This is a genomic window from Lactiplantibacillus paraxiangfangensis (assembly GCF_036246185.1).
GTDB classification, from domain to species: Bacteria; Bacillota; Bacilli; order Lactobacillales; family Lactobacillaceae; genus Lactiplantibacillus; species Lactiplantibacillus paraxiangfangensis.
On the sequence record NZ_BTPW01000002.1, the window covers coordinates 115,343 to 173,013 of the forward strand.

At 45.9% G+C, this 57,671-nt stretch carries 60 protein-coding genes (2 of these 60 running past the window's edge); 30 read left to right on the top strand and 30 right to left on the bottom strand.

Annotated elements, in window-relative coordinates; genetic code table 11:
* Positions 1–297, top strand: partial view of an MFS transporter gene (locus tag AAA939_RS01555; RefSeq protein WP_338208094.1) — the end only. 855 nt of this gene lie to the left of the window's left edge; the window shows 297 of its 1,152 coding nt (coding positions 856–1,152); its start codon lies off the left edge, out of view; it ends in the stop codon at positions 295–297.
* An 83-nt stretch (positions 298–380) separates the two neighbouring features.
* Here the strand turns inward: AAA939_RS01555 and AAA939_RS01560 are convergent, their stop codons facing one another.
* The 3 genes from AAA939_RS01560 to AAA939_RS01570 are packed head-to-tail and all read right to left on the bottom strand — an operon-like array spanning position 381 to position 4,230.
* Positions 381–1,715: a dihydrolipoyl dehydrogenase family protein gene (locus tag AAA939_RS01560; protein ID WP_338208093.1), complete on the bottom strand. Its 1,335-nt coding sequence runs from the start codon at positions 1,713–1,715 to the stop codon at positions 381–383.
* Positions 1,716–1,731: 16 nt separating this feature from the next.
* The gene (locus AAA939_RS01565; RefSeq protein ID WP_338208092.1) at positions 1,732–2,703 is read right to left on the bottom strand and encodes an ABC transporter ATP-binding protein; all 972 of its coding nucleotides are present in this window, start codon (positions 2,701–2,703) and stop codon (positions 1,732–1,734) included.
* Positions 2,704–4,230: an ABC transporter permease/substrate-binding protein gene (locus AAA939_RS01570; protein ID WP_338208091.1), complete on the bottom strand. Its 1,527-nt coding sequence runs from the start codon at positions 4,228–4,230 to the stop codon at positions 2,704–2,706.
* Between the two features lie 204 nt (positions 4,231–4,434).
* Here AAA939_RS01570 and AAA939_RS01575 point away from each other — a divergent pair, with 204 nt between their 5' ends.
* Positions 4,435–4,884 carry a ribonuclease H family protein gene (locus AAA939_RS01575; protein ID WP_338208090.1) on the top strand — a complete coding sequence of 150 codons (450 nt, stop codon included), beginning with the start codon at positions 4,435–4,437 and terminating at the stop codon, positions 4,882–4,884.
* Between the two features lie 652 nt (positions 4,885–5,536).
* Here AAA939_RS01575 and AAA939_RS01580 read toward each other — a convergent pair.
* On the bottom strand, positions 5,537–6,451 hold the full coding sequence (locus AAA939_RS01580) for an oxidoreductase (protein WP_338208089.1): 915 nt from the start codon (positions 6,449–6,451) through the stop codon (positions 5,537–5,539).
* A gap of 136 nt (positions 6,452–6,587) precedes the next feature.
* On the opposite strand from AAA939_RS01580, the gene rihC reads away from it, so the two are divergent.
* Positions 6,588–7,499, top strand: a complete 912-nt coding sequence (gene rihC / locus AAA939_RS01585) for a ribonucleoside hydrolase RihC (protein ID WP_338208088.1) — start codon at positions 6,588–6,590, stop codon at positions 7,497–7,499.
* A 76-nt stretch (positions 7,500–7,575) separates the two neighbouring features.
* Here rihC and AAA939_RS01590 read toward each other — a convergent pair whose 3' ends face one another.
* From AAA939_RS01590 to AAA939_RS01600, 3 genes are all read right to left on the bottom strand, one after another.
* The gene (locus AAA939_RS01590; protein ID WP_338208087.1) at positions 7,576–8,121 is read right to left on the bottom strand and encodes an acetyl-CoA carboxylase biotin carboxyl carrier protein; all 546 of its coding nucleotides are present in this window, start codon (positions 8,119–8,121) and stop codon (positions 7,576–7,578) included.
* Positions 8,122–8,223: 102 nt separating this feature from the next.
* Complete coding sequence (locus AAA939_RS01595) at positions 8,224–8,544, bottom strand: hypothetical protein (RefSeq protein ID WP_157061080.1); 321 nt, start codon at positions 8,542–8,544, stop codon at positions 8,224–8,226.
* Between the two features lie 150 nt (positions 8,545–8,694).
* A complete protein-coding gene (locus tag AAA939_RS01600) occupies positions 8,695–9,165 on the bottom strand; it encodes an Rrf2 family transcriptional regulator (protein ID WP_338208086.1) in 471 nt (156 codons plus the stop codon).
* 112 nt (positions 9,166–9,277) lie between these two features.
* Here AAA939_RS01600 and AAA939_RS01605 point away from each other — a divergent pair, with 112 nt between their 5' ends.
* Together AAA939_RS01605 and AAA939_RS01610 are read left to right on the top strand one after the other, a co-directional pair.
* The gene (locus AAA939_RS01605) at positions 9,278–10,477 is read left to right on the top strand and encodes a DUF2075 domain-containing protein (protein WP_338208085.1); all 1,200 of its coding nucleotides are present in this window, start codon (positions 9,278–9,280) and stop codon (positions 10,475–10,477) included.
* A 28-nt stretch (positions 10,478–10,505) separates the two neighbouring features.
* Complete coding sequence (locus AAA939_RS01610) at positions 10,506–11,015, top strand: YbhB/YbcL family Raf kinase inhibitor-like protein (RefSeq protein ID WP_338208084.1); 510 nt, start codon at positions 10,506–10,508, stop codon at positions 11,013–11,015.
* 201 nt (positions 11,016–11,216) lie between these two features.
* Here the strand turns inward: AAA939_RS01610 and AAA939_RS01615 are convergent, their stop codons facing one another.
* The 3 genes from AAA939_RS01615 to AAA939_RS01625 all read right to left on the bottom strand — a co-directional run bounded on the left by AAA939_RS01615 (position 11,217) and on the right by AAA939_RS01625 (position 14,066).
* Positions 11,217–11,585: a DUF1304 domain-containing protein gene (locus AAA939_RS01615; RefSeq protein WP_338208082.1), complete on the bottom strand. Its 369-nt coding sequence runs from the start codon at positions 11,583–11,585 to the stop codon at positions 11,217–11,219.
* Positions 11,586–11,705: 120 nt separating this feature from the next.
* Positions 11,706–13,211: a multicopper oxidase family protein gene (locus AAA939_RS01620; protein WP_338208081.1), complete on the bottom strand. Its 1,506-nt coding sequence runs from the start codon at positions 13,209–13,211 to the stop codon at positions 11,706–11,708.
* A 291-nt stretch (positions 13,212–13,502) separates the two neighbouring features.
* Positions 13,503–14,066, bottom strand: coding sequence for a matrixin family metalloprotease (locus tag AAA939_RS01625; protein ID WP_338208079.1), 564 nt, complete (start codon positions 14,064–14,066; stop codon positions 13,503–13,505).
* Positions 14,067–14,275: 209 nt separating this feature from the next.
* Between AAA939_RS01625 and rpiA the strand changes: the two genes are divergently transcribed.
* Positions 14,276–14,947 (top strand): ribose 5-phosphate isomerase A, encoded by a 672-nt coding sequence (gene rpiA / locus AAA939_RS01630; RefSeq protein ID WP_338208078.1) that lies wholly within the window; start codon positions 14,276–14,278, stop codon positions 14,945–14,947.
* Between the two features lie 126 nt (positions 14,948–15,073).
* Here the strand turns inward: rpiA and AAA939_RS01635 are convergent, their stop codons facing one another.
* The gene (locus AAA939_RS01635) at positions 15,074–16,390 is read right to left on the bottom strand and encodes an ammonium transporter (protein ID WP_338208077.1); all 1,317 of its coding nucleotides are present in this window, start codon (positions 16,388–16,390) and stop codon (positions 15,074–15,076) included.
* Positions 16,391–16,753: 363 nt separating this feature from the next.
* Between AAA939_RS01635 and AAA939_RS01640 the strand changes: the two genes are divergently transcribed.
* A complete protein-coding gene (locus AAA939_RS01640) occupies positions 16,754–17,716 on the top strand; it encodes an L-lactate dehydrogenase (protein ID WP_338208076.1) in 963 nt (320 codons plus the stop codon).
* A 117-nt stretch (positions 17,717–17,833) separates the two neighbouring features.
* Positions 17,834–18,100, top strand: coding sequence for a hypothetical protein (locus tag AAA939_RS01645; protein WP_338208075.1), 267 nt, complete (start codon positions 17,834–17,836; stop codon positions 18,098–18,100).
* A gap of 58 nt (positions 18,101–18,158) precedes the next feature.
* On the opposite strand, the gene AAA939_RS01650 is transcribed toward AAA939_RS01645, so the two are convergent.
* Together AAA939_RS01650 and AAA939_RS01655 are read right to left on the bottom strand one after the other, a co-directional pair.
* On the bottom strand, positions 18,159–19,592 hold the full coding sequence (locus AAA939_RS01650; protein ID WP_338208074.1) for an MFS transporter: 1,434 nt from the start codon (positions 19,590–19,592) through the stop codon (positions 18,159–18,161).
* The gene (locus tag AAA939_RS01655) at positions 19,589–20,137 is read right to left on the bottom strand and encodes a PadR family transcriptional regulator (RefSeq protein WP_338208073.1); all 549 of its coding nucleotides are present in this window, start codon (positions 20,135–20,137) and stop codon (positions 19,589–19,591) included. Before AAA939_RS01655 ends, AAA939_RS01650 begins: the two co-directional genes overlap by 4 nt.
* Positions 20,138–20,298: 161 nt before the next feature.
* On the opposite strand from AAA939_RS01655, the gene AAA939_RS01660 reads away from it, so the two are divergent.
* Complete coding sequence (locus tag AAA939_RS01660) at positions 20,299–21,465, top strand: hypothetical protein (RefSeq protein ID WP_338208072.1); 1,167 nt, start codon at positions 20,299–20,301, stop codon at positions 21,463–21,465.
* A gap of 74 nt (positions 21,466–21,539) precedes the next feature.
* Here AAA939_RS01660 and AAA939_RS01665 read toward each other — a convergent pair whose 3' ends face one another.
* The 7 genes from AAA939_RS01665 to AAA939_RS01695 form a co-directional block, all read right to left on the bottom strand.
* A complete protein-coding gene (locus AAA939_RS01665) occupies positions 21,540–22,517 on the bottom strand; it encodes a biotin--[acetyl-CoA-carboxylase] ligase (RefSeq protein ID WP_420914913.1) in 978 nt (325 codons plus the stop codon).
* 12 nt (positions 22,518–22,529) lie between these two features.
* The gene (locus AAA939_RS01670; protein ID WP_338208070.1) at positions 22,530–23,093 is read right to left on the bottom strand and encodes a biotin transporter BioY; all 564 of its coding nucleotides are present in this window, start codon (positions 23,091–23,093) and stop codon (positions 22,530–22,532) included.
* Positions 23,094–23,227: 134 nt separating this feature from the next.
* Entirely contained in the window at positions 23,228–23,473 is a 246-nt protein-coding gene (locus tag AAA939_RS01675) for a hypothetical protein (protein ID WP_338208069.1), read from the bottom strand.
* Positions 23,474–23,535: 62 nt separating this feature from the next.
* A complete protein-coding gene (locus tag AAA939_RS01680) occupies positions 23,536–24,948 on the bottom strand; it encodes a C69 family dipeptidase (RefSeq protein ID WP_338208068.1) in 1,413 nt (470 codons plus the stop codon).
* 201 nt (positions 24,949–25,149) lie between these two features.
* Positions 25,150–26,694, bottom strand: a complete 1,545-nt coding sequence (locus tag AAA939_RS01685; RefSeq protein ID WP_338208067.1) for an Ig-like domain-containing protein — start codon at positions 26,692–26,694, stop codon at positions 25,150–25,152.
* 33 nt (positions 26,695–26,727) lie between these two features.
* Positions 26,728–27,777, bottom strand: a complete 1,050-nt coding sequence (locus tag AAA939_RS01690) for a WxLIP family cell surface protein (protein ID WP_338208066.1) — start codon at positions 27,775–27,777, stop codon at positions 26,728–26,730.
* 67 nt (positions 27,778–27,844) lie between these two features.
* Positions 27,845–28,600 (bottom strand): WxL domain-containing protein, encoded by a 756-nt coding sequence (locus AAA939_RS01695; protein WP_338208065.1) that lies wholly within the window; start codon positions 28,598–28,600, stop codon positions 27,845–27,847.
* Between the two features lie 978 nt (positions 28,601–29,578).
* Between AAA939_RS01695 and AAA939_RS01700 the strand changes: the two genes are divergently transcribed.
* The 3 genes from AAA939_RS01700 (at position 29,579) to AAA939_RS01710 (ending at position 32,166) form a co-directional block, all read left to right on the top strand.
* Positions 29,579–29,788, top strand: a complete 210-nt coding sequence (locus AAA939_RS01700; protein ID WP_338208064.1) for a hypothetical protein — start codon at positions 29,579–29,581, stop codon at positions 29,786–29,788.
* 4 nt (positions 29,789–29,792) lie between these two features.
* Complete coding sequence (locus AAA939_RS01705) at positions 29,793–30,695, top strand: SPFH domain-containing protein (RefSeq protein ID WP_338208063.1); 903 nt, start codon at positions 29,793–29,795, stop codon at positions 30,693–30,695.
* Positions 30,696–30,843: 148 nt separating this feature from the next.
* On the top strand, positions 30,844–32,166 hold the full coding sequence (locus tag AAA939_RS01710; protein WP_338208062.1) for an MFS transporter: 1,323 nt from the start codon (positions 30,844–30,846) through the stop codon (positions 32,164–32,166).
* A gap of 173 nt (positions 32,167–32,339) precedes the next feature.
* Here the strand turns inward: AAA939_RS01710 and fba are convergent, their stop codons facing one another.
* Positions 32,340–33,203: a class II fructose-1,6-bisphosphate aldolase gene (gene fba, locus AAA939_RS01715; protein ID WP_338208061.1), complete on the bottom strand. Its 864-nt coding sequence runs from the start codon at positions 33,201–33,203 to the stop codon at positions 32,340–32,342.
* Positions 33,204–33,652: 449 nt separating this feature from the next.
* Here fba and AAA939_RS01720 point away from each other — a divergent pair, with 449 nt between their 5' ends.
* Positions 33,653–35,023 carry an aldehyde dehydrogenase family protein gene (locus AAA939_RS01720; protein ID WP_338208060.1) on the top strand — a complete coding sequence of 457 codons (1,371 nt, stop codon included), beginning with the start codon at positions 33,653–33,655 and terminating at the stop codon, positions 35,021–35,023.
* A 580-nt stretch (positions 35,024–35,603) separates the two neighbouring features.
* Here AAA939_RS01720 and AAA939_RS01725 read toward each other — a convergent pair.
* The 7 genes from AAA939_RS01725 to AAA939_RS01755 form a co-directional block, all read right to left on the bottom strand.
* Positions 35,604–35,819, bottom strand: coding sequence for a DUF3955 domain-containing protein (locus AAA939_RS01725; RefSeq protein ID WP_338208058.1), 216 nt, complete (start codon positions 35,817–35,819; stop codon positions 35,604–35,606).
* Positions 35,820–35,869: 50 nt separating this feature from the next.
* Positions 35,870–36,871, bottom strand: a complete 1,002-nt coding sequence (locus AAA939_RS01730) for an acetoin ABC transporter permease (protein WP_338208057.1) — start codon at positions 36,869–36,871, stop codon at positions 35,870–35,872.
* 14 nt (positions 36,872–36,885) lie between these two features.
* Positions 36,886–37,779 carry an ATP-binding cassette domain-containing protein gene (locus tag AAA939_RS01735; protein WP_338208056.1) on the bottom strand — a complete coding sequence of 298 codons (894 nt, stop codon included), beginning with the start codon at positions 37,777–37,779 and terminating at the stop codon, positions 36,886–36,888.
* Positions 37,776–38,135: a GntR family transcriptional regulator gene (locus AAA939_RS01740; protein ID WP_338208055.1), complete on the bottom strand. Its 360-nt coding sequence runs from the start codon at positions 38,133–38,135 to the stop codon at positions 37,776–37,778. Before AAA939_RS01740 ends, AAA939_RS01735 begins: the two co-directional genes overlap by 4 nt.
* A 561-nt stretch (positions 38,136–38,696) precedes the next feature.
* Positions 38,697–38,882: a hypothetical protein gene (locus AAA939_RS01745; protein WP_057706387.1), complete on the bottom strand. Its 186-nt coding sequence runs from the start codon at positions 38,880–38,882 to the stop codon at positions 38,697–38,699.
* 102 nt (positions 38,883–38,984) lie between these two features.
* Positions 38,985–39,512, bottom strand: coding sequence for a GNAT family N-acetyltransferase (locus tag AAA939_RS01750; RefSeq protein ID WP_338208054.1), 528 nt, complete (start codon positions 39,510–39,512; stop codon positions 38,985–38,987).
* Complete coding sequence (locus tag AAA939_RS01755; RefSeq protein WP_338208053.1) at positions 39,512–40,000, bottom strand: GNAT family N-acetyltransferase; 489 nt, start codon at positions 39,998–40,000, stop codon at positions 39,512–39,514. Before AAA939_RS01755 ends, AAA939_RS01750 begins: the two co-directional genes overlap by 1 nt.
* 193 nt (positions 40,001–40,193) lie before the next feature.
* On the opposite strand from AAA939_RS01755, the gene AAA939_RS01760 reads away from it, so the two are divergent.
* The 13 genes from AAA939_RS01760 to AAA939_RS01820 all read left to right on the top strand — a co-directional run bounded on the left by AAA939_RS01760 (position 40,194) and on the right by AAA939_RS01820 (position 50,929).
* Complete coding sequence (locus AAA939_RS01760; RefSeq protein ID WP_338208052.1) at positions 40,194–40,661, top strand: ASCH domain-containing protein; 468 nt, start codon at positions 40,194–40,196, stop codon at positions 40,659–40,661.
* Positions 40,662–40,867: 206 nt separating this feature from the next.
* The gene (locus tag AAA939_RS01765) at positions 40,868–41,410 is read left to right on the top strand and encodes a helix-turn-helix domain-containing protein (protein ID WP_338208051.1); all 543 of its coding nucleotides are present in this window, start codon (positions 40,868–40,870) and stop codon (positions 41,408–41,410) included.
* 19 nt (positions 41,411–41,429) lie between these two features.
* Entirely contained in the window at positions 41,430–42,527 is a 1,098-nt protein-coding gene (locus tag AAA939_RS01770; protein WP_338208050.1) for an ABC transporter ATP-binding protein, read from the top strand.
* 12 nt (positions 42,528–42,539) lie between these two features.
* Positions 42,540–43,373, top strand: coding sequence for an ABC transporter permease (locus AAA939_RS01775; RefSeq protein WP_338208049.1), 834 nt, complete (start codon positions 42,540–42,542; stop codon positions 43,371–43,373).
* Positions 43,370–44,185 carry an ABC transporter permease gene (locus tag AAA939_RS01780; protein WP_057706374.1) on the top strand — a complete coding sequence of 272 codons (816 nt, stop codon included), beginning with the start codon at positions 43,370–43,372 and terminating at the stop codon, positions 44,183–44,185. Before AAA939_RS01775 ends, AAA939_RS01780 begins: the two co-directional genes overlap by 4 nt.
* Positions 44,182–45,252, top strand: coding sequence for an ABC transporter substrate-binding protein (locus AAA939_RS01785; RefSeq protein ID WP_338208048.1), 1,071 nt, complete (start codon positions 44,182–44,184; stop codon positions 45,250–45,252). The genes AAA939_RS01780 and AAA939_RS01785 overlap by 4 nt, the downstream gene beginning before the upstream one ends.
* A gap of 130 nt (positions 45,253–45,382) precedes the next feature.
* Positions 45,383–46,162, top strand: coding sequence for a CPBP family intramembrane glutamic endopeptidase (locus AAA939_RS01790; protein ID WP_338208047.1), 780 nt, complete (start codon positions 45,383–45,385; stop codon positions 46,160–46,162).
* A gap of 229 nt (positions 46,163–46,391) precedes the next feature.
* Positions 46,392–47,183 carry a CPBP family intramembrane glutamic endopeptidase gene (locus tag AAA939_RS01795; RefSeq protein ID WP_338208046.1) on the top strand — a complete coding sequence of 264 codons (792 nt, stop codon included), beginning with the start codon at positions 46,392–46,394 and terminating at the stop codon, positions 47,181–47,183.
* 389 nt (positions 47,184–47,572) lie between these two features.
* Entirely contained in the window at positions 47,573–48,367 is a 795-nt protein-coding gene (locus tag AAA939_RS01800) for a hypothetical protein (RefSeq protein ID WP_338208045.1), read from the top strand.
* The gene (locus AAA939_RS01805; protein WP_338208044.1) at positions 48,354–49,040 is read left to right on the top strand and encodes a hypothetical protein; all 687 of its coding nucleotides are present in this window, start codon (positions 48,354–48,356) and stop codon (positions 49,038–49,040) included. Before AAA939_RS01800 ends, AAA939_RS01805 begins: the two co-directional genes overlap by 14 nt.
* 1 nt (position 49,041) lies before the next feature.
* Positions 49,042–49,770: a hypothetical protein gene (locus AAA939_RS01810; protein ID WP_338208043.1), complete on the top strand. Its 729-nt coding sequence runs from the start codon at positions 49,042–49,044 to the stop codon at positions 49,768–49,770.
* 15 nt (positions 49,771–49,785) lie between these two features.
* Positions 49,786–50,418, top strand: a complete 633-nt coding sequence (locus AAA939_RS01815) for an ATP-binding cassette domain-containing protein (RefSeq protein WP_338208042.1) — start codon at positions 49,786–49,788, stop codon at positions 50,416–50,418.
* Positions 50,408–50,929, top strand: coding sequence for a hypothetical protein (locus AAA939_RS01820; RefSeq protein ID WP_338208041.1), 522 nt, complete (start codon positions 50,408–50,410; stop codon positions 50,927–50,929). The genes AAA939_RS01815 and AAA939_RS01820 overlap by 11 nt, the downstream gene beginning before the upstream one ends.
* An 80-nt stretch (positions 50,930–51,009) precedes the next feature.
* Here AAA939_RS01820 and AAA939_RS01825 read toward each other — a convergent pair whose 3' ends face one another.
* Positions 51,010–52,212, bottom strand: a complete 1,203-nt coding sequence (locus AAA939_RS01825; RefSeq protein ID WP_338208040.1) for an NAD(P)/FAD-dependent oxidoreductase — start codon at positions 52,210–52,212, stop codon at positions 51,010–51,012.
* 400 nt (positions 52,213–52,612) lie between these two features.
* Positions 52,613–53,821 carry an acetate/propionate family kinase gene (locus AAA939_RS01830; protein ID WP_338208039.1) on the bottom strand — a complete coding sequence of 403 codons (1,209 nt, stop codon included), beginning with the start codon at positions 53,819–53,821 and terminating at the stop codon, positions 52,613–52,615.
* Between the two features lie 186 nt (positions 53,822–54,007).
* Here AAA939_RS01830 and AAA939_RS01835 point away from each other — a divergent pair, with 186 nt between their 5' ends.
* The 4 genes from AAA939_RS01835 to AAA939_RS01850 all read left to right on the top strand — a co-directional run.
* Positions 54,008–54,379 carry a hypothetical protein gene (locus AAA939_RS01835; protein ID WP_338208038.1) on the top strand — a complete coding sequence of 124 codons (372 nt, stop codon included), beginning with the start codon at positions 54,008–54,010 and terminating at the stop codon, positions 54,377–54,379.
* A gap of 155 nt (positions 54,380–54,534) precedes the next feature.
* On the top strand, positions 54,535–56,916 hold the full coding sequence (locus AAA939_RS01840) for an ATP-dependent DNA helicase (protein ID WP_338230426.1): 2,382 nt from the start codon (positions 54,535–54,537) through the stop codon (positions 56,914–56,916).
* On the top strand, positions 56,906–57,622 hold the full coding sequence (locus AAA939_RS01845; protein ID WP_338208036.1) for a hypothetical protein: 717 nt from the start codon (positions 56,906–56,908) through the stop codon (positions 57,620–57,622). Before AAA939_RS01840 ends, AAA939_RS01845 begins: the two co-directional genes overlap by 11 nt.
* Positions 57,619–57,671, top strand: partial view of a sce7725 family protein gene (locus AAA939_RS01850; RefSeq protein WP_338208035.1) — the beginning only. Its footprint extends 859 nt past the window's final position; 53 of the gene's 912 nt are visible here — the first part of the coding sequence; its start codon is at positions 57,619–57,621; the stop codon falls past the right edge of the window. The genes AAA939_RS01845 and AAA939_RS01850 overlap by 4 nt, the downstream gene beginning before the upstream one ends.

A 57,671-nucleotide genomic window follows, 5' to 3' on the forward strand; every position in this document is an offset into this window, starting at 1 on the left:
TCCAACGCGACCGTCGCCATCATCGCCGCCATTGGTTTTAACTTTATTTACTCGTATACCGGGCCCTACCTAGTCTTTACGAGTAACAACGGGTTAGACCCAGCACAGATCAACCTGCTCAGTAGCACCTTAACGATTGCCACCATCATTAGCGCTTTTTTCGCCCCGTTAGTTTGGAACCAATTAGGTAAAATTGGGCCCCAAGCCCTGACGGATAACGTGTTATTATGGATTACCTTCACGCTGGCATTACTGGCTGTTTTGACCTTATTACGGCCTAAAAAAACCGTTGCTTGATGCGCTTTGATCCTACTAAAAATACCCCTTCAAAAGTTAATCACTTCTGAAGAGGTATTTTTGATTGCTAAATCACATCATTGTTAATATAAATACTGCAAATCACTAGCCGGGGTTGGGTAAGCCAAGACCAACCGTTGTAAATCAGCCACCGTTAAGTGCTGCTCAATCAGCAACGTCAAATAGTTGATCATCTCATCCGCAAGGTCACTTAACACGGTGGCCCCGACAACTTGCCCGGTTGTCTGATCCACGACCACTTTAGCTAAGGCCTGCTTAGCGTTAAACCGATAATACGTAAACCACGTCGTCATATCGAGGTCGTTAACAACATAGCGGTCCGGTTGTGCCGTTGCTTCCGCCGCACTTAGACCGACTTGAGCCAACTTAGGCGCCGCATAAACTTGCGTTGGAATAACTGGATAATCAATTGGGCCAACTGGTTGGGTCAATTGGCCCACCACGTAACGCGCTTCAAAACCAGCAACGGGCGTCAATTTTGGTACCGGCGTGTCACTGACATCCCCAACCGCATAAATGTGGGGATTGGCTGTCTGAAGGTGGTCATTGACGGCAATCCCGTGACGGCCAAACTGAACGCCGACGTGGGCTAAGCCCAAATGATCATCATTAGGGACCCGGCCCGCCGAACAGATGACTAAGTCCGTGACTAATTCAAACCCCGGCGCGGTCTTTAGGTGTAACCCATCCGCTTCCTGCGTAATTGATTGTAAATCCTGATTGAGGTCAAATTGAACACCCGCGTCAGTTAAGTTCGCCATTAGGGCTTGTACCATGGTCTGATCAAATTCCTTGAGGGGCCGGTCATTATGATGAATCAGATGAACATCGGCACCCGCGGCGTTCGCAATCGTCGCCAATTCAAACCCAACGTAGCCCCCGCCAACAAAGGTGACCCGCTTAGGCATCGTGTCTAAGTCCAAAAAGTCGGTACTCGTTTTAAAATACTCGTGACCTGTAACTGGTAAGATAGCAGGACGCTGACCGGTTGCAATCACGACGTCGTTCGTCGCAACCACGGTCCCGTCCACCGTCAATTGACCATCAGCTTGAAAGAAGGCTTCGCCGTGCAGCGTGTCGATGGCCTGGCCCTTTAAACCGGCCAAAGTACCGTCATTGATTTTATCGGTATAGCCGCGCTTATGTGCCATCAAGGCTGGCCAATCCACATCCGGCACACCGGTCAACCCAGCATGTTGCAGATTTTCAGCGGCGACTTTTGCTTCAACGGCGCTCAACAAAATCTTCTTAGGATCACACCCGCGGTTGGGACAGGTGCCACCCCATAAATCACTTTCGACAATCAGTACGTTTTTACCCTTGGCCTTTAAACCACTGGCAACTGCCGTACCAGCGGGACCACCACCAATGACAACAACATCATACTGTGTAGACATTGCATCGTCCTCCTTATCAATTAACTTCCTCATAAGCACTTAGGTAGGCCATCACGGTCTGGCGGTCGAGGTAACCTAAGACTTGGTCATCCTCCGTCACCGCCACGTAATCATGGTCGCTGAGCGCTTCAAACGCTGCGCGTAACGTGGCCTGCCCGTCTAAACGTTGGACTCGTTCGGCGGGAACGTCCGGCTGACTTGCTAAATAACCTTGGACCAGACCAACCCGGCCAACGTAAACATCGTAGACATTTTTAGCCCGACTAGCGCCAAAGAACTCCCGTACGAAGTCATTGACTGGATGTTGTGCCAGTTCACTTGGCGTATCGACTTGTAACAGCTGACCGTGCCGCATAATGCCAATCCGGTCACCGAGCTTTAACGCTTCATTCATATCATGCGTGACAAAAACAATCGTATTATGGTACCGAGCATGGAGCCGTAAAACTAGCTCCTGTAGCTGTTGGCGCGACAACGGGTCCAGCGCACTAAACGGTTCGTCCATGAGCACCGTCTTCGGATTGGCGGCAATTGCCCGCAAGATCCCAATCCGTTGTTGTTCACCACCCGATAACTCATTTGGCAGTCGATCCCGGTATTCCTGTGGCTCAAGGCCAACTTCAGTCAGTAAGTCATCGATTGTCTGGTTAATTTCTTTTTTAGGGGTACCCTTCATTTCAGGAATCACCGCAATGTTTTGGGCCACCGTCATGTTTGGAAAAAGCGCAATTTGTTGGAGCACGTAACCCATTTGCCACCGTAAATCGCGGACCGGCACCGTGGTCGTATCCACGCCATCCACTAAAATGGTCCCCTTAGTCAGTGGTTCCAAGCGATTAATCATCTTTAACGACGTCGTCTTACCACTACCAGAAGTGCCGACTAACACGAAGAGTTCGCCTTGTGAGACCGATAAGTTCAAGTCGGGAATCACCGTCTGACCATGAAAATCCTTTTGCACGTGTTGAAATTCAATTGCCGTGGTCATCTAGTTTGCCCCCTTTAATAAGCCGTGTTTGACTAAGTAGTGATGTGCTACCGTAGACGCCGACTCGTTTTTAACGTTAACTTCGTAGTTCATTTCCTGCATATCAGTTTCAGAAATCTGACCGGATAATTTATTTAGCGCTTTGACAACTTGTGGATGCTTATTGGCAAAGCTAACCTTCATCAACGGCGCACCTTGATACGTCGGGAAGAAGTGCTGGTTATCCTTTAAAATCGCCAAGTTATACTGCCGCAACTCACTATCGGTTGAATAAGCATCGACTAAGTTAATCCGGCCCTTGTTGATGGCTTCATAACGTAATGCCGGTTCCATGGACTTCGCGGTCACATCAAGGTTATACGCCTTTTTGAGCCCCTTCAAACCATCGTTACGGTCGATAAATTCCAGTGTCATCCCTGGCTTCAAAATTGATTCAACCCGGTTCAAATCACTAATGTTAGTCAACTTATGCTTCTGTTTGAACTTCTTAGTGACCGCTAACGCGTACGTATTGTTATATTTCATAGGTTCAAGCAACGTCATCTGATCTTGCTGACTCAGGCGCTGTTTTGCTAATTTGTAAGTCTGCGCCGCCGTCATGCCCTTAGGATTCGTTCCTTTTACTAAGGTTTCAAGCACCGACCCCGTAAATTCAGGATAAATCTGAATTTGGTCGTGCTGCAACGCACTGAATAGGAACGTCGTCTTCCCGAAGTTAGGTTTTAACGTCACTTTGACGCGCGGATTCTTGGCTTCAATTAGTTCTTTATACATATTAATTAAGATTTCAGGTTCGGAACCGAGCTTACCCGCAATCGTGATCGTTTCAACCCGGTTGGCATAGGCACTGTACGCCCCACCACCGCCGAGCAATACTAAAATCACACCAAAAACCGTGAGCGCACGCCGGGGACTAGCCGTCTGGAACCAACGTACTAGGGCGCTTAATAAGATGGCCAAGAGCGCGGACGAAACGGCCCCAATTAATAATAACGACGTATCGTTACGGTCAATTCCGAGCATGATAAAGGTCCCCAGGCCACCGGCCCCAATTAACGCGGCTAACGTAGCCGTCCCAATAATCAGCACGAGCGCCGTACGGATACCAGAAATGATTTGGGGCATCGCAATGGGCAGTTCAACTTTAAACAGCTTTCGCATCCGCGACATCCCAAAAGCATCGGCCGCCTCTTCAATGGAAGCGTCGATTTCTGAAATTCCTAAATACGTATTTTGAAAAATTGGCAACAGCGCGTAGATTACTAGCGCAATCACCGCCGGTACCGTCCCAATCCCAACGAGTGGAATAAGCAAACCTAAAAGTGCCAATGACGGAATCGTTTGTAAAACACTGGTCAATTGTAGTAGTCCTTCCGCCCATTTTGGTCGCCGACAGGCCCAAATAGCTAACGGAATCGCAATCACCATTGCGATAACTAGTGCCGCAATCGATATCCCTAAATGCTGCCACAACGCAGTTAATAGGTCACCACGGCGTTCCATAAACGTTTGAATTAAAGTGTGCATGGTTACCCCCAATATTTCCCTTAATTTTCTTAATCGTAGCATACCAACTTAAAAAGCCCAGTAATTTGCATTCTCGTTTTAGATGTAACTTTAAAAGTTTCATCTTTGATGATAAACCTTTATTTTTCATCTGTCAAAAAATGATTTACCACCCACATCCCGTAATTTAAAAGTGTCCACTAAATTTCTTGGAAAGGTAATTCTATGTCAACGATTCAAATCTATCTCGTGACCGAAGTCGTCACCAAGTCACCAAAGAAAGGCGTCCCAGCCGCAGCTTGGGCCGCCTTCCTAACTTATCGTGACCAACAAAAAATACTCACCGCCGGCCAGTACACGCTCACCAGTAACGCCATCCTGCTAACTGCGCTCATTAGCAGTCTCAAAGCCTTAAAACGACACGACCTCCCCATTATTGTGAGTCTACCCGCCGGAGACGTTTTAACCGCGTTTAGTCAGCAAACTTACGTGGTATGGCGTCAAAACGGCTGGAAAATTGACAATCACGCGATTGCAAACCAACAATTGTGGGAGACTTTGATTGCTTTAACTGACCGTTTTCCAGACCTGACGCTTACAGAACATTCGGTCCACCACTCTAAGAACACGGCCTTAGTGACAACGGCGCTTCAGAAAACTTTGGCGCAATTATGATGCCATTCAAAACCAAAAAAGGCGTCGGGAAAAATTCCCGACGCGCTCGTTGTACGATTTAAGTAATATTAACTAACTAAAGGTTGAAAAGTCTAAAACTGCGATTAACACTGTAACAGTAGTGATAGTTATTCCTAAATTATCCACTCCGTCGGGTAGCCCTGGTGTGCTATGAGGGACGGTCCCAGCCAAAGTGCGGTCTGCTCCCTCAATTCCAAGCCGATAACCCACGTCTTTGAATCGCCCTACAAGATTGGCAGATAAGAAAAATCTGCCAATCTTGCCGACACAGCACACCAAGGCTACCCGACTGCGCTAAAAACAGATTTACTATTTTGATTGGGATAATCGGAGGTTGTCACTGATGATATCGGTCGTGAAGGTGGCTTTTGACCGGTGATTTTCCGGTCTTAGGCCACGGACGGTTCGGAACAATTGCGACCTTTGCAATTGTTCCGGGCGAGGGGTGAGACCGCTCTTTGGCTTACCCCGGTCCCACGACCGCATGTCATCAGTGACAGCCGGACTAGCTTACAAGTAGCTAATCTTTATTGGTTTAGATACTGATACAACAGTAATCAATCCCTAAATTTAACTTTCAACCTCCAGATATTAACTAATAATTGGCACTGCTACTTTCAATGGATCACGACTACTCTTGTTCAGGAGTCCCCTTAGTACGGTGCCGGTAATGCCGGCTACCGACCCGCCGATCCGAACGACCAATAATTTTGGCTAGTTTTGCCGCGCCGTTAACCGACTGGTTCATGGCCCGGTCGAACTGGCGGTCAGTCAACCATTTCCGTGCGGTTAGCGATAGACCAGAAGCCATCCCCGCGTGATACCGCGTCTTGGGCTTCACGTCGTTAACAGCGCGTGCCATTAATTTGGCAATGACGCCGGGGTTAGATGCGAACTGGTCAAATAACGACAACATTGCCCCAACTTTAACCGCTTGTTGGCCGTACGCCGTGTCACCGGAAACTTCTAAGAGTTTCTTTTCCGCAATCCCAGCCCACTCGGTCTTGATGCCACCGGGTTCAATTAAAATAACATCAATCCCAAACGGGGCGACTTCCATCCGTAAGGAATCACTCATTCCTTCGATGGCGTGCTTAGTCCCCATATACCAGGCGCTTAGCGGTTGATAGATTTTGCCACCAATTGATGATGTGTTGATAATCCGACCACGATGTTGCGCCCGCATCATTGGCAAAACAAGTTGCGTCAACCGCATGACACCAAAGACGTTGACCTTAAACTGGTATTCACCTTCAGATAACGGTACGTCTTCCAACGCCCCGTACGAGCCGTAACCCGCATTATTGATCAACACGTCCAGACGTCCCTGTTCCACTTGAATCGTTTTTACCGCAGCTACTAAGGTCGCTTCATCAGTAACATCAATTTTTAGCACGTGCACACCGGCCGCGGCTAGGTCGGTCATTTTTTCGATTCGGCGCGCTGCCCCGTATACGATATTTCCCTGGGCCTGTAATTTCAAGGCCGTGGCTTTACCGATTCCCGAGGACGCTCCCGTGATTAAAATCACGCGTGGTTGATTCATACTAGGTTCCTCCATCGTTTCATAATCTTACTGTCATGCTACGTCAATCACTGCGCAAATGCAATCGAATTCATGGTTCCGGTTATGCTAAAATAGAGCTATCACAAAACGCAATTAATTGGAGGGAAAGAATAATATGGCAACTAAGATTATTATGGACACTGATCCAGGAATTGACGACGCTGCAGCAATTACCATCGCATTAAATCACCCCGACTTGGACTTACAATTACTGACGACGGTCGCAGGAAACGTGACGGTTGATAAAACGACCCTCAACGCCTTAAAATTGACCCGCTTTTTCAACAGTAACGTTCCGGTAGCGGGTGGCGCACCCCAGCCATTACTGAAACCATTCGAAGATGCCGTCCGCATTCACGGTGTCTCGGGAATGCCGGGCTACGACTTTCCTACTGATTTGGCCGACCCGTTGCCACAAACGGCGGTCGAAGCACTGCGGGACTACATTTTAGCCGCCGACAAGCCCATCACCTTAGTGCCAACCGGGGCGTACACGAACATCGCCCTATTATTCAAAACTTATCCCGAAGTCTTGCCACACATTAAAGAAATCGTCGCCATGGGTGGGGCCCTTGGCAAAGGAAACATGACTAGTGCCGCGGAATTTAACGTCTTTACGGACCCGCACGCCGCTGAAATCATGTATCAATCCGGCGTTCCCATCACGATGGTTGGCTTAGACGTCACCATGAAGGCCTTACTAACGCCGGAAACGATGGACAAGTTGACCACGGTCGGTCGTACCGGTGAAATGTTGCACGCCCTCTTCGACCATTACCACGATGGCGGTCAAACCGGGATTCCAATGCACGACGTGAACACCCTCTTCTACTTGCTCCACCCCGAAGCCTTCACCACCGAAAAAATGTGGATCGACGTGCAAACGGACGGACCAGCCAATGGCGAGACCGTTGGTGATATCCGTGGGGCTTATCACGACGGGCAAACCAACGCGACAGTCTGTGTCGACATCGACGCCGCAGCCTTCAACGACTGGTTCCTGACGACGGTTGCCGCTATCGGTTAATTAAAATATTGACGCTTAAACAAAAAACCAATCGAAAATTTCGATTGGTTTTTTTGTTTAAGCTGCGTTCCTTAGATTAAATATCGTCCGGTGTATCTGGAATCAACTGAATCAGTGGTTGACCGAAGTTGACTTCATCACCGTTTTTAGCTAGGAAGGCCTTCACTTGGCCCGCCTGCTTAGCAACGACTGGCCGCATCATCTGCATCGCTTGAATCAGCCCAACTTGTTGGCCCACGGTAACGTGATCGCCTAATTGCACGTACGGTGCTTCTTCTGACGAATGGGCTTGGTAAAAGATTCCCACAACTGGTGCCGTGACGCATTCCTTAGGATCGATTGGATCCACCTCGGCAACGGGGGCACTAGTTGTTTCGGGAGCAACCGTTGTCGCAGCTGGTTCGGCCATTGCGGCGGCGGGCGTTCCTACCGGTGTTGGGGCGACCGGCGCTTGGCTTTCAACTGGTTGCGTTGGTAACGGGGTTGGCTGCGTCGTGACGACCGGCTTGCCATGGCCTTTTTTACCCATTTGAATGCCAAAATCTTGATCATGATATTCAAAGCTCGTTAAACTACTTTGTTCAAATTTATCCATTAATTGATAGATCTTATCCAAATCCATTAAACAGACCTCCTGTGGTTACGCATCGATTATAACGCTAGTGTACCGCAGGATTGTGTTAGAAGTATGAACGCTTTTTTAAGAATTCGTTTATTTTAAGTCTTAGGCTGAAGCCAGAGCCCCGCTGGTCGGCAATACTTTAAATAAAAAAAGTGGCGCTGGGGACTTGCCTGCATTCGCGTACGCTAGCACCGCGTCAACGTGGTCCAACTGCAGTAGCCGATCATCGAGCCGCCACAGATCCCGTTGATAATAATCATGACAATATTGAACGAGGTTGGTCAAAAAATTTCCAATGGCTTCACTGACCGTGTCACCGCGACCATCAACACCCCAAAATTCAGGTGATTCGATCCAGTAACGGTTGTCAGAAAGTTCGCGATAACGGCCCTCTTCATGAACAATAACTAAACGTGGCTTCATTGCCAAGACCCCTTTCAACGGTTACCAATTAAACATTGGGTCTAAGATAGCATCGTCACCGGCACATGGCAATATAAAACGGCGAACCCGTTTCTAATTAAGGTTGTTAAGTTCAACCGCCTTAATATCCAAACTAGTCCGCCGTTTTAATTAAGATTCTAAATGTGCTTCTTTAGCTAAAAAATAACCATGGTGATGCAAATCTTCTTTAAGGTCTTCCATCGTAAACTGGTGATAGTACTCCCGGTATTGTCGGTCAGCGACGGTGAAAAGATCCGTCAACGTTTCACTAATATTGGTCGCAATCGGGGACTGGCCGACCTGTTCATCGGTCTTTGACGGTCCCGTGATGAACCGCGCGTAACTGAGGGTCGGCGGAATGGTGAGATCATAAAGATCACCTAAATTCATGGCGGTAAGCTCTTTTTCAAGTTGGTACCCGCCATTCTTGCCGACCGTCCCAATCAAATAGCCTTGCTTATGCAACACGGATAAAATATTACGAATCATCACTGGGTTTAAGTGCAACGATTGTGCTAATTCGCGGCTAGATACCTTATTAGGCCGGTGTGCGTCCAAGTAAAGAATACTGTGAACGGCAACCGAAAAATCGAGTTTCATTTTAAAATCCCTCCCGCCTTTTACTGGTACCCTTATTTTACCACCAACTGTAATCAGTATCATTTCAATTAGCCTAAAAGTTGCGTTATAATGGCGCTCGGAGGGAAAGTGAATGCAACCAAATATGAGTGCCGCCACCTTTAAGCTGACGGATCAAGCCGCATTATCGCCGGCACAACAACGATTAGAAACTCAACTATTTAACTTCATTACGACCCATTTGAACCAGGAACAAACCGGGCTCTTCGTCATCCACGGAGACGCCGGAACGGGAAAAAGCGCCGTGTTAGCCGCTGCATTTAGCCGGCTACAAGCCCAAAGTCGTCGTAAGGATGCAACAGCTCCCTTACAAGGGACGACTAATTACCTCGTCGTCAATCACAATGAAATGCTCAAAATTTATAAGCAGCTCGCAGGTGACGACCCCGATCTCCGCAAAAAGGACTTTCAAAAGCCGACGCCACTGATCAACCGGCTAGCCAAGACTAACCAAACCGCTGACGTCGTCTTTATCGACGAAGCCCACCTACTGTTGACCCAATCGGATTGCTATAACCGGTTCAATGGCCAGAACCAACTCAGCGAACTCATTAAACACAGTCGCGTCGTCGTGCTCGTCTTTGATACTAAGCAAGTGCTCAAACTAAAAAGTTATTGGCACAGCGCTGATTTAGCCCCATTTTTGGCCCACTATCCACACGAAACGTTTAACCTTGACCAACAGTTTCGCGTCACCGGTAACGACCAAGTCATCAATTGGATCGACGGCTTCACCCAAGGAAAGCTGCTTCCTAAACCGACCGATGCCAACTTTGATTTACAGATCTTCGCTGACGGTCAGCCCATGTACGATCAAATTCGGCAACAAGATCAGCAAGTTGGGCTGTCTAGAATGATTGCCACCGCCGACTTTCCGTACGTCGTTAATCACGGCACGTGGTACGTGACGGCGGGACAGCTCAAGCTGTCTTGGGATAAAGTCAATTTGACGGATGAGCCCTGGGCGTTACGGCCAGAGACCCTCGATGAAGTGGGGTCAATCTACACGATTCAAGGATTTGACCTCAATTACGCCGGCGTTATTTTAGGGCCTTCCGTCGGCTATGACGAGGCACACGACCAAGTCATCGTTCGTCCGGAACGTTACGAAGACCAAGAGGCTTTCAAAAAGCGGTCAGACCTCGGTAATCTTGAACCGTTGCAGCAACAGATCATCTTTAACTCAATTAACGTCTTGATGAAACGTGGCCGTTACGGTCTATACCTCTATGCGGTTGACCCCGTGTTACGACGGCACCTATTAGCGTTATAATTAAGATAACAATTAAGGAGGTTGCCACATGCAAGTTTCGATTCCGACTATTGACGGTGCGCTAGCCGCGCTGTATTCCAAACAAGCTGTGCCCGCACAAACGTATAAAGGCCACCCCATCATTTCGTTTCCAATTAACATCAGTGGGGTACCAGCGGGAACTCATTCACTCGCATTTACATTCGTCGACCACGACGCCATTCCGGTCGGTGGTTTTACTTGGATTCACTGGATTGCCGCAAACATCCCAGCGACGACCACTCAAATTCCGGAAAACGCCAGCCAAACGGGCGCCATTCCAATGATCCAGGGCAATAATTCAACTGCCGGGGGTTACGTTGGCGAAACCGATCCAAAAGTTAGCCAACACTATGTTGGCCCGTACCCGCCCGACAAAGATCACCGCTATTCATTCAAATTATTCGCATTAGATACTGAATTGCCTTTGCAATCCGGTTACTGGCTCAACGAATTTCACGATGCCATCGCCGGCCACGTCCTGGCTACCGCAAAGACGCAGGTTATCGGACGCGTCTAATGTAAAATTTAAATCATTTCATAGAAAAACGCCGTTCAAAATAATTTTCTGAACGGCGTTTTTCTATTATTATGGTCGAAACGTGTGAAAAAAGGCAGTTTGCTCCGCTTAACCCAAAATCAGCAATTATTCCAAACCCAGGAATAATCATTGATTTCACGTTAATGCTCACAACCTATTCGCCTTTTTTCGCACTCTTTTTTATGCCAAGTAGACTAAAATAAACGCAATCAATGCGGGTAAGCCTTGCACCACAATGATCGACTTGCTAGCCGTCGCACTGCCGTAAACCGCGGCAACGAGTACGCAGGCTAAGAAAAATAGCGTCGCCCCGGCACTTGCCGCTGCTGGCATGATGAATAAACTGAATAAAATTCCCACTGCCAAGAAGCCGTTGTATAAGCCTTGATTTTTAAACAAGGTTTGAACTTCTGGCATCTTTAATAAATCCCGCGGTACCCCGAATGCCTTTGCGGCCATATCGCTATTCGCATTAAACATCTCTAACCATAAAATAAAGAAATGTTCTAAGGCGACCAACACAGCCATAATCGTTGCAATAATTTGCATCTAAATCCCTCCCCTACTAAAAAAACGGCCGGTCAACTCAGACGTTAACCAGCCGTCTGATCCTCATCACTAGTATACCGGTTAATTAGTAAACTTGAGAATCAATCACACATTCAATTTTTAGCAGCCGGGCATCCAAACATCTTCCGGTTTAACGCCCTTTTCTTTAGCAAAGGCGTTCCGTAAGGTTTCCATATCCATTAAATGATACGTCTTTGGATGATCCGGATCATAAGATTCGATTTGAGCCATCATCCCGCCATCTTCATGTTCAATGATGTGGCAGTGGTACATGTAGACCCCAGTCAATTCAAACTTAACTTTGATCCGCACGATTTCGCCAGGGTTGACGCCAACCGTGTCTTTCAGGCCATGTTCGTTAGGATAGACTGGACCGTCATTTCTGGCCAATACTTGGAATTGCGTCCCATGAACGTGGAACGGGTGAACCATCCCGTTTTTGGTACTATTCGTATTCCGAATTTCCCAAATAGCAACGTCGCCAACTTTTTGACGGGCATCGATCCGTTGCATGTCGAACTTCTTACCATCCATGGCAACTTGTTCGTCCATCCCATCCATCGTGATCTTACGAACGGGTAAACCAGGGGTTGGTGCTTCGTCCTTAATATCAACTAGATGGTCAGGTAACTTGGTGTCATCTGGTTCAAAAGCTTTGATTCGGAAGTGGCATAGTGGCGTATCATCAGTCATCAATGTGACTTCATCGCCGGGTTGGTACTTGCCAAAGTCAACGACTAATTCGTCACGTTCCGCACAAGTCAACATAACTTTTGTCATGTAGACGGGTTCTGGCATAATGCCGCCGTCGGACCCGACTTGAGCAAAGGCCAAATCATCGTCAAAGTGTAAACGCCATTCACGCCGGTTAGAACCATCCAAGATCCGTAACCGAACCCGTTGTGTGGTGACATCAAAGTACGGGTTAACGGTCCCGTTAACTAGTGCCGTATGACCTTGCACACCGTCTGGATCGTAGTCCGCTTTATAATCGAATTGATTATTTTCGTGGAATTCACGGTCTTGTAAAACCAACGGAATATCATCGACCCCGTAATTACGTGGCAATGGTAATTGGTCTTCGACGTCATCTTTAATGATGACCATCGCAGCTAACCCTTTCCAAACTTGGGTCGCTGTGGATGGACATGGATGGGCGTGAAGCCAAATGGTTGCGGCTGGTTGATGGACCTTAAAATCAATGTGGTTCGTTTCGCCCGGATAAACCGGTGCGTGACAGCCACCATCGGTAATTGGCCCAGGCACGTTCAAGCCGTGCCAGTGGAAAGTCGTTAATTCTGGTAACGCATTTTTTAAATCAATATGTGTGTTTTTGCCATTACGAAAAACAATCGTTTGGCCTAAGAAACCCGCATTGTAACCCCAGGTCTTCGTCTTCTTGCCAGGTAAAAATTGTGTTTCACTGGCTTGGGCTTTGACGGTGTAATAATCGTCCGTTGCCGTTTGCTTATCCGGCTTCAACAGCGGCGGAATTGCCAACGGTTGTGGGGCCGTTTTAGGCGTGACTAGCGGAATATAGCCACCGTCGTGTGTATTGTAAGCTGGTTCATCAAAAAAATAATCAGTATAGACTTTTTTTGCCATGTTGACATCCCCTTAAAATTCTAAACCTCAAATACTTGTGAACAGAATACTGATAGCGCTTTACACGCTACCCTCAGTTTAGAATTACTTTAAACGAGTGTCAATCTTAACCCAATCAACATTTGATCCGTTAGCCCCCAGAATCCGCGTCAATCGTACAATTTCAGTACATAAAAAGGGCCGTGGCAGTTCGTCACAGCCCCAGGGTACGACCTTGGTTTAAAAACCAAAGTGGGGTCGGTCATACCCACTGATATCGATGGCAACCCCGTGTGATGACCAACTTAAAATTCAAAGTTCGCCAACTGGTAACCGATAACGTAATCGAACCGCCGCAATATCTGCCCGACTAATCCCATTATAGCGATTGTCGGCCAACATAACGCTGCGCCTATCCGTACTATGCTGAAGCCCCATACAATGCCCCAATTCATGTTCCGCAACGTGGACTTCATCCCAATAACTGTAACGATAGGTCCAGAAATTACGCGTCAACAACTTGACGAGTCCCTGCGTGTAATAACCGTTATTATAGCCAGTCATAAACGTGATTCCCGCTAACTGATAATATTCCCCGGTTGTCGCATTACTCGTGGTGAGCGTCAATTGATGATGCGCCCTTGTCCCCGCGACAAACTTAAACTGTCCCGTTCGGTTCCAAGCGCGAATGGCCGCCCCATAAACGGAGCGGTCATAATGCGCACCCTGAATCACATAAGTGACCCGGGCCCGCGGCCAACGATTACGGGCAAACGGCGTTGCTGACGCGCCGGCATTCGTCATCGGTGTAAATCCTATCCCAACCAACACGGCTAATACAGTTAAACTTAACTTAAAGCTTCTCTCTCTGCTCATTGCTTGTAACCTTCTTCCGCCACAACGAAGGTTGCCATCAACGGTTTAATTCTACCGACTCACTGCCTGAAACTCGTATTCGAAAGTACCATTTTCAGAGTTGAAACGCATTAACTTCCATTTTACCTGTTAGTTAATTACGTTATCCGTCAACCGGCGTGCTATCATAAAACTAATCATAACTAGTGTCTAACATTGGAGGAACAATCATGGAAAATATTAAACAAGCCATTGTGCAACGGGCGCTGACACTCATCAAACCACAGATGGTCGTCGGTTTCGGTGGCGGAACGACCGTTGGTGAACTCGTGAAGGAAGCGGCCAATCACGTCAACGACATTACCGTGGTCACCCCCTCACCCACGACCCGGCAACTTGCGACCATTCTAGGCTATACCGTCATCGATACGCAGTACTGTGACCGCATCGACATCGCTTTTGACGGTTGCGACCAGCTGGACCACCACGGCAACGCGCTGAAAAGTGGCGGAGGCATCCACGCTAACGAAAAAATCATTGCCAGTTTAGCAGACGAATACTGGCTACTAACCATGCAAGAACGTCTCGTCGATCAGTTTGATACGAAGACGCCGCTCGTCTTAGAAGTGCTGCCCGCCGGCTTATCATTAGCCATGCGGACCATCAGCGAGTTGGGTGGTCAAGCAACCATTCGTACCGCAACTAACCGCGACGGTTTCACCCTTACCGATAATGGTAACTTACTCATTGATTGTCATTTTCCAAGCTATGACAATTTACACAAACTCAACGCGGAGCTGTCCGCACTCGCCGGCGTTGTTGAAACGTCTTACTTCGACCGGTTAGTTTCTAACGCCTTGTTAGGTGACGCGGAAAATCAAACGGTTAACCAGTTATTCTAAGTTGATAATCATTTGTACCATAGTAAAAGCCCCGTTCAAGTTGTCCGTTTTAACGACGAACTTGAATGGGGCTCTATTTTTATAGTAGAAACGTGGGGTAAAAGACAGTTTGTTCCGCTCTTCATTTCATCGGAACCGTTCCTGATGATTCAACAACTGTGACAGCTGCCCCTTGAACTCTTCACTATGTGCCTGCATACTACTCAATTCCTTGCTCATTGGAACCGTGTAATCGGCTACTTCACCGTGTTCACCTTGATCGAGTCCCAGTGCTTCTTCCTGCTCGTCAACGCGCATCTTAACGACTCGTCGCAAGCCAACAATAATGATCGTACAAATCGCTGCGGTAAATGCGATCGTAAAGGCCGTAGCTAGCAATTGTAGGCCAAATAATTTAAAGCCACCCCCGTAGAACAAGCCACTTTGGGCAATCGAACTGTTGACCTGCTTACTGGCAAATAACCCGGTCAAAATGCTTCCGACAATCCCAGAAACGCCGTGGCAACCAAACGCATCAAGCGCGTCGTCAATTCCTAACCGCGGTTTAATCAGGCTGATGAACCCGTAACTCGCAAAGGTCGCCAGTAATCCGATCCAGAACGCCCCCGAAATCGTGACGTACCCGCAAGCCGGCGTAATCCCAACTAAACCGCACAACGTTCCGGTACAGACACCCACAAGTGTTGGCTTGCCCCGGGTAATCATTTCAATAACCATCCACGTCATCATTGACGTTGCGGTCGCCACCGTCGTCGTTAGAAAGGCCTGAACGGTAATGTCATTCATCGCCAACGCGGACCCAGCGTTAAAGCCATACCAGCCAATCCACAAAATTGCAGTACCTAACAACACCCACAACACGTTATAATGCGCTTCGGTGTCCTGACCGAACTTACGCCGCGGGCCAAGGAAAATCGACAAGACTAGCGCGGTCACCCCAGCGTTAATGTGGACCACCGTCCCACCAGCAAAGTCGATAACCCCTAGGTTGGCTAGGAACCCGTTATCCCAAACCATATGCACCATTGGGTAATAGATCAATACCGACCAACAGATAATAAATGATAATAGAAATTTAAACCGAATGCGGCCAACTACGGCACCCACGAACAGAGCGGGTGTAATAATCGCAAACATCATTTGGAAAATGAGGTACAACCCATTAGTAATTTTCGTTGGCGTCAACCCAGTCAGGTCAACACCGTGTAACCACACCGCTTTTAAATCACCAACAACGCCAAAAGCATTCCCCGAAAACGACAACGAATAGCCAACTGCCAACCATAAAATAATCGCTAACCCACAAATCATAAATACTGACAATAGCGTATTAACAACGTTACGTTTAGAAACTAACCCACCGTAGAAAAAGGCTAAACCGGGCGTCATGAAGAAAACCAATATGCTGGAAAGAATCAAAAACGTTGAGTTTGCTGCATTCATAATAACAACTCCAATCTATACCACTTGATGTCAGAAATTATAACATTACTAATCAAATAAACCTAAAATTTTTTAATATTTAGGCTCATTTTTTTCAACCTTCACGATTTTCAGCGTTAATTTAGTGACTTTCCACAAATTAATGTCATCTTTTGTAACAATCGCTATTTTACTTGTTATCTTAAGCACTTAATCGGAGTAAACGGGTGATACCGCCCTTTCCATTAAGAAAATAACGTTTTTAAAACGTAACCCTTTTCATTGATTGACGATGCCCGGTCACCGCTGTAAACTTGTCACCATTATTAAAGAATGATTAGATTATTAGATATAGTCTTAATAATAAAATTGGAGGCTTTGTTTATGCGAAAATATGCCATTATCGGTGTGGGCCACGTTGGCGCCACCATTGCTTATACCCTTGTCTGTAAAGGAATCGCTGATGAATTGATTTTGATTGATACGAACGTTGGAAAGGCCCGGGCTGAACAACTGGACTTACAAGATGCTCAGGCGCGTTTGGATAGCCGAACCATTATCAAAATTAACGACTACTCAGAACTAACGGATACAGATATCCTTTTCATCACTAGTGGCAACATCCACGCGCTAGATCACGCTTCGGGCAACCGGTGGGCGGAATTCGAATACACTCGTAAAATCGTTCAAGACATTGCGCCAAAAGTTAAAGCAACGGGCTTTAACGGTGTCGTCATTGATACAATGAACCCGTGTGACGCCATTACCCACTACTTCCAACGTGCAACCGGGCTCTCCCGGCAACAAGTCTTCGGCACGGGGACCTTTCTTGATACAGCTCGTATGCAAAAGGTCGTGTCCGAAGTCTTCGACTGTGATCCTAAAAACGTGACCGGCTACGTTTACGGCGAACACGGTGAATCCCAATTCAGCGCCTGGTCCACCGTCCAAGTCAACGGGATTCCAATCACTGAACTAGCTAAGACCCACGACCTCGATTTAGACGCGCTAGAAGCTGAAGCACGCCACGGTGGCTGGGCGGTTCACTCTGGGAAGGGCTACACGAGTTTTGCTATCGCGACCTGCGCGGTTAAACTTAGCGAAGCCGTTTTCGCTAACGCCCGCCTCGCCTGCCCGGTATCTGCTTACAGCGACCGTTTTGAAACCTACATTGGACAACCGGCCATCATCGGTAAAGACGGTGTTGAAAGTGTCACGACGTTAGCATTGACTGATGATGAAGAAACTAAATTTCAAGCCTCTGCCGACACCATTATTGAAAAGTTCCACGCTTTCGATGACGTTTTAGCCCATCAAGCCGATCAAAAACAAGAAAAACGTGCATAGGAATACTAGATTAACCCGCGAATTCCCTGAAACGACTGGAAAAAGTCTACTGTCAATGTTAAAATTTTACTAAACAGAACATTCAACACATTAACTATTTAGATGGTGGGATCAAACATGCGACGACAATTAGCGACGCGCCAACGCTGGTTGGTGATTATTCTTTTGACGATTGTTGGGATTGGTTGTGCTCTATTTGGTCGTTGGGGTCAATTACTTAGCGTCATTCTCATTGGGGTAACGCTCACCGTTGTAACGAGTAGTTGTTTAAACTTTTGTCAGTCGCGCGGCTTTAAGCAAGGCAGTGGCATGTTGTTGTCACTGATTATTGTCGCCGGCTACATCCTCGTTATTTTAGGGAGTTACGGTTACTTAAAGGGTTAGCATTCAATCAAAAAGACACTTCAGAAATTTTCTGAAGTGTCTTTTTTAGCCATTAATTTTAAGCACGTTGCCGTTTAAACAGTCGCATCCCGGTAATCGCCGTCGCAATCAAACAGATTACCAGTGACACCATAAAGGCCACACGCATCCCGGAGATGAAGATTTCCGGATGAGCTGGTAAGTACGACGTGACTTTGTACCCCGCTGAACGACTCATCGCTGAGAACAGCACGGTCGTCGCAGCCGAAATACCAATAATCATTCCCAGTTCACGCGCCAACGCGTTAATCCCGCCGGCAACGCCAAGGTCTTTGACCGGTACCGAACTCATCACAATCGAGTTGTTCGGCGCCATGAAGATTCCGTTCCCAAAACCAACGAGACCGATAAAGCCCATGAAGATCCATAACGGTGTCGCTAAGTTGGCCATCATGTAACCAATCTGGCTAATTGAAATCAAAATCAATCCAATAAACGTTAACAATTCTGGGCCAATTTTATCCGAAACCGCCCCTGCAATCGGCGCCACAATGACTTGGACAATCGGGAACGTCATTAATGCGTAGCCCGCATAATTAGCCGCTAAGCCCCGCGCGTTTTCCAAATAAAACGGCGCGATAACGTTGAAGAAAAAGTTAGCTATAAAAATCAACAAAGCACAGAGAATACTGATACTAAACTGCGCATTTTTGAACAACTTCAACGCTAATACTGGATTATCATGGTGTAATTCCACCCGGATAAAGGCGGCCAAGATAATGGCAGATACCGCAAACAACAATAGAATGACGGGTTTCGCAAACCCAATCTCTTGTCCAATGAAGATCCCCGCAAACAGCGTCACCATCAAGACGGCGAACAATCCGGAGCCAAGTTTATCCAGCGGTTGGGCCGTCGTAGTCACGTCTTTTGGTAAGATAATAGCGCCTAAAATAATGGCAACAATGCCAACTGGAATGTTGATCCAGAAAATATAGCCCCAACTTAAGTGGGCTAGAATTAAGCCACCAATCCCAGGACCAGCAATACTTCCGAGCGCAACGAAGGACCCAATCATCCCAAGTGCGCGCCCGCGTTCTTTAAATGGGAACACTTCGGTAATAATCCCGTTATTCGTACTCATCGTCATGGCTGCACCCACCGCCTGAACGGCCCGTGAGACTAGCAGCAAGGTTAGCCCAGAGTTAAATCCTGCCAGCAACGACCCCACCGTAAATAGAACGGAGCCAATTTTGAAGATTCGAATCTTACCTAAGGTATCGCCTAATTTTCCAAATAATAGCAGTAGTGCGCAAATCACGATCAAATAAATCGAAACGACCCATTCCGCTTGATTCATCGGTATGCCTAGGTCCTTACTCATCACTGGTAACGCAATATTAACAATGCTTCCGTCCAGCGTCGACATAAAGGTAAATAGGCAGACCGCCACTAAAATCCACCAGCGGTGCTTTTGGATTTGCGGGTCCGTCGCAAAAGCTGTATTTTTCATATTTTATATTTCTCCCGTTCCATATGATCTAATCGTCGGGTCACCCAGTCATATTGGGCCTGCGCCCGTACGCGTTGCAAGTCGTTCACCAATAACGCGTCTTGAATATCAGCCACTAACATATTGGGATTATGATGAATATGCGTTGCTTGGCTCGCCAAGCGGGTTAGCTGACCACTGATAAATTGTTGAAAATCCGTTAGTACCATGCCGCGTTCCGCCATCGTCAGCAAATGTAAAAAATTGACCTTCATCTGAAAAGTCAATTGGGTTTGCTTATTGAGCGCTACGGGTGCTAGGACTAGCGTGCGAAACCGTTTTTGACCACGAGCCGTAATCGTCGCAAGCTTTTGCGGTCGTTTACTTGGTGTGCGCTTGAAATCCATTGTCAGTAAATCCGCCGCAGCTAACTTATCCATCAAGGGGTAGAGCGCTCCAAAACTGATCGTTAGCTCCTGACCAACCACGCTAGTCAGCGCTTTGCGCAGTTGATACCCGGTCATCGGGTGATCCATCAGCTGGCCAAGAATAAAAAGTTCATACATCGTCCATTGTCACCTATCTTTCGCGTGCTTTAGTATATATATCTTTTAGATATATTGCAAGCTTAGTCACTTACCAAACCAGGCCGCAGGTGACTAAAAGTACCGGCAATTAGCCAAAAAGTGCTATGATAAAGCATACAAACTTAAGGGGGTTAGACACGATGAGTACAATTATGGAAGACCTGCAAGTAGCAGCAAAACAAGCCCACCTCATCAATCTTTATCAGGCTAATAGCGAAGTGGTTTATACCGGTTATATCGATAGTCTGGCACCCGATGGCGTGGTCATGAACACTTACGATGACGCCGGGGTACAGGACGGCGCCGTTTTTATGCGTTACGACGTCATTGACGAAGTCGAAATGATGAGTGAAGACTTAGACAACATGGCGTTTCGACTGGAGAACGCCGCGGCAGAGCGTCTGAATTCAGTGCCACAAGAACCACTCCACTTAGATGACCGGCACGCTGCTTTATCCCAAATCATGGGCAAAGCGGTGGCTAGCCAGCAAGTCGTCCTACTCGTCTTGGCCAATAACGATAAGTACATTGAAGGCCAAGTCACCAACATTAATTCAACAAATTTTGATTTTAAAATGTTCGATAAGTTCAACTTCCGCCACAACGACACGCAGTCGTTAGACCTTGACGCGGTTCAAATTATCGAATTTCGTGGTAACGAACTACTATTAGAAAGTACCTTTGTTAAAACGAAGTACCAGCACGAAGATGCCATCAAAATTTCCGGCAAAGCTGCAATCGCCGAAACTTTGAAACAGGCCCAACAGAAACATCAGCTGATCACGATTCGCTCAGCGGACGGCTCTGACATGTTCTTCGTCGGCTTTGTTAACGCCCTCAATAGCGATAGCGTCTTATTAAACTTAATCGACATGACCGGCCAGTTCGGTGGCTACACACTTTGCCGGCAGTCGTTAATTGAGTCCGTCACGATTCAATCCGACTACTTGCAAACCATGCGCGGGTTCATTGAATTAAACCGGCAATACGAACTGGACGTTCAACCCGTTTTGAACAATGAACGCCTATTCGACGCGACGACCGATTTATTCGAAGCAATTTTACGTCAATCGGGCACCTTCAATAACCTGGTCCACTTAACGACTGAAAATCCAATGTTGCCAGCGATGACCGGTTATCCCGGGGCCATCACAAACGGCCACTTCATTTTCTACAGCGTGGATGAAGAAAATCAAATCAACCACGTTGGCACGTTAATTGAACTTGACCAAGTTGTCGAATTATCCTTCGGTTACATGGACGCTTACCTCTTAGAAAAGCGGCTAAAAAGTACCGGTAACCTTTAAAAATTAAGCTACTAATACCAAAAGACCCGTCAGAAAGTTTGAATTTCTGACGGGTCTTTTTATCTGAGTGCAATTTAAGCTTGACGCATTCGCGTCACTTCACCACTTGTAAAACTTTGGTGCTGACCATTAGGTAACTTCAAGACTAACCCACCCTGATCATCAATGGCGGACGCCATTCCGTTAACCGTTCGTTGTCCGACTTGCAACGTCACTGCACGGCCAAGTACCACCGACTTATCCCGGTAAAAAGGTAAAAACGCGGTCGTCGGGTATTGCTGATAAGCCGCAACTAGTTCGCTGAGTAAGGCCGCCGCTAGCCGGTTGCGGTCCACATTTGCTTGAGGGTCAATCCCCTGAGCAATGGCCGTTAGTTCCCGCGGAAACGTTGCGGTCGTTAGGTTTAAGCCGACACCGACAATAAAGGCGGACGCCGAAGTTGATTCTAATTCCATGCTCGCCTCGGTAATGATTCCACCAACCTTGTGATTATTTAAAAAGATGTCGTTGACCCATTTCATCCCAAAACCTTGAGTTGGGAAAAAGCGTTGCAACACCTTCACAACACTGACAACGACACTGGTGGTCAGCAAACCAACCCGCGACAAGTCGTTACTAGGATTAGGTAAAACTAAACTAAAATATAATCCCGTTTGACTAGGTGAATAAAATGACCGCCCTAACCGACCGTAGCCGGCCGTCTGCTGATTGGCAAAAAAGGCGGCCAACTGCGGTTGCGCGTGCTGGCTTAAAAATTGCTTTGCCAAGTCCTGCGTTGAGGTCGTTTGGTCAGTCACCTGAATCACGCCGTCAAAATCCGTGCCAGCCGCGACTTGAATTGCCAACTCATCCAGTTGTTGGCTCCCCGCATACTGATACCCCCGGTTTTTACGACTCGCAATTTGGTGGCCCCGTTTACGTAACCCGTTAATGGCTTTCCAGACACTTTCGCGACTAATGCCGACTTGTTGCGCCAGCTGGTCCCCAGACAGCCATTCGTCGGGATGGGCCATTAACGTCGTTAAAATTTTTTTCTTTGTTGATACGACCATCATTTTTCCCTCCTAAACCGGAATGCCAAAGTCAACGACACTACGGACGCGGCGGGCAATCACGACGGCTAGTGCCCCCTTGATCAAATCGCCCGGAACAAACGCTAAGTTGGAGAGTAATGCGGCGGGCAAAGCCATGTTCGACTGAATGGCCAACCAGACAGCCCCAACGATGTCGATGAACCCAATTCCGGCAATCCAAACGATCAGTAACTCTCGCCACCAGTTTTGTGTTTCCGCGGCGTGCGTCCGTTGCAATAAGGTGCCGATTAAGACTGGCGCCAGTAACCATGCGACTAAGTAGCCGCCCGTTGGACCGACAAAGACCGCGGCACCACCGCGACCACTCGATAGAATCGGCAATCCCAACGCGGCTAAAGCTAGAAACAGCCCCACGGCAACCGTGCCGTATTTGCGTCCTAATAATTCGGCTGCTAAAAAGATCCCCATATTTTGTAAAATAATTGGTACCGGAATAAAGCCCACCGGAATACCCGGAAAGAAGCCTAAAACAATGATTAGTGCCGTGACCATCGCGGTCTGTGTTAAGTGCTTAATTTGCTGCTGATTCGTCATGCCCCGCACACCCCTTTTATAAATTACTAACAGTTTAAACTAATAGTAACCCATTTTCAATATAGCGGGTTACTATTAGTTTAAAAAAGAACGGCTCCGTTAAGAGTCGTTCCGTTACTTGTAAAACGATTGCGTTATTCTTTGGGAATTCGTTTTTCTACGTGGTATCTGCGTGCGTCCGGCTTAGAACCATCCGCTGCAATCAAATCATCCGCGTAAAACACCGAATAGCCATGATCTTCTTCCAACGGCCGTGCGATTAGTAGCCCACGCTTACGACCGTGCTGTGCATTATAAATATCGGCACTCCGGAGCGCTTGATTAAAATCGTGAGATTCTGAAATCGCATCGCCTGGATTAAAAAGAACGTTTTCATCCATATCGATCAACTCCTTAGGATTGGTACCTTAATTATACACACTTACGTCCCGAACGCGAAAGTTTAAAGGTTGATATCAACGTTATAAGTTAACTTCGAAAGCGTTAAGCCCTTGGTAACTAAGGCGCCGATGAAGTCTTGGGCTTTATCACGCATCTTCGCAACCATGACTTTGTCTTGTTCCGTTAAGAAGGCCGTCAATTCATCACCAGACAACTTAGCTGCTTTTTTATCGGTTTCAGCAACAAATTGGCCCAATTCGATGCGGCATTCTTTCAAGTAATCAATGTTATCTTGAACAAAATCAGCGTAGTGGGTTTCCGTCATCATTGAAACGGTCCGATATAACCAGTAAGCACTCTTAATATCGTACTTCAATGGCGTGTTGGCGAAACTAGGATCAGTTTCAGAAACGTTGGCGTGGAATGGTAAGAATGGTGCAAATGCTGGTGTCCCAAAGGTCATCCACATAATGGCACTTTGTTCTTCGGGCACGTCGTTACGAATCTGCATCACGTGTGAGTTTTGGGTCCGGTTCATTGAAATTGGACGGAACTTTTTGGCTTCCGGCGTGTTCAAGAATGGATCGTACTTCGTTTCGTTGTAGTGTGACCCTAAGACATATTCCACATCGGCAACGGAAATTTTCTTGTCAGCGTGGCAAATGAATGGTAATTCACTAGATTGAGGATCCTGTTCAATTTCTGGATTGAAGTAATGTTGACCGTACCAAACCCGTGGGGTGTTGTAGTGACGGTCTTTTTCATTATCCGTTCCGAAAATATGACGGAAGTTAAAACCTTCCTTATCTGGATTCAAGTGGTTTTCTTCAACGAATCCTTGAATGCCTTCGGACCACATAAAGTTGTCGGGATCATTGAAGTCGACCCATTGGATGGCAACTTGGTTTGCGGCAACCGCGTACGCGTCGTCAGGAATCCGTTGTGCGACCCAGTGATGACCGGTAACAATTTCCATGTACCAAACATCGTTTTTATCGTTAAAGAGGACCCCGTTACCTTCAGGTGAGCCGTACTTAGCAATTAATTTGCCCAAGTATTCAACCCCACCACGAGCGGAATCGATAAATGGTGTCAGCATCGTTGGTAATGAGTCTTCTGCTAAACCGTTTTTAATAAATGGGTCGAACGTCAGAGTATGTTCGTTACCATAAACACTTTCGGTTGAAGAAACCCCAACGTTCTTTTCGTTAAAGCCGTTTTCTTCAAAGACACCCTTTGCGGCAACTTCGATGTTTGGAACGGCTTGGTAACGATAACCGTCTTCTGGTAGTGGTGCAGTAAAACCGTTCTTACCAGAAGTCAGCGTTTCGTGCCGCCCGTGAACTGCTGGGTGAACGATGAACTTTTGTGGCGTAATCGGCATAAAAGTATCGTCGTTACGGGCAATGATCGTGGAACCGTCCACGGTCGCCTTTTTCCCAACTAAAATGGTGGTACATGCTTGTTCGTTCATGTAAACACTCCTCTATTAATCATTATGAATACGTTCTACCACTTCAATTTTACACGCTCTAATTAAAATTGCTAGGTTGATGGAAACGTTAACAAAAATTCTTACGCAATTTTAATGGGTCGTTGTGTCCATATTAATTAATTTCAAAACAAAAAACGATGATTCGCTACTAACTAGCTGAGATCATCGTTCAAGATTAATCTATGGTCCCATTTGTAAGGTCCACGTAATCGTGGCTTCATAAGCCCCCGTTGACATTTGGGGATTGGCTTTTATGACAATTCCACTGTCATGCGATTTATCAAAGGTTTGTTCATACACTTTAGACCCGTCAACGTCGCTAACCGGCTTCGTATTCTGTGAATCTAAGATCGTTACAAGTTGATTTAACGGCAGTTGCCGCGGCCCATCAGCATACCACAAGTAAGGGCTCAAATCTTGCTTGTCACTGTTCTTAGTCGACTTTGTTGCAATTGCCGTTAACGTCCACGGCTTTTGGTCAATGACCCGGCTATCAACGACCGACAGTTTCCAAACATCATTCGACCAAATCAAAGCATTACTTAACGGCAGTGGTTGATTAGGAAAATAAAGATTAGATTTCTGGTTCGTAAAAATGACGTTCTCCATCTTTTTAGTAATCTTCACAATAATATCGTTGGACTGAATATAACCAGGGCTCTTGGCATAAATTGGAATCGCAATCGTCGTTCCCCACGCCTGTGAATTAATAAATGCGGCGAGGTTCTTCTGCGGGCTTTCATACTGCACTTTCAACTGCTCATCATCAACTTGGATTTCAAGGCGCTTGCGCAGATCGTCCATGACCTCAGCATCCGTCGTTCCTTCAGGATAAGATAAATTATCTTCAATATGGAAGGCCGGATTATTTTCAGCTTTGGACATTTTCAGTTGCTTTTGCGACGCTTCGGAAAAGTCACCAAATTGATTGTGTTGCGTAATGGTTATTTCAGGCTTTGCCAACAAATGGTCTTTTAAGTCTGAACTTAAATTTAACGTATATTTTCCATTAGCACCCACTTCCGCCGTTGCATCGCTAATATCACTTCGAATCACACTACCGGGTATCCCAGTTCCTGTAACTTGCGTACTGTCCGGCTTCAAACCATCATCAATAGTCGGTTTTGCCAAGATTCCATCAGTGGTTAAAGTTCCAAAGTAATAGGAGCTCCAGTGATTCGGATCCTGAGTGGTTCTTAATTGATACCCAACGTGCAATGGTAAAAGTGTGCTTAGTTTTGAAAAATCAACATTTACAACATAACTATCCCATTTTTGTAAAGAAACACTCGTATCACTACCAGAATAGACTTCTTTAGTGAAAATTGCGGTAACTGGCTGTTGTTTACCATCACCGGTCATCAAGGATAACCGTGCGTTCGTAATCCTATTGTGATTATCTTGGGCCAGCGCAGCACGGCCTTTCACAAGAAACTTGATTTGCGTCGTTTGTGTTGTTACTCGACCATCAACAACGTGATCTGCGGTAAGTGTACTAAGAACCGCAGATGTTCGTAATTCAATGTCATGTTCACCAAGTGGCACGCCGTTTAATATTGGATTATCGGTATTTTCAGCTGGTTTAAAATACTGGCTGCTACTCATCACACTTTCAAACCCATCCGAATTACCGGCAGCTTGCACATTAAGTGTCATGCCCAGTTGTAACCCTAAAAATAGAACACTAAATAAGCTTCCCCACTTGTTCCATTTCCATTCAACCACTTCGCTGACTCCCCCTATCCATGTCCACGCCAATTACTTTGCTTGTCGATGTCTACGAATAATTAAAATAATCAAAGCAATGACCGCCCCAAAAATCAACGTGCCTAGAACCCCCAACGCAACTAACCAAATTGGCTGGATTTCGCGATGTTCGTTTGACGCACGCCGATATTTTTCCGCGGCACTAGCCGTGATATCAAAATCTTTTTCGAATGTCCAGTGACCCTGCTGATTTTTAGCAGTCATTTTCAAATGGTAGTGCCCGGCAGCTAATTGCTCCGGCGCCATTAAAATTGGGTACCTAAAGACTGAATTCGGTGCCAGCCTGACATCACGCTTGGTTACCTGCTTAACGGTTTTACCAGTTTTGCGGTCAGTAATTTTAGTCTTCAAAGTTAGCTTAGGCACGATGACCGCTGAGACATTTCGTAATATCGGAAAGATGGTCTGATGGCCATGGTCGATTCCCGGCTTAACTTGCGCTAACACTAGTTTCGGCGCGGGTACTTTTCCCAACGTATACTTCATGGCAATCATGTAAGCATACTGGTTACGCACGTTCATGGCGCCGTCAACGTTGCCGGTGACTTGCTCGTCAACTTTTTCAAAATTCCAACCACCCAATAGAACCCCTTGAAAGTCGGTCGTTGGCATTTTAACTTTGGCGGTGACCGTCTTGGTGCCATTCGCCGGTACCGTAACAACAGCGTTCCCATCAATTTTCGTTAACTTAGCTAACGAAAACTTCAATGAAGGATCAAACGTTTTCGCCGCCGTAATGTACTCAATCGCCCCATTTTGATTCGTATAAGCCGTATGAATATTCGTTCGAACTTTAATATCTCGCTTAGTGCTATTATAAATAACCGCTTTAAGCGTCTGTTTCTGTCCCGATTGCATCTTGAGGTCAAAGTACGATTGTCCCGTTTTCAATTGATTGCTCGGTAACTGAGCGGAGACACTAAACCCAATATTATTTTCCGGATTAGTGGATGCGGCGTAACCCACCTGACCACTCACTAATCCCATCACAACGCCAATACCTAAACTGACGATTCCCCAAAATCGTTTTATTTTTTGCATTTTTTACCCCTTGCACTGCGACCTTATGTATAAAAGGTGGCTCAGTTGACCACCTTTTTAGTCTAATTTAACTTTGCGGCTCATCCGCCAACGTCCAATGTAAAGTCGTCTTGTAAGCTTCGGGCTTTGCCGAATTAACGGGAATATTTAATTTAATATCACTAGGATTGAATTGCGCAGCCGTAACCCCGGCCCCCACGCCTTGACTTGCCACTAAGATATCTTGCGCATTATCACCCAGGTTGATTGTCAAATCCTTGGAAACTTTCGCACTGAGATCACCTTGACTGCTATTTTTAACAATGGCTTGCGGCCAAGTCATCGTCGCGTTTTCAATCGTATCCGGAGTAGTCCCGCCCTTTAATTTATCTCCGGCAACTTTGACTTTCCATTTAGCAGCGGCGCCCCGACCATCCGCAACTTCCACGACGAACTTACTGTTCCAATCAAACGGTTCCGCCGACTTCGCTGCAGGTTGATCCTTACTAACCGTTGCAAAATAGCTTTTATTTTGATATAAGTCAATCAACGTCTTGTTATCAGCACCCTGAAAAGTCATCTGGGGCGTCACATAAATCAATGCTGGCCCCTTAGAATCTTTATTTGGGGTAACGTTGCTAGTCGAAGGATTCGTAGTATCAGTCTCACTCGGCGTATTAGGATTAACTGGTGCAATATTAGTATTCGCTGCTTCAAAAGTAATTTGCGCATTCGTTTCACCACTATTACCCGTAGTGGTCCCATCTCCCGCCGCCTGAACATTCATTGGCGCAAGCAGCACTACGACACTAAATAATGCGGACCCAATCATTGCTTTTTTCATGTTTATGCCACTTCTCTTTCTATTAATGGCGTTGCTCTGAAACAAAAAATAGCAAGCACCTTAATTGTGTACAACTAGAGTATAAGTGGCTTCAGGTAGGCTGGCAATAGTCAGCTTGCGCGCCCATTCGCAATCAAAAATAATTTAATTTTCAGCTAAAAATTAATAAATATGTATAATCGCCAGATAATCAAAACAATTGATAATATCAAATATTATTAATATAATTAATCCCTTGAACTAATTTCCAATAAAAGACCTCCTTTTGTAGTTTTGTTTCATGCGGCTATTAGGAGTATCAGCTGATAGCATCAATCCGCACCTATTTTTTATGGCTAGAAAATAAGTACGGCTTGATGAATTATATTATTCTGGCAGACTTTATCTACTGATAAATACATTTTAGCGAGAACTGTTTTTCAGATTATCGGTTGTTAAAATTATATTTCACTGACCGTTATCAAGAATCTAAAAATTAATTTATTGATTTTGCGATAATCAGTTTAGTTTAAAAAATTATTCTTACTTTTGAAAAATTCACGACACACTTTCTTCATATTTCGTTGTTATAGTTTACTCATAGCAATTAAGGATCCCCCTCCAAGGTTGCTACTATAATAATTAACATTCTTTTCATTTACTCCTCCAAAGTAATGAAATCCGTTAAAGTGTAAAAGCTTTAACAGCTTGATGAGCGGCATGTGAACGTCCCCCCGCTTATATGAATAAACGCTCATCAAGTTTATCAACATATGATTCCCCGTCATATGTTGACCTACTCCTTTTGACCTTCGTATTCCCGTACGAAGGTTTTTTTGTATAAAATAATTGATTAATACTATAAATAGACCCGCTGATTGGCTGTTTTTCAATCAAACTCCCCCCAATTCATAGTTACAGTGCCGTGCCGGTCTGTGACTATGAATTTTAGCAGAAACCGATTATACTGAATACATCACAATAAAGGTGGGGATACACATGTCTGAAGGCTACCTAGACGAGCGTTTAATCGGCCAGCAGTTCACAATTACACTGGCTGATTTACTCGATGGTGTTTCTTTTTACGGGATTTATTACAACTTACGAGCAACGGCTTCGTTACACGTGGGGGACTTAGTGGAAGTTGTCGCGACAACACCACACGGGTTAACTGTTAAGATTGTGGTTCCCCACCAACAGGGGGACTAAAAATATGCTAGCCATTATTATTGCGCTAATCATCATCTTACTAGTTGTAGCGATCCTAACTGCAAGTATTCGCATCATTACTCAACCCAATCAGGGGGTCGTCTTAACCTTTGGTAAATTCGAGCGGGTCTTGAGTTCCGGTTTCCACTTCATCAAACCATTCATTTCACGCGTTATTACGGTCAACACGGCACAAACACCAGTCGATTTGAATCAACAAGTTGTGATCACAAAGGATAACGCCGAAATTTCAGTTAAAATTTCACTGAAATACCACGTGACCAACATTGAAGACTTCGTATTTAAAAACGAAGACTCAGTTCGGAGTATGATTCAAGATACCCGGGCCGCTTTACGGGGCATCATTGGGAACAAAGAACTTAACGAGGTCTTGAACGGGACCCAAGAAATCAACGCTGCGTTGTTTAAAGAAATTTCTTCCGTTACAGCCGGTTACGGGTTGAACGTCGACCGGGTCAACATCGACTCAGTTAACCCTTCCGCTGACATCCAAGCTTCAATGAACAAGCTTTTGCAGGCCACTCGGGAACGGGACGCAACCATTGCGACCGCCGAAGGGAAGAGCAAGTCGATCACCTTGGAAAACGAAGCCAATAACCGCGCCCTTTTAGCTACCAACAAAGCACAAAACGAGGCGCTCGTTAACAGCGCGACGGCTAAAGCGACCGCAATCCAAACGGAAGCTGACGCCGATGCTTACCGAACCCGGATCTTAAACGAAGCCTTAGCCGCTTCATCCGAAAACTACTTTATCTTCCAAAACACAGAAGCAGTCAAAGCCTTGGCTGACGGTAGTTCCAACACGGTCGTCTTACCTAACCAGACGTTAGATAGTCTAGGTCTAATTCCGGCTTTAACTAAAGTTGGTAAACTGACCACTAAATAAGCATTACAAAAACTGATAAACATAACATTTTGTTATTGTTTATCAGTTTTTTTATGGCAACTAACCGCTATCCAGAGGCTTATAGGTGGGCCCGCCTTTTTGATTGGTGTACAATTTAACTATGCGAAACTAATTATGAGGTGATACTTTGAATCAACCTTGGCAAACTAAATGGCCGGAGCGGATCAGCTACGGCCTTAGTGATGCGGCCGACAATCTTGTCTTTCAAATGATGACGACCTATTTACTTTTCTTTTACACGGACGTTTACGGGTTATCCGCTAGCGCGGCGGCCATTCTTTTCGTAGTGGCGCGTTTGGCGGACGTCGTTGAAAGTCTAATTATTGGGATCATGATTGACCACACCCATTCACGCTTTGGGAAAAGTCGCCCCTTCTTTCTCTGGTACGCGCTGCCGTACGTGATCTTCGCCGTGTTGACTTTCGTGACCCCCAACTTTGGCGGGAACGGCAAACTCATCTGGGCTTACATCACCTACCTTGGCTTGGGTTTCTTCTATACCGCGGTCAATTTACCCATTACATCCATCTTACCGACATTGTCTAAAAATGAGCATGAGCTAACGTTACTTGGCGTGATTCGTCAATTTTTCGGCAGTGCCGTTCAAATTATCGTAGCGGTCTTCACGTTGCCACTAGTCAGCTTTTTCGGCAAAGGTAACCAACAGAACGGATTTCTCTATACCATCATCCTGTTTGGTCTAATTTCTCTAGCACTGATTTGGAATACCTTTTTCCAAGTGAAAGAACGTTTTAGTCAGCCAGAACAGGCCCACCAGCCACTCAATGACGTTTGGAAAATGCTCAAGAAAAATAAACAGTGGTTTATCATTTCCATCGTCATTTTATTATATTGGTTGACGACCGCCATTAAGAATCAAACGACCATCTACTACTTCAAATATTTGCAAAACAATGAAAACTTGGTCCCACTAGTCAACGGCTTCACCTTTGCCGCGTTGATCGGCGTGGTTTTAATCGTCCGGACTTCCAAAAAAATCGGGAAGAAGCAAACGATGCTCACTGGGATTGCCGTGGCAACGATTGGCCAATTGATTTTGGCCCTGGGGACCATTCTCAATCAGTTAGCCGTTATTTTTACCGGGACCTTTATTAATTCGATTGGCAACGGCTTAATTATTGGGCTCGTTTCAATTATGATTGCCGACACGATTCGTTACGGCATGACCATGGGAATTCAAGCCGAAGGAATTTTAGCTTCGACGGATGACTTCGGCGTCAACGTTGGCCTCGGATTTGGTGGCCTCATTACAGCGGGACTATTCCACTTGTCAGGCTACACGGCTAATCATGCGCAAAACCTCGCGACTCAGCACATGATCACGTTGAATTACGCTTGGTTACCATTGATTTTATACGTTATCATGTTTATCACGTTGCTCTTTTATAACGAACGACAATTATTAGCCGCCGTTAATCAGGAAGCATAGTAAAATCGGGACCCTGCCACAACTGGCTCAGAATCCCGATTTTTTATTACAGACTAAGGTTAAACCTCAATTGCAATTGTAAAACTGCATCCGCCGGAACGGCTGATTTCGTTTTAATAGTAAACAAAAAAAGCCGACCGAAGTCGACTTTTTTCTTTGAGTCAAAAATCCAATTATTTAACTGCTGGAGTTTCGAACCAGCCGATACGTGATGTAATAACATCAACGATGGCTTTCTTACCAGGTGCTAATAATTTACGAGGATCGTAGCCCTTACCGATTTGGTCTGCGCCAGATTCGATGTAGGCACGGGTAGCGTTAGCGAAAGCAACTTGGTTTTCGGTGTTAACGTTAACCTTGCTGATACCCATTTCAACAGCCTTAACGATTTGGTCCTTAGGAATACCAGAACCACCATGAAGAACTAATGGCATCTTAACAGCGTCTGAGATTTCTTGTAAACGATCGAAATGTAAGCCAGTCCAGTTTTCTGGGTACTTACCATGGATGTTACCAATCCCAGCAGCTAAAATGTCGATACCAGTAGCAGCTAAAGTCTTAGCTTCTTCAACAGATGCTAATTCACCTTCACCGATGATACCGTCTTCTTCACCGCCAATTGAACCAACTTCGGCTTCAACAGAGATGCCTTTAGCATGAGCTAATTTGACGATTTCCTTAGTCTTTTCTAAGTTTTCGGCAAATGGTAGGTCATGACCATCAAACATAACTGATGAGAAACCAACTTCGATACATTCTTTAGCAGCTTCGTAGTTACCATGGTCCAAATGCATAACAACAGGAACAGTGATGTTCATGCTTTCCATTTCATCAGCAACTAAGTCCATGACCAACTTGTAGCCACCCATGTATTTAGCAGCGCCCATTGAAACTTGAAGAATAACTGGGGTGTTAGTGTCTTGAGCACCCTTTAAGATGCAACGAGTCCATTCAAGGTTGTTAGTGTTAAACGCACCAATAGCGTAATGGTTCTTGTATGCGTCTTGTGTCATATCAACAGCATTTACAAATGACATAAAAATAACCCTCCTAGGTTAATTAAGAGATACGATTTTTGAATCACATTCATTTTAGCACACTTTACTTAGCAGTGATAACCGATTTGCGATATTTATTACCCAATACAATTCCCACAATACCGGTAAGTTGGCCCACTTTTTGATGTAAGCCTTTCCAGCACCGACCTAAATTAAAACTTTAGCTCATACCACCATCTTTACGTCCTAACTTTTGTTAGTTTTAGTTCAGCTTAAAATCATTTGTGAAAAAAATAACTAATTGCCGTAGCACCAATAATGTAAACGCTTTCTTATATTTCACTATGTGTCCCTTATACACCGGTATTATCGCAATAGTATAAATTATAAATGAAATCTATCCGGGGTATTTACATTTGTGAAGAAGTGTTTATAATAGGGATTGTGAAATAAACAACAAGTACTGTATTGCTTAGGAGGAATCCTCGATGTTGAAAGAAATTGATGAAAAAACTGAAGTTAAACAATCAATTGATCGGCTTGTGTTAAACGCCTCTTTGGCTGCCAACCGCTTGGAAGTCATGGACCAGGATCAGATTGATAAGGCCGTTACTGCCATGGCGCACGCCGCCCACGCAGCACGGGGAATGTTAGCTGCCATGGCCGTGGAAGAAACTGGTCGTGGGAACTACCGTGATAAAGTGGCTAAAAATGATTTTGCCGCTAAAAATATCTATAACTACATTAAAGATGATAAAACCGTTGGCATCATCAATGACGATCCCGTCAGTGGCATTACCAAAGTCGCTGAACCCGTTGGGATTATTGCCGGCGTTACACCAGTGACGAACCCAACATCGACCGTTATCTTTAACGCCATGCTTGCGTTGAAGACGCGTAACCCAATCATCTTTGGATTCCACCCCTTTGCACAAAAGTCTTGTGTTGAAACTGGACGCATCATCCGTGACGCCGCTGAAGCCGCGGGTGCGCCTAAAGATTGGATTCAATGGATCAAAGAACCTAGCTTAGAAGCCACCAACACTTTAATGAACCATAAAGGTGTGGCAACGATTATCGCTACCGGTGGTGCCGGCATGGTTAAGACGGCCTACTCAACCGGGAAACCAGCCTTAGGCGTTGGCCCCGGTAACGTACCATGTTTCATCGAAAAAACAGCGAACGTTAAGCAAGCCGTTAGTGACGTTATTATTTCCAAGTCATTTGATAACGGGATGATCTGTGCATCTGAATCTAACTTAATCATTGATGACAGTATTTATGATCAAGTTAAATCTGAACTCAGTCACAACGGAGTTTACTTCGTTGGTCCCGATAACTTCAAAGCACTTGAAAGTACCGTCATGAACTTAGAAAAACAGGCCGTTAACCCGAAAGTTGCTGGCCAGACCCCTTGGCAGATTGCACAGTGGGCCGGTTTCGATGTTCCCGTTGAAACTAAGGTCTTAGCCGTTGAAATTCCAGATATCGGTGGCGACCAAGTCTTTTCACGTGAAAAGTTATCACCCGTTCTGGCGGTCGTTCACGCTAAAGATACGCAAAACGGCTTCAACTTAATGAAGCGGAGCCTTTCCTTGGGTGGCTTAGGTCACACGGCAACGCTTCACACGACTGATGAAAAGGTCATGAACCAATTTGCGCTTGAAATGACGGCTTGCCGGGCTTTGATCAACGTTCCTTCTTCACAAGGTGCGATTGGTTTCAAGTACGATAACGTTGCACCTTCCCTAACGCTAGGTTGCGGGACTTGGGGTCATAACTCCATTTCACATAACTTGGAAGACTGGGACTTGTTAAACATCAAGACCGTTGCAAAACGCCTTGATAAGATTCGTTAATCCTTCATAGATAACTAGAATTTGCCGCTAACAAAACCGCCTGAGTGTGTCAGTACAGCTGACAACTCAGGCGGTTTTTAGTGTTACTAGGTTTAAAATTATTATTTCAAAATAAGCCGCTCCGTTGGACAGCCTTGGGTGCTCTGGGGGACGGTCCCAGCCACAGTACGGTCTGCGACCTCAATTCAAAGCCGATAACCCACGTCTTTGAATCGCCCCACAAGATTGGCGTAAAAGTCACCCGCCAATCTTGCCGACACAGCACCCAAGGCTGTCCGACTCCGCTGAAAATATCTTTACTAGTGTTATTATTGCCGGATATTCGGAGGTTGGCACTGATGGCATCGATCGTGACGGCGGCGTTGGGACGACGTTTTTTGTCGTTCTTACACCGCGGACGGTACAGGACACTTGCGCATTTTGCAAGTGTCCTGTACGAGGGGCTAGACCGCTTCTCAGGCTGGCCCCGGTCCCACGACCGCATGTCATCAGTGCCTACCGGAACAAATTATAAATAGCTCATTTGTATCATTTAGACATTGTACAACAACAATTAATTTTCAAATTCACATTTCTATCATTAATTATGATGAGCACGTTGGCGCCAGCGTTGCACGGCTAAAACAATGGTCGTTACGATGGCTAACGCAAGTAATCCGTAACCCAATGGCAGCAGGAAGAATGGTTCCACCAACAACCCGTCGGCGTCTACCCGCACCCCAATCGCTATTTTCAAAATAAAGCACAGAATGGCGCTGAGCCATATCATCCCACAAACCGAACGATGCATTCGCATGATGTCCCTCCTAATTTGAGTGCACAGAAGGCGGCTAAGCCTCTGTAACCTTAACTTAGTTTTTTAAACGTCCATACATCCCGAAACTTATCGGGACGGTACAAGAACCACCGACCTAAACTCCAAGTCAAATAGCCAATCACTAATCCCATAACAATTCCCGTTCCGATTGGCATATGCTCAGAATAATTATCCGTGATTAACCCCAGAATTTCCAGACCAAATTCAGAACAGCTAGTCGCAATAATTAAATAAATAATAGAAAACCATAAAACGGCGGAACGTAACTCCGGAAAGCGGAAAAACTCACGACTATCTTCTAGTGATAGGTGATCAAAGCCCCAGCCATTTAGCCAGTATAAGAAGCCACCAAATACGACACCCGCAACGATTGCAGCCCCCAATTCAAGCCAACTGCCCGAATCCAGCTGATTTAAAATATCAAGTTGCCGATATTGCATCCCTGAAATACCGGATAACAAATTAATCAGACCGTTATACGCAAAAATCATGCTGAGGGAGAAGACGATTCCAGCAAAGACGCTTGCAAAAATATGACCGACCCACAGTCCAAACGTTGTCCCAATCATCATCAGGACCAGTAGCAGAATCAGTCGTGACAGTTCAATCCGCCAAGAATTCCCCCACACAAAGTAGGCGTGCCTTTTAGCTAAAACGGCCTGAATCGCGACAAAGTAAACGCCTTGCATCAGGATGTATCCAACTGTCACCGCTGTAACCATCAGTCCAATTTTTTGCCGGTAGATTCGTCGCCGAACAACGGGCAAAGCGAACAAATAGTAGTTGAAGTTCGTCCAATTATCGTGTAAAAACATGGTTAGTCCAAGTACAAAGTAGACGATCACGGCGATGAACATCCTTAACACGCCGCCTTCTTCCAAGGTAAAGGCTCCCGGATGTACGTAAATATTAGGTTGATTGACAACGCTCATGCCTTCTTTTAGTCCAGCCGCAATCAGCACAATAACTGCCGTTAACAGCCAAATACGGTAATGCTGCCACAGTAACCGTCGTAATTTTTGGTTTGACATGTCTTCATTTCCCCCTATGATAATAGCTCGTAATCCGCTTCATCCGTTAAATTGGCCATGAATAGGTCCGTTAACGAAAGCGGTAATTCCTCTTGAAAGACCGGCTGAGTCGCAGCCAATTGTTCCCGCAATTTTTCCGTGTAATTTTCAAAGACTACGACGATGACCCGTCCTGAAACGTGCACGACCCGACCCGCTTGCCGCAGTAATTCTGGTACTTTTTTATCCCGGTAAACTAATTGGATCTTGCGGGCTTGGCTCCGCATATCTTCGAGCTGGTAATCGTTGACGACTTGTCCATCTTTAAGCATTAACGCCCGGTCGATCACGCCTTCTAGTTCGACTAAGTTATGTGACGCAATTAAAATCGACCGCTTACCTCCAGCGACTTCTTCAATCAAAATACTGAGGATGTTTTTCCGAATCAAAACGTCTAACCCGTCGAGTGGTTCATCCAAGAAAAGGTACGGCGCATTCGTTGCCACACTTAAGATAATGGTAAATAGGCCAAAGGTCCCCTTCGAAAAGTGCCGTAACTTTTGGTTGCCCATTAAATGGTAACGTTTCAGTAACGATTCGAACTTCTTCGCATCAAAGTGGGGATACGCCGCCTGGTAGTAACTCTGAATCTGTTTAATCGTGGCGCCCCGGAAAAAGTTTGCTAACGGGTCAATAAAACATAGCTCCGTTTTTAACTCTGGGTGTTCTGCCAAGACTTGACCATCAACCGTTACGTTGCCGTTATCGACTAAATACTGACCGTTGATCGTCCGAAATAGCGTCGTTTTACCAACACCGTTTCGACCAATGACACCGATGATTTGACCCGGTTGCACCGTAAAGCTGATGCTATCAAGTGTTGGATGCTGGTCAATTTCCTTGCTTAACTTATTAATGACTAAACTCATAACGTCGTTCCTTCCATCTGGTCAAGCCAGCCTCGCATTTCATTGAAGCTAATACCCGCTTCTTGGGCCTGACTGACGATCTGTTGTAACCTCTTTTGTAACTCGGTGCGCACTGAGGTCGGGTTAAAGGCGTTAACGTAAGTTCCTTTGCCCGGCACCGTGCGAATAACTTGTTGGGCTTCCAACTGTTTGTACGCTTTGCTGACCGTATTAGGATTAAGCAAATGTTGGCGGGCCATTTCACGAACGGACGGCAGCTGGTCGTCCACTTGTAAAATACCGTGTTCAATATCTTGCTTAACACCCTCAACGAGCTGGGCGTAGTACGGTTGGCCGCTGACATGATCAATCTGCATAGGGCCGCTACCTCTTTCGCTGTATGGTACTGTACTAGTTATCAGTAAATAGTACAGCGTAGTACGGTTAAATGCAACTGACCTTAAGAGTTTTATAAAGAACGACAGGCAATAACTAGCACCATTGAAAATCCTAACGGCGGTTACGATAAAGACGTGATTCCTGATGACGGTGAAATGTGGTACCAAACAGACATTAAAACTAAAACAGATATCATCTGGACATTTGATGATGGCACGTGGCCACATTCCTAACATTTAATATAATTACGCTTTTCGAAAAAACTTCCCATCTTAGTACGCTCAATCAGGCTGCAGGTGGCTCGTAATGACTGCCGCCGTGGAGGTGGTGTTGACGGGATGAATTTCCCCGTTTACACCACGGACGTCTTTAATGATTTGCGGGTTGGGCAAAGCATTAAAGCGAGGTGAAAGACCGCTCCTCAGGCTTTCACCGGTCCCATAGCGGCAGTCATTACGAGCCGCCGGAAGCAAGTACAGACATACAAAACAGGATCTCAGAAATCACATAATGATTTCTGAGATCCTGTTTTTGAGCTCCTATTTTTTCCGCAATTCGTAAGCGGCGTATTCCATGATTCCCATCAGGACAACTAAACTAATCGGAAAGGCAATCACACTAGTTGTTAAGCTGGCGGTTAGCTCGAAAAAGTAGAAGAGCACCGCCAGTAAAATAACCGCCGCAATCAGCATGCCAGTATCGGCCTTTCCCCATCGTTTAAGCATCGTATTTACCCTCATTTCTATAATATGATCATCATGAGTTTAACACGAATCGCATCAGTTTAGGTGGCTGGACACGCTAAATTCTGATGAGAATTGCCCCTTTTATTTTAATAGGCGGGACATCGTCGTTACCGGTAACCGGCCGCCGTGTTTAAGCGGCAAAAAGAGTTGGTCGCCATTCTCAAAACCGAGCTTCTTCCAGAAGGTTTCCACTCCGGTATCGGTTGTGACCCGGGTCAGTTGTAGGCAGACGACCCCACTCTTCATGGCCGCTTGCATTAAACCGGTCATAATGACTTTACCGACCGTCTTTCGTTGGTAAGCTTGATTAACCATTAGTAGGCCAATGAATAAAAATTGTTCTTGCGGGTACTGGTTCAACACGTCCAAGACGGCCACTAACCGGTTGGCTAAATAAAAACCAAACACCTGCTTTTGTTCCGGTGCGACGGTGTGTGGCGTTGCCGTTAAGTCGTGCTGAACTTCTTCCGTGGTCAATGGTTCTGGTGAAAAGTAACGGTGGTATTCCGGATTACTCCGTTCTAAAGCGAGTAATTCTTCCTGATTTTCCAATGTTAATAACCGGATCTTAAAGTTAGGCAATTCTGCTTGTAGCGTTGATAATTTCATTATTTGTCCCAGACTTTCTCTAAATTGTACCAAGTTTCGTCAGCGTGGCTGGACGCCGCGACACCCTGATTCGTAAATCCGTTCTGCTCGTAAAATGGTACAAGCCGTTTTAGACACGTTAACGATAAACTCGTCCTGCCCTTTGCACGGGCGTCAGCTTCTAGCGCTGCTAAAAGTTGACTGCCGACATGCTGGTGACGAGCTACCGGTGCGACGGCCAGCGTAAAGACTAGTTGGTGGCCACCGTGCGCTAAGTTTGTCGGGGGCGTCGCAAACATCTCATCTTCAATGTAGCGTTCAGTTGTCGCCGGTCCCACGATGAAACCCAGAACCACATCACCATCGCGCGCAACTAAAAAGGTCGATCCCAGCTTTTGAATCCGCTCCTGATAAGCCGCTTGACTCCCCGCTTCAGCGTCGGAAAAGCCCGCCCGTTCAATAGTCATGATTTGTGGTAAATCAGTCACTTTGACTGGTGTAATTTGCATATCGTTACCCCCAATTTATAGTTTTATTATATCAAAATTTCAATCGTTAAGTCGCCGTAATGATTAACGCCCGTTTTCTAAATGAAAAGCAGTCACTGCCGTGTCGTTTTGAGAAATGACATGCTATACTTAGGTTGTGAATTCGGTTACATGACCATGAGTTCACTATTCTTATTGAAATTAGGTGAAGCTTATGCCAGCAAAATCAGCAGAAGAATTATGGAAAGCATATACTGAAACGACCGATACCAACGGGGCCTCTTATCAGACCCGCTGGTTCGGCGATCAGAACAAGCCAGCCGAGGTTCAAGCCGCAACGGATGCCATCTTAGCTGGGACTAAAACCGCAACGACCACCCCATTGGACACCTATACCAATGAACAAGTTGCCATCCCCCAGCCTGGTGACTACAACGTTTTATTCAACGGCGATATGAAACCAGTTGCCGTGATTAAAACGGTCGTTTCCGAACTGATCCCGTTCTACCGGATCTCTGCGGAACACGCCTGGCACGAAGATGAGGGCGACCGCACCATCGGCGACTGGCGCAAACGTAAAACGGATGAATTTACCCCGACCCTTGAAGCGCACGGACACAACTTATCTTCCGACACCCCAATGGTCAGTGAAGTCTTCGAAGTTGTTTATCGCGCCGACTAACCTAATAACCATGACGAGTCTGGGATGATTACCCAGACTCTTTTTTGCAATCGGTGAACGCTAACAAATCAGCTTATATGTTCGATTAGAATAACATACTAGTCACACGCATTTTTAACTTGTCTCACCAAGCTTTTTCGCTATAATTAAAGACTGTACTAAACTTATTGTTTACTTAAACAAAACTATGATTCGAGGTGAATGTCATGGACATCGGTCAGCGTATCCGTAATTTACGGATGCAAAAACAACTGACACAAGAAGAACTGGGGGAACGGACTGATTTAAGTAAGGGTTACATATCGCAACTAGAACATAACCAATCCTCACCCTCGATGGAAACTTTTTTTGCCATCATTGAAGTACTTGGGATGACTCCGGCCGCTTTTTTTGCGCCCGAACCGCCCAATCATAAAATCGTCTACCACCCAAGCGAACACCGAATTTACGACGATGAAGCACTCGGTTACCAGTTAAAGTGGCTCGTCCCGGCTTCGAATGAGAACGAACTCGAACCCGTCACGGTCACCTTAGCGCCCAACGGTTGCTTCAAATCCTTTGAGCCATCGCCGGCGGAGACCTTTATCATGGTCCAAACCGGCACCTTACACTTACGCCTCGGTAGTCAGGAACACGTGGCAACTGCGGGTGATACGCTTTACTTTCACGCAACTAAGACGCATCAAATTCGTAACGCGGGACCGTTGCCCTGCACATTTACCTTAGTTACGACCGCGTCCTACTTATAATATTAGGAGGTCCTTTCCATTGGCGGTTAATACACAGCCGATCGTGCGGTTAAATCACGTTTGTAAAAGTTATGGAGATCATCAAATTCTTAAAGACATCAACTTAGAACTCGAGGCCGGTAAATTTTATACCTTACTCGGCCCATCCGGTTGTGGGAAAACGACCATTTTACGGACGATTGCGGGTTTCACCGCGGTCACTTCCGGTGAAGTTGAATTTGACGGACAAGTCATCAACGGCCTGCCCGCCAACCAACGGCAAGTGAACACGGTGTTCCAAGATTACGCCCTTTTTCCACACATGAACGTCGCCGAAAATGTAGCGTTTGGCCTTAAATTGCATAAAGTTTCCAAGGACGAAATTGATCAACGGGTTCAAGACGCCTTAGCCATGGTTCAATTAGCCGACTTTGGCGACCGCGAAATCAGTGAAATCTCTGGTGGCCAACAACAACGGGTCGCCATTGCCCGCGCGCTCGTCATGCGGCCCAAAGTCTTACTCCTCGACGAACCCCTCTCAGCGTTGGACGCCAAATTACGCAAGGACATGCAGTACGAATTGCGCGATTTACAACAACGGTTAGGGATCACCTTCCTCTTTGTCACCCATGACCAAGAAGAAGCCCTCGCGATGAGTGATGAGATTTTCGTCATGAACGACGGCGCCATTTTACAAGGTGGCAGTCCGGTCGACATTTACGACGAACCCATCAACCACTTTGTCGCTAACTTTATCGGGGAAAGTAACATCATCCCCGGCAAAATGTTAAAAGACTTTGAAGTCGAATTCGTTGGCAAAGCCTTCGAATGTGCCGACGGTGGGATGCGACCTAACGAAGCCGTCGAAGTGGTCCTTCGCCCAGAAGACTTGGATATCGTCGCCGCCGATCAAGGTAAACTCGTGGTGACCGTGGATTCACAGTTATTCCGGGGCAACTACTTTGAAATCGTCGCCTACGACAGCGACCACAACGAGTGGCTCGTTCATTCGACGAATCCGGCCGACGAAGGGGAACCCATTGGTCTGACTTTCGATCCGCAAGACATCCACGTCATGCGGTTAAACGAAAGTGAAGCCGCTTTTGATGCCCGACTCGAACAATACGAAGACGATTAGGGGGCGAAGCTTATGCAACGAAAACAACGCTTGAGCCGCAACACGGCTTACTTCATCCCGTACATGCTGTGGATTTTACTATTCGTCATTGCGCCAGTCCTATTACTGATTTATCAATCATTTTTTAACATTGACGGCCAATTTACCTTAGCGAACTACCAGACCTACTTTTCATCAAACACTTACCTGATGATGACGCTTAATTCCGTCTGGTACGCCTTTTTGATTACCCTGGCGACGTTACTCATTAGTTATCCAACGGCGTACGTCCTTAATGAGACGAAGTATCCCCAACTGTGGCTACTCCTCATTATTATGCCGACTTGGATCAACTTGTTACTTAAAGCTTACGCCTTCATTGGCATCTTCAGTCAGGCCGGGATTGCCAATCAATTTCTCAGCTTCATTGGCATCGGCCCGCAACAATTGCTCTTTACGAATTTTAGCTTTATTTTTGTCGCGGCCTACATCCAGATTCCGTTCATGGTCTTACCGATCTACAACTCGATCAGTGAACTGAATCCGTCTTACGTCAACGCTAGTCGTGACTTGGGTGCAACCAACTGGCAGACCTTCAGTCGGGTGATTTTTCCACTCACCTTGCCCGGGGTCAAAGCCGGGATTCAAGCCGTCTTCATCCCGTCGCTCTCCCTCTTCATGTTGACCCGACTGATTGGTGGTAACAAGGTGATTACCTTGGGGACTGCGATTGAAGAGCACTTCTTGACGACGATGAACTGGGGCATGGGTTCCACGATCGGGGTCGTCTTAATCATCGCCATGGTCATCATTATGATGCTGACTAGCGGTGGCAAACGGCGCACGCGAAAGGGGATGACCAAATGAGCTTACGTAACTTTAAGTGGCGTAACCTGTATTTATGGCTCGTCTTCATCGTGTTGTATGCGCCGATTATTTTCCTAATCGTGTACTCCTTCAGTAAGGGTGACACGATGAATAACTTTCACGGCTTCACTTGGTCACACTACCAAGACCTGTTCGCGGATAGTCGTCTGATTGCCATTTTCCTCGACACCTTACTCGTCGCCCTGCTATCATCCATCTTAGCCACGGTGATCGGGACGTTGGGAGCGCTTGGCATCAACAACACGACTAAAGCCATTACGAAAAACACCCTCTTGTCGCTGAATAACATCCTGATGGTTTCCCCAGACGTTATCATCGGGGCGAGCTTCCTGATTTTCTTCACGGCGTTAAAGATTCCGCTAGGCTTTGGCTCAGTTCTATTGAGCCACATTGCGTTTTCGATTCCCATCGTCGTTTTGATGGTGTTGCCTAAGATTCAAGAAATGAGCAGTAGTTTGCTCGACGCGGCGGCCGACCTTGGCGCCAACAACTGGCAACTTTTGAGTCAGGTCATCGTGCCGTACATCATGCCCGGCATCTTTTCCGGCTTCTTCATGGCACTGACCTACTCATTAGACGACTTCGCGGTCACTTTCTTCGTTACGGGGAACGGTTTTACCACCCTATCCGTTGAAATCTACTCGCGGGCTCGTCAAGGCATCAACTTGGAGATCAACGCGCTATCCGGCCTCATGTTCTTAATGGCCCTGATTCTCGTGGTGGGCTACTACTTCATTAATCAATACAGTCGTAAACATCGGCGTACAGCAACGAGGGGGCGGCGGAAATGAAAAAATTACTAAGCGTCGTGCTCGCCCTATTTGCCGTCTGTGGGTTACTCGCATTCGGTGCCCATCAACTCCAGACTACTTCTGGCAGTACCGGGAAAAAGGTCTTGAACCTCTACACGTGGGGCGATTACATTGACCCAAACCTGCTGACCAAGTTTCAAAAGCAGACTGGGTATCACGTCAACGTCGAAACGTTCGACAGTAACGAAGCCATGTTTACAAAAATCAAACAGGGTGGGACTAGTTACGACCTGACCGTGCCCAGTGATTACATGATTGAAAAGATGAAAAAAGCCAACTTACTGTTACCGTTAGATAAAAGTAAGCTGACTGGCATGCACAACTACGATCCACGCTTCATGAACCTTGATTTTGATCGGGACAATCGCTATTCCGTGCCCTACTTCTGGGGAACCTTAGGAATTATCTACAACGATAAGTACGTTAAACCCGGCAGCATCAAGCACTGGAACGACCTTTGGGAAAAGCAGTATAAAAATAAGGTGATGCTAATTGATAGCGCCAGAGACGTCATGGGCTTTGCGCTCGCGTCCATGAACCAGTCGATGAACACGACCGATCCCGCCACCTTATTAGCTGCACGTAACAAACTCAACCGCTTATCTCCCAACGTGAAAGCGGTCGTCGCTGACGAAATCAAGATGTACATGATTCAAAACGAAGCCGCCGTCGCTGTCGATTGGTCCGGTGAAGCTAGTGAAATGTTGGAAGGCAACTCCCACCTACACTACGTTGTCCCGTCTGAAGGTAGTAATCTCTGGTTCGACAACCTCGTCATTCCAAAAACGGCGAAGCATTTCAAAGCGATTTACGCTTTCTTGAATTTCATGAGCAAACCGAAAAACGCGGCCCAAAACGCCAAGTACATCGGTTACGCCACACCAAACAAGAAAGCTAAGGCGCTGTTACCGAAAGCCATTCGTAACGATCGCCAGTTTTATCCTGACAATCAAACGATTCGACACTTACAAATTTACAAGGACCTCTCGCCAGCTAAAGTTGGCTTATACAATGACCGGTACCTTGAATTTAAGATGCACCATTAAATTAATTTGCTTCTTTAAAGTCCCGGAAAATAATTCCGGGACTTTTTGCGTAACTAGAAGTATATGACTGTTATTTTAAAGTTTCACACTAAAATAATGGACTAGACTAGCTTAACGAGGAGTACTTATTATGACAAATTTTAAACGGGGCTGGGGAGTAGCCCTACTATGCTACATCTGGGTCATCGTCCTTTTCTTTGCCTCAGCCCTTTTGTTCGCTTTGGGCTGGATACCTAAGCATTATGCCGGCATCGTTCAAGAAGTCGTTGTCTTACTCGGTGTTTGGCTCTTTAACCACTACATCGCCCACGTCCCGGTCTCCTTTTGGAACCGGCATTACGGTTGGGGTCAGTTGGAACAGGCCGTGCCGGCTTTACTCCTTGTCGGTCACTTGGTCGTTGCCAATCTACCAAAAGTTCTCAGTTTGCCCTTTACACCACTAGTATTAATGTATTTAGACTACGTCTTCTTAATTGGCCTAACGGAAGAATACGTCTTCCGCGGCGTCATGATTCCGTTACTAGCACGATCATTACCAAATAAGAATTTTGCCGTTGTCGTCATTTCCAGTTTTCTCTTTGGCGGCTTGCACCTGATTAACAGCACGTACTTGTCACTGTCTTACGTGCTACCACAAATTCTCTTTGCCACGGCGTTGGGGGTCCTATTTGCAGGGGTTTATATTCGAACCCGCAATTTAGGTTTACCGATTCTAATGCACGCCGCGACGGATCTATCCCTCGTGGTTCAACTGATACAACACCCTAGCAACGCCAATCTGTATTTCAGTTTCTACATCTCAATCGTGGCTATCTCACTGTGCGGTATCATCCTAATAATCACACTCTTTGTGGCTGATCGACAGGTCTGGCCCGCCGAAATTCTAACGGAACAATCCGCAACGAACTAAGTGACTTTCTAGCTTAGATTGGTTGGTATGGAAGAAACCCCACACGTTTACAATTTTTGGGGACGCATCGCTACGGTAGGTGAACCCATGGGTGGTTAGAAGCAATCATCTGAACTATTTTTTGGAGAATCAACGTTGTTATACCAATGTCAAAACACCATCCTTAGTTTTCAACCTTCAGTTCCATGCTAAAATAGTGACAAGCTTGACTTAACTAGGAGGGGAAACTTTGAAAAACTTTAAACGGGGCTGGGGATTAGCCCTACTATGCTTCATATGGGTCATCGCCCTCTTTTTTGCCACGGCCGTCTTATTCAGCTTCGGCTTGATTCCGAAGCAGTATTCCGGAATCGTTCAAGATGCCATCGTCCTATTCGGCGTTTGGATTTTCAATCATTACTTGGCACACGTCCCAGTATTATTTTGGAATCATCACAACGGTTGGGGACAACTAGAACAAGCCGTACCAGCATTATTAGTGGTCGGTTTACTCGTTTCAGCCAACCTAACTAGGTTATTCACCGTCCCCTTCACACCTTTAATTTTAATGTACTTAGGCTATATCATTTTAGTCGGCTTAACCGAAGAATACGTCTTTCGCGGTGTCATGATTCCGTTACTAGCCCGTTCATTACCGGGTAAGAATCTCGCCGTTGTCTTAACTTCTAGCTTTCTTTTCGGGGGCTTGCACTTAATGAACAGCACCCACTTATCATTAACATATGTATTACCTCAGATTCTATTTGCCATGGCGCTCGGCACCTTATTTGCGGGCGTTTATATCAGGACGCGCAACTTGGGACTACCGATCCTAATGCACGCCGCTACCGACCTGTCAGTGGTCGTTCAGTTGACGCAACACCCGAATAGTAACGCTAACCTGGACTTTAGCCGGAACGTTTCAATTGTCGTATCAGTCTTTTACGGCGCATTACTACTGCTCGCAATTTTAGTGGCCGCACGCCAAGTCCAAAACGTTAAAATCCCAACGGAACGGTTAAAAAGAGATACCCAGTCATAGAAACATGGTATAAGTCATATTATGTCATGTCAAAATTATCTATAATCAAAAATGGAACGATTAATTTTGCTTAGTCGTTCCTTTTTTCTATGACAAATAACCCTTTATTTAGATATATCTATTTTAATCGATAATTAAATTATAAAAAAATAAAATCGTTCATTAGATTTTGAGTTCGAATGTAAACGTTTTAATTACCTACATTTGTAAGACGCGTTAACTGGATAATCGATATAAATATATTTATATATTAATAAATCTTTCTCATCGTTAATGAAAATTATTATCAAAGTCTGATATACTCGCATCAGCAACGCGTTTATGGAATAACGTCGTTGAAACACATGGATCAGGTGTTGCTCTACATATTGACCTTTGGAGGGGGAAACATGCAATTACTTTGGCATCGATTCAACAAGCTTCAATTATGGATTTTCGGGGGAATCGCACTTGTACTACCACTGATTCAAATCATTCAATCATTAAATCACCGCTTACTCGCCCAGAACACCTTTTTTGACTCACCCTATACCAAGTGGATGGGAATCGATAGCTTTCACTTTGCAGCTACCGCTTTCTACTTGATCATTCCTTTATTAGCAGCGCTACCGACAGCTAGTTTGATTCGTAAAGACCTAGATAGCGGCTTCTTCAATCAACTACAAGTCAAACTTGGTGAACGAAAAGTCTTTCTTAGCTATTTTTTGTGGGCCGGCATTATGGGCTTTCTGATTGTAGCCTTACCACTCATCATCAACCTATTCACCTATTTCATGATTTTACCTAATATTCATCCCGATCACTTACTCAATAGCAACATTATGGTTATTAATCGTAATACTTTATTAGTCAGTTTATATTATCAACATCCCTTAATTCATGCCATATTAGCCATTCTATTTGCTGGTTTCTGGGGAACCCTGTTTGCCTGGTTCACACTGGGATGGTCGTTACTCTTACCTAACCGATTTGTTGCAATGACCACGGGATTTTTATTGCAACTCGGCTTATTGCAACTACAAGGGATTAGTAGTAGCGGGATTGGCTTTGCACCCTACTATTTCTTAACCGAGACTAACCAGTTGGATACTAGCGCCTTGTCCGCTGGCAGCATCACCCTTGCAATGCTCATCGTCACCAGCCTGTTAGTACTAGGGGGGCGACGCTATCGTGTTGTTGCATAACATCGGTGCCCAAGAGTTTTATCGCCTGCGTGCCCGCTGGAAATTGCTCTTAGTCATCAGTACCTTCGCTTTTTTATGTGGGATTAGCGCCTTTCCCGCAATTTTATGGGGCAGTGATAGCTTGCCCTTTCTGTACCAGAATACGGTAGACCCTTATTTGATGTACGAACGCTACCTGCCACTCTCAATAATTGCGACTTCAATGATGACTGAATATCATTTAAATGACAGCTTTTTTAGTCAACACCGTTCCACCTTATATTGGCAAACTGTAATTCAAAATTTGCTGGTCATCATTAATATTTGGTTAATCTGGAGTTTAACAACTAGTTGCATCCTGTTTGGAAAGGCACCATTAATTTCCACTCGGCCAACTATTTTAATTGACCTCGGATTAGCAGCAGTTTTTATCTTATTCGTTCAAGTAATTCTTAGTGCAATCACCCTGCTACTCTACTTTTTAATCCATCGCAAACTGATATCGGTACTGTTCGTTTTATTCGTCAATATTTTATTATTCGAGCAAGAAAATCGTACCAAAAATGTTTTACTATACGCGTTTGATCAAATGACCGATCCCTTCACACGGTTGCTCCAATTAATGAACTTAGCCGGCCTGATTCTATTGATTGGATTAGTGACCTACTACTTAGTGCAGCGGAGGGAATTTTAAGATGCGGGCATTAAGACAAGTCCAAGGATATCACTACTGGCAACTGATTAAAGTACGCTTTAGGCTCATTATGTTCGTCCTAATTATCCTAATATTGACTGTTGGCCATCAAGTTTCCGATAGCGCCTATCCGCACGCAATTGCTCAATTTTTCGCGGCACCAACTGCCTTTGAGATTGCCCACGGCGAGATTGTTTTTCCAGTCTTCTGGTTAGGCTATTTTTCCTTTCCACTGATCATTGTCAATAACAGTTTTCAGCAATTATGGCAAGCACACGCGGTTCAACTGCGGGGCTTTCAATTTTCAAAGTTAAGTTTTGGCAGACTCAACCTTCAACTACTGAGCTTAACTGCACTCGCTATCGATGGACTGACCATCGTTAGTCTGTGGTTAGCACAAAGTTGGTGGCCAAAAGTCGCATTCAGCGTAGGCTCCATCAAAGGGGCTACCGCGTGGGCACTTTGGGCCATGATCCTATTCTTAGATTTGCTACTACTCCTTATGGTGCAACAAATCTGTAATCTGATCAGTCCGGCCATCGGGCTGATCATCCCCGTCATTTTATTAGTCTTGACCATCTATTGGCCTAACCCACAAAACCCACTTGGGCTATCAATCTATTCCAGATTACCAGCCTTTCAACCAGCCAGTGTTTTGTGGTTACTGGGCTGTTTAGTTCTATTAATCGGGGGTTATCTAATCAGTTATCGCTACCTTGAAAATCATTAATACGGGGGAATAATGATGAGTTTAATTAAATTGGTAAATGTAAGCAAATCCGTTAAAAATCAGGTCCTACTGACTAACGTATCGCTAACCGTTAATGCGGGTGACATTGTCACTTTAGAAGGCATTAACGGCTCTGGTAAAACATTGATTTTAAAAGCCATTCTTGGTCTGATTCGTACCACTGGTGATGTTTTAGTTAATGATCAGAAACTAACTGTCGGCGGAAAGTTTCCAATTCGTGCCGGTATTCTTATCGAAAATCCGAGCGTCATTGACAACTTTACTGCCAAAAAGAACCTGGAATTATTAGCACGGTTGTTGCCTGAAGTCACTGATCAACAAATTGACGATTTATTAGCACAATTTGAGCTACCCATAAACGATAACAAGAAAGTCCGTAAATTTTCACTTGGAATGCGTCAAAAATTAGGCATCGCGCAGGCGGTCCTTGGTCAAAGTCCCCTCATTATTTTGGACGAACCGACCAACGCCTTAGACGCTGAAAGTATCGACAAATTAATTACCTATTTACTTCAATTGCAACAACGGGGCTGTACCTTTATCATTGCTTCACACGATCACGACTTCGTGAACCAAGTTGCTAGTCGCCGTTTCCAAGTGAAGGCGGGTCAAGCTCATGAAATCTAAAACCAAATGGGGACTAACACTCGGCCCAATCTTCCTGTTGAGTATTTTGGCAGGCTGGCGTTACCGGGTGGTTAACCGCGGATACCTCCCCCAAAACGTTAAAGAGGTCGTTGTTAAACGCAACCAAACCGTTAAGGACCCAGATGTTCATTTCAAAATTTTAAGAACCCAAACAAAGCTAACGAATGATGAGGCTCTCATGAACGTAACGATGAGCATCAATCAGGTCGGTCCTAGCAACTATGGCTTTAAAACCAATAATCCAAACTTTGATGACAATATGTGGTTTAACATTCCTTATGGCTACTATAGTATGACCAAGGGACCAACCACAACTACAGGAAAAGCACTGTCCATGAACGACATGTCCCAGAAAGGCCGGCGGGTAATCGTCATGTCGTTTCGGACCCCCCGCGACAATTATGCCTCTAGAAACGCCACCCCCCGTTTTAGTTTTTTAGTCCCCCATGGCAAACAATACATGAAGTATTCCTACCTACTTGACTTCTAATGCACCGATATAGAATAAAAACCAACGCAGGCACTCTAAATCGTTAACCGATTGGTGGCTGCGTTGGTTTTTTTCTACATTTAATGATATAAGTCGAAACGTCCCTTACTGAAGACCGTCCCCAAGTGGGCACTCTCAAGTAGCGAACGGTCGGTGATCACCTTTTTCAGTGCTGAAGCCGGATACCCTTTAACGGGGCGGTTGCTACTGAAGATTTCACCAATCCCGTCGCGGTCACTGAGCGATGCGACCGTTCCGCTGGATTGATAATTAAACGGTGTCGTGGCTTTGCCATTTCGCAAAGCAACAATGTTCTTGGCTGCTTGTTCACCACAAGCCAGCGCAATTTGGGCTGTCGTTGGGTATGGTCGTTCGCCATCGGGTGGCATTACCGCCGCCACGTCGCCCACGATAAAGACTTCTGGCCGATCCTCTAGTGACAAGTCTGGTTGGACCATGACCCGGTTACGACGCTGCTGGAAGCCAGAATCCGCAATAACGTGCGAGCCACTGACCCCCACCGTCCAAATAATCGTATTAGCGGCAAATTCATGTTCAACTTTGTCCGTATCCGTATAAGCAACGGCGCCGGGTTTAATCGCCGTAATAGCGGAACCTAACCGCATTTCAACGTTGTTCTTTTCCATGAAGGCCAGCGCATAGTCCCGCAAGTCTTGGTTGAACATCGGCAAAATTGATGGCATTCGTTCCAAACAAACTAATTTGATTGCGGGAACCTGATACTTCTTCTGTAATTTAGGCAATGACTGTGTCAGTTCACCTAACAATTCAATCCCGGTAAAGCCCGCACCACAGACCGCAATCTTCAAATCATTGTGATCCTTGCTCGTTTGATAGGCCTTGACCCGGTCTTCAATGTGTTGATAGACCGCTTGCGCCGTTTGAAGATCATCCATTGCCAACGCATTTTCATTCGCACCCGGTACCCCGAAAGTTTCGGACTGGAATCCTAATGCAAGCACTAAGTAATCATAGCTGATGTCATCATGGTCTTCGAAACTGATGGCTTTGTTTGCAACGTCGACATTGTTAACCGTCGCTTGCACAAACGTGACCCGTTTTGCAATTACGGACGGAATGTTATACGTAATCCGTTCTGGATCAATCGTTCCGGCCGCAACTTCATGGAGATTAGTTTTCTCCGTATGTGTCGGTATTTGATCAACTAAAATCAATTGATCCCCACTAGGTAGCCCTTTCGTTAAAAACTTGACGGCCCTCATTCCAGCATAGCCCCCGCCAAGCACTAAAGTTGTTGACATGTCTTGTTTACCCCTTTCATCATTCAGTCAAACGACCCCCACAGCGCGCTAAATTGATTGTGGCTCCGGTCATTTTTGACAGCTCAAATGCCATTATATGGTTAAGTACATCGTACACTGAAATCCCGCAAAATTCAGCTAAAAAGCCGTTTAATTTTTTATGATTATCATTAAAAGTCTAACTTTACAAATAATATAAAAGATTGACCGTCACTAGGTTTGAAGTTTATAAAAATACCCATCATTAACCAGTAGTCAACTAATCAGTCATTTTACTTTTAATAAGCAATAATAATTAACGAATTATTCATCGAACAGTCGCTAGCGGAGTCGAACAGCTTTTTTCAGCCCAAAACAAAAGGACCGTGGTTATAACAACCACGATCCTTTATCTTTTGATTTAATCCGTTACTGGACTTTTTGCGGTCAAACGTTCAACGTCACGCACAATCATTAACTCTTCATTAGTTGGGACGACCATCACTTTAACTGGTTCGCCATCCTTACTAATAACTTGTTCTTTACCGTGGACGTCGTTCTTTTCGTCATCGACCGTCACACCGAAGTAGCTCAATTGCTTCAAGATCCGTGCACGCATCGCAACGGAGTTTTCACCAACACCGGCCGTAAAGATCAAAGCGTCAATGCCGTTCATTTCAGCAATGTAACTCCCGATGTACTTCACGACCCGGCTTGCGAAGATTTCCAAAGCAAGTTCGGAACGTTCGCGACTGTCCTTCGTCTTATCCAAGTCACGCATGTCAGGTGATAACCCAGAAATACCGAGTAACCCGGACTTGTGGTTTAGAATATCAATGAAGTCTTGGACGTCAGAAATCCCAAGGTGCCGCATCAAGAATGGGATCAAAGACGCATCAATGTCCCCAGAACGGGTACTCATCGTAATCCCCGCTAACGGCGTAAAGCCCATAGACGTATCAATGGCCTTACCATGATCAAAGGCGGTGATTGAAGCACCTGACCCTAAATGTAACGTAATCAATTTAAGTGAGTCTAACGGCTTGCCTAAAATTTCAGCCGTCCGGTTTGCCACGTAACGGTGACTAGTCCCGTGCGCACCATACTTCCGTGCGCCGAATTTTTCATAATATTCGTAAGGAATACTATATAAGTAGTTTACTTTTGGCATCGTTGCAAACAACGACGTATCAAAGACAGCCACTTGGACCACCTTTGGTAATAAGCTTTGGAAGACTTCAATGTAATAAGCTTGCGTTGGATTATGTAACGGCGCATACTCAGACAAATCTTTGATTTCCTTTAACGTTTCGGGGGTAATGATCACTGAATCTCTAAAGTGTTCGCCACCCGCAACGACCCGGTGACCAATCCCTGTAATCTCGGATAAATGGGCCAAAATGCCATCACTCTTCAAGCGAGTCAGGACCATCGCAGCCGCTTCTTTTGCATCGATCGTTGGACGGGTTTCTTTGTACTTCGTCCCGTCCGCCTTTTTAATCACGAAAACTGAATCAGGTAATCCTAAACGGTCAACCATCCCTGAGGCGATCACCGTTTCTTCTGGAACGCTAAATAACTTCCATTTTAAAGTTGAACTACCAGCGTTAATTGCTAATATTTTTGCCATGCTATATTTCCTCCATCCATCATCAAGTGTGCCTACTGCCAGTTTAGCCAATAATGGATGCGCTTTCAAGGTTTTATTCAAAAAGCTTATATTTTCATATCATTGTAAACAATATTCCCAACTTATCATTTTTTTCATTATCCCATTTTACGGTATAATAAAAGCAAAGAAAGCGAGGCGATGATCATGATGACGAAGAAGCATTTTTCTTGGACTCTCAGTAACAGTTTCGCCGCTTTATTGTTAGTCGTTGGGGCAATCGTCGCATTATGGGCATTAATCACTAATTTCGGGACAACCGTCAGTGTTGACGCCGTGGTGACAGCGGCTGGCTTGTGGATTGTCGGGCTTATCTTCTTACACCCAGCACCTATCAATATATTGATTCCTGTCATCATTTTCGTTAGTGTTGGCGCGGGTTATGCGGGCTATTTTAGTAGTCCCCACTCCTGGTTAGGTGCCGCGGTTGCGACCTTACTGACCGCACTGATCGTTAGCTACGGCTTTAGTCTCCGTAAAACGATTCGTCAGCGCCACAGTAATTGGTACCAAAAATAATGAACTAAGTTGCAGTTAACGGGGGTCCCAAACAGCTGGGACCCCCGTTTTTATGCGGTCTGACCGGTTATTTATACCGCAATCCGACTTAACGCAGACAAACCCGAACAGATGTTTTATAATGAAAGTCAATCCATTCAGAAAGGAACCGTCCGATGGCACCTAAAATTGGTATTCGTCAACTCGTTGAATTCGTTCTTCGTCAAGGCGACCTAAACGAAGTTAAAAATAGTCAGAATACCGCCTTAAATGGGGCTAAAATTCATCGGCGGCTCCAAAGTAGTCGTGGTGAAGACTACGACAGCGAAGTCTACCTTAAAAAGACCGTGACGATGAACGGGAGCGACTACGTCATTTCTGGCCGCGCAGACGGTATCCAGTTAAACGACGACGGCGCCCTGATTGAAGAAATCAAAACGTCCGATCAGGCGTATGATGACCTAAGCGACAATACCCGCACCCTGTACTGGGGCCAGGTCAAAGTTTATGGCTACCTATTATTACAAGAACATCCCGAGCTTGATAAGGTCACCTTACAATTGACCTATTTTCAAGTCAGCACCGAAAAAGTGACCAAAGAACAAAAGGTCCTGCGGCGCGCCGAACTCGACCAATTCTTCAAAGACCTCATTACCGAATACGAGTACTGGCTCACGTTACGGGCGGACCTTCGCAAGCAGCGCAACGCCTCAATTAACGACCTCCCGTTTCCATTTCCCGCGTTTCGACCCGGACAACGTGAGCTCGCCGCGGCCGTTTACAAGACCGTGAGGCTCAACAAACGCCTCTTCGTCGAAGCGCCAACGGGAACTGGTAAAACGATTTCGACACTCTTTCCGGCCGTCAAAGCGCTCGGTGAGGATTTAATTGAACGCCTCTTCTACCTCACCGCGAAACAAAGTACCCGGCACGTGGCTGAGGAAGCCATTGATCTCATGAGTCACGACGGATTGGTCATTAAGAGCATCACCTTGACGGCCAAAGACCAGATCCGTTTTCCGGAAGAACAGGATTTAATCCCGGAAGAAAATCCGTTTATGATTGGCTACTACGACCGCTTGAAACCAGCGCTTAAAGACTTGCTCACTCACGAAAATCAGATCACACGACCAGTGATTGAACGCTACGCTCGTAAACATACCGTGGACCCCTTTGAATTTTCACTGGACGCCTCACTCTTTTGTGACGTGGTCATCTGTGACTATAACTACTTATTCGACCCGCTCGTTTACTTACAACGGTTCTTCAGCGAGGGTGACGACGACAACTTTTTCCTCGTTGACGAAGCCCACAACCTCGTCAGTCGGGCCCGGGATATGTATTCGGCGGCCGTCAGCGACCAAGCAATTGGGTCCATATTAAAGCTAGCCCGTCCCGATAAAACGCAACCAAGTGACGACTTACAACAAGCGCTCAAAAAAGTACGCCGCAGCTTCACGCGTCTCAGTCAATCCCTGTTAGATGACGGCGTCACCGAACAAGTGACGCTGGACCCACCGGAGCCCCTTTTGCGAACCCTACGAACATTTAACGAATTTGTCACTGACTGGATGACACAACAAAAGCCGTCCCCACTCTTAGACGCCGTCCGTGACTACTTTTTTGCGTGCTTAACCTTCGTCAAAATCGGGGACTTGTACGATGGGAGCTATCAGACCCGGTTCGTCTTAGACGGCCACCATCTAACGGTCAAGGAACTCTGCCTTGATCCTAGTGACTTCTTAGATGGGTCGCTGAAACTCGGTGCCGGTGCGGTCCTGTTCTCCGCGACCCTGTCCCCGATGGCGTACTACCAACGGGTCTTAGGCGGCGAAGCAAACAGTCTCGCCTACCAGTTGCCTTCCCCATTTCCGCCGAAGCACCAAGCGATTTTGGTGACGCAGTACGTTCAAACGACTTACCGGGAACGTGAGCGTAACGTCGATCGCATTATTCAAAGTTTACACGCGCTAGTCACCGGAAAAACTGGCAATTATCTCGTGTTCTTTCCATCATATGGGTATCTCAGTCAGATCAAGTCGGCCTTTGAACAAACTTATCCTGACATTGCCACGACCAGCCAAGAATCCGTCATGAACGCGGCGGCCCGGCAAGCCTTTCTGGATCAATTCCAAGCGGATAATCCAACCACTCTCGTCGGCTTTTGCGTGCTCGGCGGCCTCTTCTCAGAGGGGATCGATTTGCGCGGGGACCGGTTGATTGGCGTTGCCGTCGTCAGTGTCGGGTTACCCGGCTTAAATCCCGAAACCAACTTGATTCGTGACTACTACGACCATCAAAACGGTCAGGGCTTCGCCTACGCTTACCAGCTTCCCGGCATGAATAACGTCTTGCAGGCGGCCGGTCGACTAATTCGTAGCAGTCAGGATACCGGGATCATTTTATTATTGGACCAGCGGTTTGCGAGTCAACGGTACGTCGATTTATTCCCATCGCACTGGCAATACTACCAAACAATTCAATCGTTACCGCAACTCAGCGCCACCATTGCCAACTTTTGGCACCAGACTAAGGAGGAAACTACTAATGAAGACTAAGTTAACACGCCAACTTGAAAGTACCCTCTATCAGTACTGTTTGGAACAGGGCGCCTACGTTGTTGAAGAAGTTAGTATGCCCGATAAGAAGGGCATTGTTGATACACTCAGCTATCAGCAACTTCCAGACGGTCAGATTGAGTGGCGGTGCTACGAGTTAAAGGTGACTAAAAATGACTTCCATTCGAAGGCCAAGTTATCCTTTATTGGGCACTATAACTACTTCGTGCTCCCACAAGCCCTTTACGAGGAAGTCAAAGATGAGATTCCGAGCCACATCGGTGTTTTGATCTACCGCGCTTTTGATCCAGAGGCTGTCGCCCTAGCACCACAGCCATTACGAGCACCCGGATTCCTAACCGTGGCTAAAAAAGCCCAGCATCAAGACTTACAAGTTCCCGAAGCGCCACTAACCGGGCACTTCATCGCCTCATTATTCCGAGAAGTCGATAAGGCCAAACGCGTCAAAAAGGGCTTGGCACTCTATTCTGACGACCAACTTTTTAAAGAGCTGCGCAAGCGGGCCCGAAAAGGCTACGACGTGTACGACCCCGAAGCAAACCTCTACGACCGGTTTATTGACGAGACCACGAACGATACCGTAACGGCGCTACAAGAAGAATTGGACGCTCGTAACGCTGAATACCAAACACTCAAGTTAGCCTATCAGCAACTGATTGCACCAGATCTGGGGGACCAACTATGACGACTTATACGCCCTATTTTCGTGGTCGGATGTACGATTTATTGGCGCT

Bases quoted from the DNA above. Each gene is read 5' to 3' on its own strand.
- AAA939_RS01560 (WP_338208093.1), bottom strand. From the start codon at position 1,715: ATGTCTACACAGTATGATGTTGTTGTCATTGGTGGTGGTCCCGCTGGT.
- AAA939_RS01565 (WP_338208092.1), bottom strand. From the start codon at position 2,703: ATGACCACGGCAATTGAATTTCAACACGTGCAAAAGGATTTTCATGGT.
- AAA939_RS01570 (WP_338208091.1), bottom strand. From the start codon at position 4,230: ATGCACACTTTAATTCAAACGTTTATGGAACGCCGTGGTGACCTATTA.
- AAA939_RS01575 (WP_338208090.1), top strand. From the start codon at position 4,435: ATGTCAACGATTCAAATCTATCTCGTGACCGAAGTCGTCACCAAGTCA.
- AAA939_RS01580 (WP_338208089.1), bottom strand. From the start codon at position 6,451: ATGAATCAACCACGCGTGATTTTAATCACGGGAGCGTCCTCGGGAATC.
- rihC (WP_338208088.1), top strand. From the start codon at position 6,588: ATGGCAACTAAGATTATTATGGACACTGATCCAGGAATTGACGACGCT.
- AAA939_RS01590 (WP_338208087.1), bottom strand. From the start codon at position 8,121: ATGGATTTGGATAAGATCTATCAATTAATGGATAAATTTGAACAAAGT.
- AAA939_RS01595 (WP_157061080.1), bottom strand. From the start codon at position 8,544: ATGAAGCCACGTTTAGTTATTGTTCATGAAGAGGGCCGTTATCGCGAA.
- AAA939_RS01600 (WP_338208086.1), bottom strand. From the start codon at position 9,165: ATGAAACTCGATTTTTCGGTTGCCGTTCACAGTATTCTTTACTTGGAC.
- AAA939_RS01605 (WP_338208085.1), top strand. From the start codon at position 9,278: ATGCAACCAAATATGAGTGCCGCCACCTTTAAGCTGACGGATCAAGCC.
- AAA939_RS01610 (WP_338208084.1), top strand. From the start codon at position 10,506: ATGCAAGTTTCGATTCCGACTATTGACGGTGCGCTAGCCGCGCTGTAT.
- AAA939_RS01615 (WP_338208082.1), bottom strand. From the start codon at position 11,585: ATGCAAATTATTGCAACGATTATGGCTGTGTTGGTCGCCTTAGAACAT.
- AAA939_RS01620 (WP_338208081.1), bottom strand. From the start codon at position 13,211: ATGGCAAAAAAAGTCTATACTGATTATTTTTTTGATGAACCAGCTTAC.
- AAA939_RS01625 (WP_338208079.1), bottom strand. From the start codon at position 14,066: ATGAGCAGAGAGAGAAGCTTTAAGTTAAGTTTAACTGTATTAGCCGTG.
- rpiA (WP_338208078.1), top strand. From the start codon at position 14,276: ATGGAAAATATTAAACAAGCCATTGTGCAACGGGCGCTGACACTCATC.
- AAA939_RS01635 (WP_338208077.1), bottom strand. From the start codon at position 16,390: ATGAATGCAGCAAACTCAACGTTTTTGATTCTTTCCAGCATATTGGTT.
- AAA939_RS01640 (WP_338208076.1), top strand. From the start codon at position 16,754: ATGCGAAAATATGCCATTATCGGTGTGGGCCACGTTGGCGCCACCATT.
- AAA939_RS01645 (WP_338208075.1), top strand. From the start codon at position 17,834: ATGCGACGACAATTAGCGACGCGCCAACGCTGGTTGGTGATTATTCTT.
- AAA939_RS01650 (WP_338208074.1), bottom strand. From the start codon at position 19,592: ATGAAAAATACAGCTTTTGCGACGGACCCGCAAATCCAAAAGCACCGC.
- AAA939_RS01655 (WP_338208073.1), bottom strand. From the start codon at position 20,137: ATGTATGAACTTTTTATTCTTGGCCAGCTGATGGATCACCCGATGACC.
- AAA939_RS01660 (WP_338208072.1), top strand. From the start codon at position 20,299: ATGAGTACAATTATGGAAGACCTGCAAGTAGCAGCAAAACAAGCCCAC.
- AAA939_RS01665 (WP_420914913.1), bottom strand. From the start codon at position 22,517: ATGGTCGTATCAACAAAGAAAAAAATTTTAACGACGTTAATGGCCCAT.
- AAA939_RS01670 (WP_338208070.1), bottom strand. From the start codon at position 23,093: ATGACGAATCAGCAGCAAATTAAGCACTTAACACAGACCGCGATGGTC.
- AAA939_RS01675 (WP_338208069.1), bottom strand. From the start codon at position 23,473: ATGGATGAAAACGTTCTTTTTAATCCAGGCGATGCGATTTCAGAATCT.
- AAA939_RS01680 (WP_338208068.1), bottom strand. From the start codon at position 24,948: ATGAACGAACAAGCATGTACCACCATTTTAGTTGGGAAAAAGGCGACC.
- AAA939_RS01690 (WP_338208066.1), bottom strand. From the start codon at position 27,777: ATGCAAAAAATAAAACGATTTTGGGGAATCGTCAGTTTAGGTATTGGC.
- AAA939_RS01695 (WP_338208065.1), bottom strand. From the start codon at position 28,600: ATGAAAAAAGCAATGATTGGGTCCGCATTATTTAGTGTCGTAGTGCTG.
- AAA939_RS01700 (WP_338208064.1), top strand. From the start codon at position 29,579: ATGTCTGAAGGCTACCTAGACGAGCGTTTAATCGGCCAGCAGTTCACA.
- AAA939_RS01705 (WP_338208063.1), top strand. From the start codon at position 29,793: ATGCTAGCCATTATTATTGCGCTAATCATCATCTTACTAGTTGTAGCG.
- fba (WP_338208061.1), bottom strand. From the start codon at position 33,203: ATGTCATTTGTAAATGCTGTTGATATGACACAAGACGCATACAAGAAC.
- AAA939_RS01720 (WP_338208060.1), top strand. From the start codon at position 33,653: ATGTTGAAAGAAATTGATGAAAAAACTGAAGTTAAACAATCAATTGAT.
- AAA939_RS01725 (WP_338208058.1), bottom strand. From the start codon at position 35,819: ATGCGAATGCATCGTTCGGTTTGTGGGATGATATGGCTCAGCGCCATT.
- AAA939_RS01730 (WP_338208057.1), bottom strand. From the start codon at position 36,871: ATGTCAAACCAAAAATTACGACGGTTACTGTGGCAGCATTACCGTATT.
- AAA939_RS01735 (WP_338208056.1), bottom strand. From the start codon at position 37,779: ATGAGTTTAGTCATTAATAAGTTAAGCAAGGAAATTGACCAGCATCCA.
- AAA939_RS01740 (WP_338208055.1), bottom strand. From the start codon at position 38,135: ATGCAGATTGATCATGTCAGCGGCCAACCGTACTACGCCCAGCTCGTT.
- AAA939_RS01745 (WP_057706387.1), bottom strand. From the start codon at position 38,882: ATGCTTAAACGATGGGGAAAGGCCGATACTGGCATGCTGATTGCGGCG.
- AAA939_RS01750 (WP_338208054.1), bottom strand. From the start codon at position 39,512: ATGAAATTATCAACGCTACAAGCAGAATTGCCTAACTTTAAGATCCGG.
- AAA939_RS01755 (WP_338208053.1), bottom strand. From the start codon at position 40,000: ATGCAAATTACACCAGTCAAAGTGACTGATTTACCACAAATCATGACT.
- AAA939_RS01760 (WP_338208052.1), top strand. From the start codon at position 40,194: ATGCCAGCAAAATCAGCAGAAGAATTATGGAAAGCATATACTGAAACG.
- AAA939_RS01765 (WP_338208051.1), top strand. From the start codon at position 40,868: ATGGACATCGGTCAGCGTATCCGTAATTTACGGATGCAAAAACAACTG.
- AAA939_RS01775 (WP_338208049.1), top strand. From the start codon at position 42,540: ATGCAACGAAAACAACGCTTGAGCCGCAACACGGCTTACTTCATCCCG.
- AAA939_RS01780 (WP_057706374.1), top strand. From the start codon at position 43,370: ATGAGCTTACGTAACTTTAAGTGGCGTAACCTGTATTTATGGCTCGTC.
- AAA939_RS01785 (WP_338208048.1), top strand. From the start codon at position 44,182: ATGAAAAAATTACTAAGCGTCGTGCTCGCCCTATTTGCCGTCTGTGGG.
- AAA939_RS01790 (WP_338208047.1), top strand. From the start codon at position 45,383: ATGACAAATTTTAAACGGGGCTGGGGAGTAGCCCTACTATGCTACATC.
- AAA939_RS01800 (WP_338208045.1), top strand. From the start codon at position 47,573: ATGCAATTACTTTGGCATCGATTCAACAAGCTTCAATTATGGATTTTC.
- AAA939_RS01810 (WP_338208043.1), top strand. From the start codon at position 49,042: ATGCGGGCATTAAGACAAGTCCAAGGATATCACTACTGGCAACTGATT.
- AAA939_RS01815 (WP_338208042.1), top strand. From the start codon at position 49,786: ATGAGTTTAATTAAATTGGTAAATGTAAGCAAATCCGTTAAAAATCAG.
- AAA939_RS01820 (WP_338208041.1), top strand. From the start codon at position 50,408: ATGAAATCTAAAACCAAATGGGGACTAACACTCGGCCCAATCTTCCTG.
- AAA939_RS01825 (WP_338208040.1), bottom strand. From the start codon at position 52,212: ATGTCAACAACTTTAGTGCTTGGCGGGGGCTATGCTGGAATGAGGGCC.
- AAA939_RS01830 (WP_338208039.1), bottom strand. From the start codon at position 53,821: ATGGCAAAAATATTAGCAATTAACGCTGGTAGTTCAACTTTAAAATGG.
- AAA939_RS01835 (WP_338208038.1), top strand. From the start codon at position 54,008: ATGATGACGAAGAAGCATTTTTCTTGGACTCTCAGTAACAGTTTCGCC.
- AAA939_RS01840 (WP_338230426.1), top strand. From the start codon at position 54,535: ATGGCACCTAAAATTGGTATTCGTCAACTCGTTGAATTCGTTCTTCGT.
- AAA939_RS01845 (WP_338208036.1), top strand. From the start codon at position 56,906: ATGAAGACTAAGTTAACACGCCAACTTGAAAGTACCCTCTATCAGTAC.